Genomic DNA, 56,433 nt, shown 5'->3' with positions numbered 1-56,433 from the left:
GCCCGCGGGGTCGGCCGACGCCCGGTTGTAGAGCACCCGTCGGTTCAGCGGCCACGTCCAGCCCCACTCGTTTTCGTACGGGCACTGCTGGTCGTGTGGCGTGCGACGGGCCGCCTGGTTGACCTCGTCGGCGTACACGCCGCTGTAGATCCAGCAGCCGCAGGAGGTGCTGCCGTCGGCCTTCAACTCCGGGTAGCCGCTAACCGCCCGGCCAGTGGTCAGGTCGATGCCGTTGATGCGGCGCAACACGTCCTCGCCCGAGGGTTCGTCATCTTCCATGGCGTAGTCCCAGGCCAGTTCGAGCAGCGGCCGGTCACGCTCGTCGGTTGAGGCGCTCAGCTTTTCGCGCAGTATGCGGCCCAGGTGGTAGAAGAACCACAACTCCGAGCGGGCGTCGCCGGGTGGGTCGACGGCCTTCTCCCGCCACTGCAGCATCCGCTGGGTCTGGGTGAACGTGCCGGCCTTCTCGACGTGGGAGGCCGCCGGGAAGAAGAACACCTCGGTGCGGCAGGTCTGCGGCGAGATCTCCCCGGTCTCGACCTCCGGGCCGTCCTTCCAGAAGGTGGCGCTTTCGATCATGACCAGGTCGCGCACCACCAGCCAATCCAGGTTGGCCATGCCGAGGCGTTGCAGCCGCCCGTGCGCCGATCCAACGGCCGGGTTCTGGCCGAGCAGGAAGTAACCGAACACCGCGCCGTCGACCATGTCCATGACCGTGCGATAGGTGCTGTGGTCGCCGTTGATGCGCGGCAGGTAGTCGAAGCAGTAGTCGTTGTCGGCGGTGGCGTGCTCGCCCCAGTACTCCTTGAGCAGCGAGACCATGTAGGCATCGGCGTTGTGCCAGAAGCCCTTCTGGTTCTGGCTCATGATCCGGTCGAGGTAGTCGGCCAGGGTGTCCTGGCCGGCCTGCGGCATGGCTAGGTAACCGGGTAGCAGGTTGAACAGTGTCGGCACATCCGTGGAGCCCTGGATGCTGGCATGACCGCGCAGCGCGAAGATTCCGCCGCCGGGGCGGCCGATGTTACCCAGCAGCAGCTGGATGATCGAGCCGGCGCGAATGAACTGCGCACCCATCGAGTGCTGCGTCCAGCCGACGCTGTACACCAGCGCCGTGGTGCGCTCCCGGCCGGAATTCTCCGCCCACGCCCGCGCGACCTGTAGGAAGGTGTCGGCCGGCACGCCGCAGACCCGCTCCACCATCTCCGGGGTGTAGCGGGCGTAGTGCCGCTTGAGGATCTGGTAGACGCAGCGCGGATGCTGCAGCGTCGGGTCGGCCGGGATCGGACCCGCACCGCCCTCGACCGCTGGCCCGCCGGAACCGAGGTGATCCGGCGCCACCCGTTCGGCGGCCTGCGTTGCCTCGTAGTGCCAACTTGCCGGGTCATACGAGGCCGAGCCGGGGTCATAGCCGCTGAACAGACCGTCGAGATCCTCAGTGTCGCGGTAGTTTTCGTCGACCAGGAACGAGGCGTTGGTGTAGGCGGTGACGTACTCGCGAAAATCCAGGCCGTTGGAAAGAATGTAGTTGATCACCCCACCGAGAAATGCGATGTCACTGCCGGCGCGCAACGCCACATGGCGGTCGGCCAGGGCGCTGGTGCGGGTGAACCGCGGGTCGATGTGGACGACCCCGGTGCCGCGAGTCTTGGCCTCGATCACCCATTGGAACCCGACCGGATGGGCCTCGGCCATGTTCGAGCCCATGATGACGATGAAGTCGGAATTGACCAGATCCTGCTGATAGTCCGTCGCTCCGCCGCGACCGAAGGAGGCTCCCAGACCGGGAACCGTGGCGCTGTGTCAAATACGGGCCTGGTTCTCGATCTGCAGCGCCCCCAGGGCGGTGAACAGCTTCTTGATCAGATAGTTCTCTTCGTTGTCCAGAGTCGCTCCGCCGAGGCTGGCGATGCCCATGGTGCGACGCAAGGTGTTGCGGTCGGCGTCGAAGTCCTGCCAGCCCTTGCGTCGGGCGTCGAGCACCCGGTCGGCGACCATGTCCATCGCGGTGTCCAGGTCGAGTTCCTGCCAGTCGGTGGCGTACGGCGCGCGGTAGCGCACCGTGGTTTCCCGCTGCGGCCCGGTGACCAGTTGGGTGCTCGCAGATCCTTTGGGGCACAAGCGCCCCCGAGAAATAGGACTGTCCGGGTTGCCCTCGATCTGGATGACCTTCTCGTCCTTGACGTAGACCTTTTGCGCGCAGCCCACCGCGCAGAACGGGCAGACGGAGTGGGCTACGTGGTCAGCCGCGGCGGTGCGCGGTTGCAGCCCGGCCGAGCGAGCCGACTGTGCGGCCTTGCCGCGGCCCAGCGGGTCGGACCCGGTGAGCTGACGGTAGACCGGCCACGACTGGATCAGCTTCCCGAAATCCATGCGACATCCTCTCGTCAAGCGCGTCTCGACCTCCCGGCCCGTCTACAGATCAAACCACTGCAGGCCCCCCACCGCCGAATGCGATGTCGGCCTCCAGGACAGAACAGCGTCTGCGCGTCCCAGTCGTCGGCCTCAAAGCCCTGCCTCGCGGACCAACCGCTTTGGTCCCGCGCCCTACCCGGCGCGGCGCGCTCGTCAGCCACGCGCGGCGACAAACGTCCGGGTGCCGTCACCGGCGCGCCGTGTAATCCTTTGTGCATCAAGATGTTCCAGTAGCGGTACGGCGACCCGGCGGGTGGTGCCCAAAGCGCTTTTCGCTTGGCTTACCGTGAACGGCTGGGGCAGCGCCGCCAGGATCGCGGCCGCCCGGGCAAATGCGTCCGGACCAAGGACGACACCGTCGGCAACCCTGGTGAACCGGCCCGCGCGCACCGCTGCGGCGAGTTCCCTTGCACCCAAGCGCAACTCGGCCAATTCGTCGGCCTCTGGCGCCCGGAATGGCTCGGTGGTCAGCCACTCCTCCACCGTGCGCACCGCCTTGTCGACGCGCGGGGGCAGGCCCGCGCCGGGCGACCGGACCAGGCCGTCGGCCACTTCCAGGCCGGTGCCATCGAGCAGCTCGGACACCAGTTGGGCGGCCGGCAGCCCCACCCGCTGGCGCAGCGCTTCCAGCGGCATGCCCGCCGCGATGTCATGGTCACTCGCCCAGCGCCGCACCGTCGTGATCGCAAGCTCGCGCCGGCCGGCCCACCATTGCGCATCCACCACCCAATCGCCCACGCGGCAGCCGGTGGGTGGCAGCCCCATCGCGCGCAATTGCGCCGCGGGTGCGCAGTCAGGCGGACGCACCCGGCCGGTCGCCAGCTCCTCGCCCCGGGCTCGCGCCGCCCCGCGCCGGCGCAGCCCGGGCGGCCGCACATCGAGCACCTCGATCCCGGCCGCGATCCGGTGTTCCCCGGGGTCGCGCAGCAACCCCACATCGCCGACCCGCAACGGCAACTGCCCGGCCAGCCGCAACCGCGCCCCGGCCGTCCCGAGCGGGCGCACCTGTACCGGCACCGCCGCCGACCCGATGTGCAGCACCAGCTGGCGGTGCAGCGGGCCCGCCGACCGCAGGGCCACGTCGATCTCCGCGGTATCCAGCCAGGCCCCCGGCGTCCGAACGGTGTCGCCGCGGACCAGCTGCCGGCGGTCCACCCCCCGCAGGTTCAGCGCCACCCGCGCCACCGCGGCGACTTCGCCGACGTCGCGGCCCAGTGACTGGAGACCACGGACGGTGACGCGCCGTCCGGCGTGCTCGAGTTCGTCGCCCACCCGGATGGTGCCGGCACTCAGCGTCCCGGTGACGACGGTGCCCGCGCCGCGCATGGTGAAGCACCGGTCGACCCACAGCCGCACGTCGCCGTCGCGGTCCGGCGGCGGCAGCCGTTGCACCAGTGTCAGGAGTCCGCCGCGGACTTGATCCAGGTCGGTGCCGAGTACGACCGGCGCGCCGGCCAACCGCTGGCGCACCTGTGCGATGGCGGGAGCCGGGTCCGCCAGATCTGCCTTGCTGATGACGACGAGCATATGGCCAACCCGCAGCGCCTCCACCGCCGCCAGATGCTCGTCGGACTGCGGCATCCAACCCTCGGTGGCGGCCACCACGAACATCACGGCCGGAACCGGGCCGACGCCGGCCAGCATGGTGGGAACGAACCGTTCATGGCCGGGCACGTCGACGAACGCCAGCCGGTGTCCGTCGACCTCGGTCCAGGCGAAGCCGAGGTCGATGGTCAGGCCGCGGCGTTGCTCTTCGGCCAATCGGTCCGGCCACATCCCGGTGAGCCGATGGATCAGCGTCGACTTTCCGTGGTCGACGTGTCCCGCGGTGGCTATGACGAACATGCCAGCACCGCCGCCGCCAGCAGCTCGTCCTCCTCCGGTGCCACCGTGCGCAGATCCAAGAGGCATCGGCCGCGCTCCACCCGGCCGACCACCGGCGGGCTGCCGGTGCGCAGCTTTACGGAGTACGGCTCGGGCAGGCTCAGCCCCGCGCTGGGCAGTCGCACCTCCGGAGCGCCGCCCCCACCGACGGCCGCCACGCAATCCACCGCTTCGGCTCCGGGCAGCCGCGCGGCGAGGCGTTCCGCTCGCCCGCGCAACTGCGCCACGTCGGCGTCCAGCGCCTGCGCCACTGGGGGTGGCGGACCGGCCACGGTCGCTTCCAACGCGGCCAGGGTGAGCTTGTCCACCCGCAGGGCTCTGGCCGCCGGGTGCCGGCGTAGCCGCTCGATCAGCTCGGCATCGCCCAACAGCAGGCCGGCCTGCGGGCCGCCGAGCAGCTTGTCGCCACTGGCGGTGACCAGATTGGCGCCGTCGCGCAGGGTGGTCGTCGCATCCGGCTCGTTGGGCAGCACCGGATGCGGCGCCAGCAACCCGGAGCCGATGTCGACCACCAGCGGCGGGTCCAGCTGCGCCAGCTCCGCGACGCTGACCGCTGAGGTGAACCCGGTGACGCAGAAGTTGGACGGATGCACCTTGAGCACAAACCCGGTGTCCGGCCCGATCGCCTCGGCGTAGTCGCGCAGGCTGGTGCGGTTGGTGGTGCCGACCTCGCGCAGCCGCGCGCCGGTGGACGCCAGCAGCTCGGGAATGCGGAATCCGTCGCCGATTTCGATCAGCTCGCCGCGGCTGAGCACGATCTCCCTGCCTCCAGCCAGGGTGAGTGCCGTCAGCAGCAGCGCGGCGGCGTTGTTGTTGACCACATGCACCGCGCCGGCGGCCGGCACCGCCCGAGCCAGCGCGCCCAGCGCGCCCCGGCCGCGGCGCGCACGACGACCAGTTGCCAGGTCGAATTCGACGTCGGTGGTGCCGCTGGCGGTGACCATCGCATCCACCGCGGCTTGCGACAACGGTGCCCGGCCCAGGTTGGTGTGCACGACGACGCCGGTGGCGTTGATGACCGGTCGCAGGCTCGCCGCGGTCGCCGGAAGTGCGGCGACGGCTTGGTCGGCCACCTGTTCCGGTTCGACCTCGCCGGCTCGAGCCCGCTGCTGGACTTGCGCGACAACGGATTTCACCAGGGCGCGGCCCAGCAGGCGCTGCGCGTCGGCCAGCCGGGGATCGGCGAGCAGCGCGTCGGTGCGGGGGACACGTCGTCTCGGGTCGCTCATGTCTGGGCCCAGGGGAGGTGGCGGAGGCGGACGGGAATCGAACCCGCCAGCGGCAGCATCTGTCGCTCGACGGTTTTGAAGACCGCGCCGGTCACCAGACCGGAGACGCCTCCCTGGGCCATGGCGACATTGTGACAGCCGCCTGGCCGCGGCCGGCTATGCGTCACCGGCGTCTTGCGGCGGGCAGGCTTGGTCGCGCTCCCCGATCGCGATAGTAAGGGCAGCTCCATACCAATCCGGCGGCAGTCCCAGCAGGTCCACAACGGCCGCGTCGGCATAGCCGCCGACAACGCAGGAATGCAGCGACAACTCGCGCGCCTTTTCGCGCAGCATCTGGGCTAGCTCACCCGCTTCTATCGTTGCGAAGCGAAGGCCCCGGTGACCGTACTTATCAGTGACCCGCCGAAAATCGAGAACCAATACGGCAAGAGTTCCGCACGGCCATGCCCATTTCTCGATCAGCACATTCGTGACGGCTTCGGCGTCGACCACATCGATCAGCAACAACCGCAGCCGGTCGGTGTGGGCGTACCAGATCTCGGCCCGGCCACGGGCGGGGCGGATCAGATAGGTGTGCACCGGATACAACCCACCGGCCGATCCGTAACCCATTCCCGACGGTCCCCGGCTGATCGGGGTGGCCAGGGCAGCCAACCGCGTGTCGTCAAGTCCCAACGGGGCGAAGCTGCGTACGGATCCCAGGGCCGACGCGGTGCCCGGCGGGGGAATTGTCAGCCCGCGTCCGTCGCGGGGTTGATAGTCGAACCGGCTCGGGCCGAGTCCGACCGCGTAGCCACCGGCTCGGGCCGCCGAATCAATCGTCCAGTCGCCGAGCCGCCAGTCCCGGACATACTTGGCGGGTTCGATCGACACGTCGGCGCTGGCCGGTCAGCGAGCGGCCGAAGCGCAGCCGCCGCAGCCGCCGCAACCACCGCAGCCGCATCCGCCGCAACTGCCCGCGGCCAGCGCTGATGAAGCAGCCGGAAACTCCGGCGCACCGAGGTGATCTGCCCAGGTCGTGATACGAACCGTCGTGTAGTCGATCGAGGCGTACGGCGCCTCCGAGACTCGATCCACAGCCCAAAAACCTACTACAGCGGTACCGTCCGAGCCACCACGATGCCGGGTGCACCCGAGCGCGACGTCGGTGTTCACCGGGCAGCCCGGGGCGGTTGGGGCGCGGATTGCTCCTCCTCCGGATGCGCCAGCCGATGCACGGTGTAGATCCGCCGCCACAAGCGCGGGTACATGGTGTCTATCGACGGCAGCCCCGGGGACTCCAGCAGGCGAACGATGGAGAACACGAGCAGCGGGCGGTTGAACGGCGGGTCCTCCCTAGCGCGCTTGGAGGCGTCGACGAGCATCTGCAGCCAGGTCTTCCAGCGCTCGCGACGCTCCTCGATTGTCCAGAACACCTTGTCCAGCGCACCCCAGGTTGTCAGTTCGGTACGCCGGCACACCTCCAGGCAGATATCCGTCTCGTCGCCGACGACGACGAGATCTTGCCACTCGGACTTCTGAAAGCCCGCGGCCAAGCCGAGTTCCGCGAATTCCGTCAGAATCCCGCGGTACGACGGGTTTCCGGTGCAGTACCACAAGAGGAATTCATCGATCTTTACCTTGGCCCGAGAGTTCTCGTTGTCAAACTTCTTTTTCAACTTCCTGCGGGCTTTTTCGATTGACATGCTCAGATCTTTCAGATGATCGTCGAGCAGTTTCGAAGTTGACGCCAGGCGCTGAAGTTTTCGATGGACATCGTTGGGAATGCCTTCGCTGGCCTTGTAGAACCCGGCATGCGAGACGCGGCTCCAGGCTTCTTCCATCACGGTGTGGATCTGCAGTTCCAGCCTGAAATCCGCGACCGCGCACAGATGTTCGGCATCTGGCTCCGGTAATTCTCCGCAAAATCGCCGCACATCGTCATGGCCCAGCGGGATCGTGTAATAGATACCGGAATACCCCCGGCTACGCCCCGCGCCCGCATCGTGGTCGATGGCAAAGCGCTTTTGCCGCCGGAGCAAGCTGCCGAGCGCGGTGGTGACGGGGCGGATTTCCTCACTGTGTATGACCACTATCCGGCAGCCGATGAGATCCGGTAGGTCCTCAAGTCGCTTGTGGCGCTCCGCGATCCGCGCACGACATGAGTCCCACGACTTGACTCGGGAATATACGACGGGGAACCCCGGCTTGTAGTCGGCGTTGAATTGCGGCCTGGCGACCTGGCCGCTGCGGGCTTGGCGGAAATAATCTTCGATCGCGCTTTCCACTTTGTCTTGAATGACGTCTTGGGCGGCCAGCAGCGAAGGCCAGATGTCTTTGTACTTTGCCCCTTCGTTGAGCTCCGACTGCTGAAGTCGACCATCCTTCTCGGCCAAGGCTGCCTCCCCTGTTGGTGCATTACCGTTAGATCATCGGATGGGGTCTGAAAATCGCCTCACGAGCGTTCCCGAACATCGCGCTCTCGAGTTCGCTACTGACGTATCTGCCCCGTGTCGTCGAGTCTTCGACCCGCGCGAAGCAAAGGGGTCCAAGCTCCCCGGTCAGCCGCAGATCCGCGACGACACGGCAGTCGAAAACCTCCTGCGCGGTGGCCGGCGCGTTCCACGCGATGTGAGCCTTTAGACGCAGCTCCCGGTAGGTCGCAATGGCCGATCGACTTTCGATCCGCGACCAATAAACCGCCCGGTCCGCCACGGTGCGGATCTCCATGTCCTCCAGATGCGGCGGGTCGTCCTGGCTGCCGCCCGCCAAGTGGTGCCGCACCCAAGGCCGAGGCTGCAGGATCTCCAGAACACTCAATTCGCGGGCACGCTGCCACGGCACGTCGCTGCAATCACGGACGGTCATCGCCAGCTTCGGTGTCGCGTCAACTTGCAGCACGGCGCAGAAGATGTACTGCAGCGCGGGATCCATCCATGCCGTGACCTCCGCCGACCTCGGGGCGAACGGCAACCGCGCTTCCGGCAGCTTTGTGCCCATATCGCGGTCGTGGAACCGCCGGATGAACAGCAACGATCCGATCAATTCGCGGCGGGCATGCGTCAGGGCTTGGCCGGGCGTGCGATGCACCGCAGATCCCGTCGTCGTCTTGTAGGCCGCGGCCGGATCGTCGCGGTGGATCAGGCGTGCGGTGGCGCGCTCGACCCCCTCGCTGACCGCGCGATCCACCACCTGCTGATTGGTGGTGACGTCGCTGGCATACCCCAGGGCCGTCTCGCTTCGCCCGCGCTCATCGACCACCGAGCACCGCGCGATCGCGGTGTACCAGGCGCCGTCGGGCGGATCTGACGGCGCGAACCGAACGGATTCGACCTCGTAGGCAGCCCGCCTGACGCCGTCACTCACTTGTGACTCATATGTGCTCATGTGGGCCGGCGCCGCTTCTTTCGGCGGTCCCACCACCTGACGATCTGGTAGATGGCGTCGGGCACGATAACGCGACCTTTCCGCACGGCGTGGATGCGCTCCTGAAAGATCGCGAGGGATTCCGTCCAACTGTCGCTCGGGGGATTATCCGGAGGAAGGTATGCCTGGATCTCGCGGTTGATCTCGGTCCGTTCCCGGGCGTGGGTGAAAGAGCTGATGCTGACCCGGCCGATCTGTGTGACGACGGCGACTACCGCGACGGTACCGAGCGTGATGGTGCTGGAGCGGAAGACTTCGCCGCGTTCGACCGCCAGATAGCCGACGGCTACCGCAAGGCAGACCAGGCCAACGGAGCCCGCCCACAACAGCCGGGTAAGCCGCCCGAATTCCAGCGATTCCAGTTGCGCTGCCCGGATCTGATTCAATCTGTCATCCGGTGGTGCCTGGTTCTGAAAAAACCAGGTTCGGGTATCTTGCCTGCGATTGTCCGATCGCCCGCGCTGGCTTTCGATAAAGTCCTGCTGCCAGCGAGTCACGTCGTCATCATCGACGGAAGTCGGATACGGCTTATGTATGTCGTAAACGTAGTATTCGAATTCGTTGCGTAGCTTGCGGCCGCGTTCTCGCCATGCGGTGCGTTTGCGCAACAGTAGCCCGACGGCGACGACGAGGATGTACTGCAGTGCGGTTTTCAGCCAGGAGTCGGTGAAGACACCCTGGATGATCGGTGCGAGGATGGCCGCCAATACCGCGGCTATGTCCCAGTGCGAGCTGCGGCGGTCGCAGTACAGCGAAGCCTGAAGGAACTTTTGCGCATAGGGCTCGGTCTGGCGGTGTTGGACATGTTCGGCGCTGGTCACAGAGCCTCCTCCCCGGGCTCAGGCGATCAGGTGCGATGTTGATCTGGTTACCCAGTTTGCACGCGCGGGGCGTTGCTTAGTAAGTGCCGCCCCTGCGATGCCGGGCAGGGCGGCCAGGGGAGTGGCAGGTAGAGCACGATGGACACCATGTCCTACCGACTGACCCAGTACGCGCACGGCGGTGGCTGTGCGTGCAAGATACCGCCCGGCGAGCTGGAGGACGTGGTGGGCCGATTGGGGGCCGCCGCGCCGCAGGAGCCGGCCGGCGAGCTGCTGGTCGGGCTGGACAGCGGTGACGACGCGGCCGTCGTGCTGATCGAGGGCGGCGCGGCGCTGATCGCGACGACCGACTTTTTCACCCCGGTGGTCGACGACCCCTACGACTGGGGCCGAATCGCCGCCACCAACGCACTGTCCGACGTGTATGCGATGGGCGGGCGGCCGGTGGTCGCGGTCAATCTGTTGGGTTGGCCACGCGATGTGTTGCCCTTCGAGCTGGCCGCCGAGACGTTGCGCGGCGGGCTGGCCGCGTGCTCGCTGGCCGGCTGTCATCTGGCCGGTGGGCACAGCGTCGACGACCCCGAACCAAAATACGGGCTGGCGGTTACCGGCACCGCCGATCCAAATAGGTTGCTGCGCAACGATTCCGGCAAACCGGGCACCCCGCTGTCGCTGACCAAGCCGCTCGGGATCGGAGTGCTGAACAGCCGGCACAAGGCCACCGGCGAGCGGTTCGCGGAGGCTGTCGAGGTGATGACCACGCTCAACGCCGATGCGGCAGCAGCTGCGCTGGCAGCCGGCGTCGAATGCGCCACGGATATAACCGGTTTCGGGTTGCTAGGCCACCTGCACAAGTTGGCCAGGGCCAGCGGCGTCACTGCGGTGATCAACGCGTCGGCGGTGCCGTATCTGGACGGGGCACGGGAGGCGCTGGCCGCCGGCTACGTCAGCGGGGGGACCCGGCGCAACCTCGAGTGGGTGGCCCCGCACGCCGACCTGTCGGCGGTGAACGACCAGGAGGCGCTACTGCTGGCCGACGCGCAGACCTCCGGCGGACTGTTGATCGCCGGCCAGATCCCGGGCGCCCCAGTGATCGGCGAACTGGTGCCGCGCCAGGAGCACACGATCGTGGTGCGCTGAGCCGCTCGGCAGGGTTTGGGAACCTCGCCGGCACCCGGCTGCCCGAGGCCTTCGCGCCGGCGCCGGCTCGCACTCGCCACGACGTTATTTAACGTGATGTTACTTAATGTGGTCGAGAAGTAGTCCATGTGGACCAAAATAATCGTCTCGCCATTTTTCCAAGATCTCGCTGTGGTCGACATCGTCAGGGTGAAATCCAAGCTGGAAATAGGCGCGAACCTTTGGCATGATCCCCTTGAATACGGGAACTCGCGGCAGGAAAATTATGCTACGTACGGTGTTGATTGGGTGACGCCAGGCCCATGGGTCCGTCGCGATCGAGGCGAGCAGCAGCAAAAAAGGCAACCACAAGAAAGCCAGCATGCAAGCCATTGAAAGAATTCGCATTCGTTCCGTACCGCCGACGTATCGGTAAACGTCGAATGCAACGGCCTTATGTTCCATCTCTTCAATTGCATGCCAGTTCAGCATTGCCCGCACTTCAGGGTCGGTCAGCTGTTCTTGCAGCCAAGGAGTGGTCAACGCCTGCTCGCCCAGGACTGCAGTAAAATGCTCTACGGCCGCTGTATTTGCTAGCGCCAGCTTTGCAATCGTGTCCGGAATGCGGTACAGATTGTCCTTCATCCGCTTGACGAATCTGGCTCCTAGGGCATCGAGCAGCCTCGTCACCCAGTATCCCATCCGTACCAACTCAATGTTCAAATTACGATGCTGTATCCCGTGGGTCATTTCTTGCCCGATAAAGCCAGCAACTTGATTCTTCAACACCCGATCGGAGACTCGATCCGAGTAACGGCGCACCGCAAGAATAAAGGATGCCTCTCCCGATGGAAAGCCGCCAGACAGTAGCGCGACGAGGTGGCTCATCGCAATATCTCCAGCCACGAAATGCCGCTTGGACGGAGTTGAGTGATCAAAAGAAAATACAATGCGGCGAGTTGTCACCGCACGATTCACAGAGGATTCCGGCCGGCTGTAGACGTTCCTGGTCCCCACGTTTGTCAACCTGTCTTTCTGACGTGGCGAATCGTTGTCGCGTCTGCTCGATCAGGGGCCTCGATAGGGCGAGCGGTGGAGTGATATCGAGTGTCGGTGTCGGCCACTGGCTGACCTGGTGGCGCCTGAGCGGCTGCGGCGTTAACGTCCGCGCCGGGCAGCGGCTCGCCGTCGCGTACGTCCGTCGGCCAAGCTGCGGTGTTCCGGCCCCCTGTGCCCGGGCTGCCAGGTACGTTTCGCGCACCCCGGGGCAAGCAAGTCTTACCAAGCATGTGCTGGACGGCTTTTTCCCTCAGCACTGATTCGAAGACCCAAATGGCGGAAAGCGCCGGCTCCCGCGTGGTGGCACCGCAACTCCGTTTCCAAGCTCGCCGCCCGGCCTGAGCGGTTAAATCACTGCCGCCCAGGGAAATACGCAGGGCGGGCCACAAGAACCTTAAGAGATCATAATTGGACGAGCGCGGCGATCCCTATCCTCCAGCCGTGCGACAGCTTGTCCCCCAATCGAAGGACACCACCGCGCCGACCTACTACAGGCCCGCGCGCGGACCCGTACGAGCCGATGTGCTGCGCCGGCCCGTGATCCCGAGGTAGGCGGCAATGAGCAGTACCGCGATGACGATCCCGACCAGGAACGGGATGATCTCGAAGCCGCCGTTCTGGTTCGAGTATCCGAGCCGGTAGGCAATCCAGGTGCCCAGGAACGAGCCGACGGCTCCCAACACCACGGTCATGATGACACCGATGTTTTGCTTGCCTGGCATGACGAGCCGGGCGAGCGCGCCCACGATGAGGCCAACCACGATGGCCCCGATGATTGTTCCGATCATTATCCGCTCCTCTTGCGGTTGGGGCGGGCAGTTGCCGCCGCTGGGATGGGTCTACCCGTTCGTCGGCAGCGGTAAGCCGGCGCATGCGTAACGCCATGGCGAATCGGGGCGCGACTTGTCGCAGCGGCGTTACGCCGGCGCACAGCCGGGTACCCCGATTGGTATGGCGAATTTCGGCTATACGTTGATGACGGAACAAAGCGGACCGAAAGAGCTTGTACGGCACGCTCTTTCGGCCGAACAGCGGGGCTTCGACTTTCTAGTCTGCAGCGATCATTTCTCACCCTGGCTGACGTCGCAAGGACACGCGCCCAATGCCTGGGCGGTATTGGGCGCGGTGGCGCATGCCACCGAACGGGTCGACTTGTACTCCTACGTGACCTGTCCGACCATGCGGTATCACCCCGCGATCGTCGCGCAGCAGGCCGCCACCGTGCAGATCCTGTCCGATGGGCGGTTCACGCTCGGACTTGGCAGCGGCGAGAATCTCAACGAGCACGTCGTCGGCCGGGGCTGGCCGGCGGCCGAGCGTCGCCAGGACATGTTGCGTGAGGCAGTCAAGATCATCCGCGAACTGTTCGGCGGCCGGCTGGTCAACTGGCGTGGCGACTATTTCCAGGTCGATTCCGCGCGGCTGTGGGACCTGCCCGATATTCCGGTCGGTATCGGGGTGGCGGTCGGGGGACCGAAGGCCGTCGACAATTTCGCCAAGCTTGCCGACCACCTGATCGCGGTGGAGCCCGACGGCGACCTGGTCGACTCGTGGCACGCGGCACGTCAGGTTGCCAACGGCACCGGCCCCGGACGGGTGGTCGGGCAGATACCGGTGTGCTGGGATCCCAACCGCGATGCCGCCGTCGAACGCGCCCATGATCAGTTCCGCTGGTTCGGCGGTGGCTGGGCGGTCAACGCGGACCTGCCGACGCCGGCCGGCTTCGCCGCCGCCACCCAGTTCGTACGTCCCGACGACGTCGCCGAAAACATTGCCTGCGGCCCGGACCTGGATGCCATCGTCGAATCGGTGCGGCCGTATTGGGAAGCCGGCTTCACCGATATCGCCGTCGTGCAGATCGGCGGGCAGCACCAAGATGTCTTCCTCAAGGAGGCCGCCGAACCGCTGCTTCACAAGCTGCGGACGGCCGCCCCCTAGCAACACGTTTGGCCCATCGCCACCGGGGTATTCGCCGGCATCCACCCCGCCCCGAAATGCCCGGTCTGGCCCGGTCTGGCAAGGCAAGGAGTTTGACAATGAATGACGCTTCGGCGAGCGCAACGGCAACTTTGGCGCGCGGTCTTGCGGGAGCCAGCCTAGGTCTCGGACTCGCCGAAGTGCTGGCGCCTGGAAAAGTGGCGAAGCTTGCCGGTGTTGGCGACACCGACCGGTCGCGTTCGGTCATCCGCGCCATGGGTATTCGCGAATGCGGCCACGCGGCAGCGTTATTGCTCGGCTCACCGAAACTGGTGTGGACCAGGGTCGCCGGGGACGCGCTGGACATCGCGCTGCTCGGGGCGGGTGTTCTCGGCCGTGGCCGGGAGGGACGGGCGCGCGGCGCCGTAGCCGCCGTCGCGCTGACCGGAATCGCCGGGGCCGACCTGTACGCCGCGGTGCGCGCCGCCCGCGACGGAGGTCACCGGCATGGCAACGGCAGCAAGCATCGGTCGCTGAGAGCCGCGGTGACGGTGCGCCGTTCGCCGGAGGACGTGTATCGGTTCTGGCGTGACCTGGAGAACCTGCCCAGCTTCATGCACCACCTACGATCGGTCACCGCGGGCGGCGACGGGCGGTCGCGTTGGGCCGCAAACGCACCGGTAGGCCAGCCCGTGCAGTGGGATGCACAGCTTGTCGAAGACGTGCCCAACAAACGGATCGCCTGGCAATCCGTGCGCGATTCCGGGGTCAGCCACGGGGGCAGCGTCGAATTCAACCCGACCGCCACCGGCGACGGTACCGAGGTCCGGGTGACGATCGGGTACCACATACCGGGCGGTGTGCTCGGGAAATCGGTTGCGACGCTGTTGGGCGAGTCGCCGGAACAGCAGGTCAACGACGACCTGCGCCGATTCAAGCAGATCCTGGAAACGGGGCAGATCCTGTATTCCGATGGGTCACCGGAAGGAACTTCGGCATTTCGCCAGATGCATCAGCAGAGCGCGCAGCCGGTGGGCAAAGGAGCGGACCGATGAAGGCTACCGTCTGGGCTGGACGCAATAGCGTTGAGGTGCAATCTGTTCCAGATCCTGCGATCCGCAACGACCGCGACGCCATTGTGCGGGTCACCGCCACCGCGATCTGCGGTTCGGACCTGCACATCTATGACGGCTACATCCCCACCGTCAAGCATGGTGACGTGCTTGGGCACGAATTCATGGGTGAGGTGGTTGAAGTCGGAAAAGCCGTGTCCAACTTGGCGGTTGGCGATCGCGTGGTGGTTCCGTTCCCGATCGCGTGCGGGGCGTGCGCTGCGTGCGAGCGCGATCTCTACTCCCTGTGTGAGAACTCCAACCCCAACGCCGGTATGGCAGAGAAGCTGCTAGGGCATTCACCCGCAGGGCTTTTCGGATATTCACACATGCTGGGCGGGTTTGCCGGCGGTCAGGCCGAATACGCCCGGGTGCCATTCGCCGACGTGGGACCGCTGAAAGTCGAAGACGATCTGACCGACGACCAGGTGTTGTTCTTGTCGGACATCCTTCCCACCGGCTACATGGGTGCCGAGATGTGCGGCATCGTCCCCGGCGACATTGTCGCGGTGTGGGGTGCCGGTCCGGTGGGCCTGTTCGCGGTGGCCAGCGCCTACCTGTTCGGTGCATCCAAAGTAATTGCCATTGACCGGATTCCGCATCGGTTGGAGCTGGCGGGCCGGCTTGGTGCGACACCGCTCAACTTCGCCGAGACTTCGGTGCTGGAGGAGCTGCGGGACATCACCGCCGGACGTGGACCCGACCACTGCATCGACGCGGCCGGTATGGAAGCTCGCAACGGTTCTAAAGTGGTGGACGCCTACGACCGCGTTAAGCAGGCTGCACGGTTGGAAACCGAACGGCCGCATGCACTTCGGGAAGCGGTGCTCAGTTGCCGCAACGGCGGCACCGTCTCGGTCATCGGGGTGTACGGCGGCGTCATGGACAAGTTCCCCATCGGCGCGGTTATGAACCGTTCGCTGACCATCAAGACCGGCCAGTGTCACGTGCAACGCTACATGCGGCCGCTTTTGGATCGCATCCGCGGCGGGGAGATCGATCCGACGGTGATCATCAGCCACCATCTGAAGCTCGATCAGGCGCCGCACGGCTACGAGATCTTCAAGCACAAGCAAGACGGCTGCACCAAAGTCGTCTTGAACCCATAAGGAGCACGCCGATGTCGAACGAGTTGCAAGGCAAGAGGATTGCCATCTTGGCTGCCGACGGTGTGGAAAAGGCCGAACTGGAGCAGCCGCGCGCCGCACTCCTACAAGCCGGGGCTCAGGTGGAGGTGGTGTCGCTTCGAAGCGGCGAAATCCAGGCGCGCGAACACGATCTCGATCCGGCCGGCAGGTTCGCGGTGGACCGCGCGGTCGCGGATGCGTCGGTAGGTGAGTTCGACGGCTTGGTGTTGCCCGGTGGCACGGTGAACCCCGACAAGCTACGTTCCGACAGCGCTGCGGTGTCTTTCGTCCGTGACTTCGTGGAGTCCGGAAAACCGGTTGCGGCAATCTGTCATGGACCATGGACCCTGGTCGAGGCAGGTGTGGTGAAAGGCCGAACGCTCACCTCCTATCGCAGCATTCGCACCGACTTGCGTAATGCGGGCGCCAACGTCGTGGACGAAGAGGTGGTTGTGGACGGCAATTTGATCACCAGTCGCTCACCGTCGGACCTTCCGACATTCTGCTCGACGATCGTCAACCAATTCGCGCAGGCCGCGGGATAGCAAATTGCGCCGATGGTACCGAGGTGGTTTCAAACAGCGCTGTGCGGGCATTAGTACTATCACGCCGTGATCGCCACGGCGGTGCCTCGAAAGGCCTACCTTGACGACCACCTTCCCTGCCCCGGATGGCGCACTGGTCGCCGACATGGTGTACCAGCCCCAATTCGATTCCCGCTTGCTCGTGGACACCATGGCGCGGACCGGTGTGATACCGCAACGCAGGGTGCTCGACTTGTGTACCGGCAGCGGCTTCGTCGCGATCGCCGCCGCTGAGCTGGGCTGTGCTAGCGTCACGGCCTTCGATATCTGTCCGAATGCGGTGCGCTGTTCCCGCGACAACGTTGCTGACGCCGGAGTGGACGTCGACGTTCGGCAGGGGTCGTGGACCCGCGCCTTCACCTGCGCGCCGTTCGAGGTGATCGTGTCCAATCCGCCGTATGTCCCCGCACCCCCCGTTGACGACTCCGACGCGATTTCGCCTGCGGCCGGTCCGTCGTGGGCCTGGAACGCCGGTCCCGATGGGCGTCTGGTGCTCGATCCGTTGTGCGGGTCAGCGGCAAAGCTGTTGTGCGACGGGGGATCCCTGTTGCTGGTGCAGTCAGCCCTGGCGGGTGTTCAGCGGTCCCTGGACGGTCTGCGTTCTACCGGCTTGGACGCGGAAGTCATTGCCTCGCAATGGATTCCATTCGGACCGGTATTGTCGGCGCGGGCGGCGTGGCTGGAGGAGACCGGCCGGGTGCGCCGCGGCTGTCGGGATGAGGAACTTGTGGTGATCCGGGCGGACAAGTCATGACGACCACCCGGGTTCAGGTCGTGCCCAACGGGCCGGTACTGGTGTCGGGTCCAGTGCGCATCGAGACACCCGGGGGCGGCGTCGTGGAATCGGACCGCTTCATGGTGGCCATCTGCACCTGCCGCCGCAGCAAGGAATACCCCCTGTGCGACACCAGCCATCGCAGATGCCGGCCCCCGCGGGCGCAGCGGTCTCAGGGGCAGGCTCGACGGGGTCAATCTGCGTCGGCAGGCGCCGGTTCTTCAGGTGGTGGGGGGACTTAACGCCCGCCGTTTTCCCAGCGTCCCCAGCCTTACGCGGTTGGCCCGCGCGAGCGGAATCTGCAGCTGCGGTAGCGATCCGGTGGTCCGCGACGTTGTGCCTTTGCTTGAGGAGGACCGTGGGCCTGACGAGGACTGAGCTTGGCGCAAACGTCGCGAGCAACCCGGTTACACCACTACACGGGTTTGGGGTGAGACTCGATTCAGACCCAGGAAGCATGTTGGACCGGCATTGACCTCATCGACACTGCGGCGAAGAGCGCATCTCCTGTAGCCACAGGCAACAACCCTATGCCCGGCGCCGTCGCCACGGGGGCCCCACACCACCACCGAACCACTGCCCCGACAAACCGCCATGATGCCCAAACGACGCCGCACCCGCACCCAAGACAAGGCGTACCGGATAGCCGTCGAACGCCACAAAACCACCAGGCGCGCACCGCGCGACCCCCGACCGCACCACCCAAGCCGGTCCCGCCCCACCCGACGACGACCCCCCCTTTTTTTAAGCGGGGAGAATCTAGACCTCGTCCAAGGGCCGGCGCAGCGATGTCTCGCCCGCCTGCCATGACCGCATCAGGCAGTCGGCCAGCCGGGTTTCGAGGAACTCGAACGCTCGCATCCCGAAGACGATGTCCTGGTCGAGGTGCGGTTCGCGGGCGACGAGGTCGCACACCACGTCGATGCGCACGACCTGTTCGTGTACCGCGTCCGCCTCCACGTGTTCGCGGTAGAAGGCGGCACATGCCTCGGGGGCGTCCATCCGTCGCAGCGCCTCGACCATCCGCCGGGAACCCGGTGGCGAGGTGATCTCCGTGGCCGCGAAGTGCCCGATCGCGGCGCCGCGTAACCGCCGGTGCAACCCGAACAACGACATGATGTTGACCACTGCCAGTGATTCCGCGGGAACCACGCCGAGGTAGCCCAAGTAGGACGAATCCAGCTGGGCCGCCTCCAGCAGGTCGGCGAACAGTTGCTGGTGTACCCGCGGGCCATTGCCGGCGCCGTATTCGTCGAACTCGACGGCGACGAATGCCGCCTTGGCCTGACCGGTCAGACGCGGAATTGCCCACGCATGAGGATCACCTTCTTTGAGGTGATATAGCGACCGGTGCGCAAAGTATTCACGCATCTGCTGCCACGTGCCGGTGTCTCGCAGGTAATACGACGGCCCGGTGCCGTCGACGGGTTCAATCGAGAGCTTGTCCATTTCGCCCACCGCCGTGTCGTGCGGCTCAATGGCGCCCACATCACGGTGCACACCCGTCAGAAATGCCCGCTCGAGTTCGGCACGTAGATGCAGCAGGGCGGGATTCCACTCCCACGTCGGGTCCACTCCGAAAAAGCCGCGGTAATGCAGCTCATAGCACGTATACAAGGCCAGCTGCAGATCCAGGCCGTAGGGATCGACATCTCCCACCGACGCGCCGATACGGGTGAACGGGTCGCGGGGCGCCGGTCCGGTCAGCGCGCGGCGTACGGCGATCGACAGTGGCCCGTGCCCGGCCGGCAAAGACGGCTCGGCGGCATGCTCGACGGGCTGCAAGGCTGTGCGGGTCACGCCCTTGAATACCCCGGATCCGGCAACTCAACCTGTCGGCACCGGGTCCCGACCCAATGGCGCGGCGTTGTCAACCGAGCTGATTACCGTCCAGGGACAGGCGGAAGTAATGACGGTAGTCGAGTCGGTGCAGGTCATCCCCGTGGCTTCGCTGTGGCACGGCGACCCCGGCGCTGCGCTGTTCCAGCGCGAAGCGGTCGCCCCAGGCCCTGTACAGTCAGCCGGTTTCGGCACCGCAGAGGTGCCGCCGCCTTGACAGGCGACGTCGCCGTTGCCGTCAGCATCGACGCTCATGATGTGAGAAGGCGTTCCCAGAGGTGACCGGAACCGGTAACCGGGGCCGGCATCAGCGGGCGCCGCCGAGACGATCGTCGCTGCGGCCGCCGCCGCGGCGGCCGCGCTCTGCATGCGATATCTGATCTTCACCTCGGGCACTGTCTGGTCGCTAGCTCGCCCGAATTTTGACGGCCCGGACAGATTAGCCGGGATGCCGCCAGATGAATTGTGTTCTGGCAGACCGTGATCTCACCGAGATCACCGTAGAAATGTTTTTGTTCATGCCCACGTCTTCTATTGCCGATGCGCAAGGACTAAACTCCTTGCATGCGCTGCGGGGGCGGCGCCTATCGGGATCAAAAAGAAGCCTCAGTTTCGAGTTCATTCCAGACACCGAGCGTGTCGGGGGGTTGGTCATGCCTGTGAGGGCCAATGTTATTGAATTACAAAGGAATCGGGACCGTCTGGCGGCGCGGCAAAAGGCTGGCCGACAAACGGCCGGGCGGCCCACCTCGGCGCCGCCCACTTCCAGGATCACCGACCGGCAGGTCGCCGCGGTCGTCCGAGACCTCGATCGCCACCGCGCCCTCGTAGCCGGGGCACCGCCGCAAGCCCGGCCACCGGCCAACGAGCTTGCCGAACGCGTCAGCGCCGTTGCCCGATTCCTGCGTAAACGGCTGACCGGGGACTACCCGGTCGACGAGTTCGGCTTCGACCCCCACTTCACCGACGCCCTGGTACGGCCGTTGCTGCGGTTTTTCTCGCGGTCGTGGTTTCGGGTCGAGGTCAGCGGGATCGAGAATCTGCCCGACGAGGGCGCCGCACTGGTGGTGTCCAACCACGGCGGAGTGTTGCCCGTCGACGCGCTGATGATCTCGGCAGCGGTGCACGAGCACCATCCCGCGCACCGAAACCTGCGAGCGCTGGCCGCTGACTTGTGCTTCGACCTGCCGGTCATCGGGGAGGTTGCCCGCAAGGCCGGCCACACGCTGGCCTGCCCGACCGACGCCCATCGTTTGCTGGCGGCCGGCGAGATTGCCGCGGTGTTCCCCGAGGGCTACAAGGGCTTGGGCAAGTGCTTCCGGGATCGCTACAAGCTGCGGCGGTTCGGTCGCGGAGGCTTTGTGTCGGCCGCGGTGCACGCCAAAGCCCCGATCATCCCGTGCGCGGTGGTGGGCTCGGAGGAGATCTATCCGATGCTGGGTGATGTCAAGCCGCTGGCCAGGCTGCTGGGCCTGCCGTACTTCCCGATCACCCCGTTGTTCCCGTGGGCCGGCCCGGCCGGCCTGATACCGCTGCCGTCGAAGTGGCACATCGCTTTCGGCCGGCCGATCGGCACCGCCGACTACGATCGCGCCGACGCCGACGACCCCAACGTCACATTCGAATTGACCGACCACGTACGGGAGACGATCCAGCAGATGTTGTACGGCCTATTGATCCGCCGCCGCAACATCTTCTTCGGCTGAGGCCTCGGCCGTCTTAAATTCGGGCTAACCAGACAGCCGAAACGTCACCTCGATCGCGGTTCCGCCCGGGCTGTTGTCGATTTCCACCGCGTCGCCGATGGCGTTGATCAGCATCAGGCCCCGGCCGCCGTTGCTCGGCTCGGGCGCCGGTGTCTTCCACGATCCGGAGTCGACGACGCGCGCATGGACCGCTCCGTCGACGGCTCTCACGTCGACCAGCATGGTCCCGACGCGGTGCCCACGGTATGCGTGCTCGATGCAGTTGGTGCATGCCTCACTGATCACCAGCACGATGTCGCCGGCCCGTTCGGCGGGGACATCGGCGGCTCGCAGCCACCAGGCCAGCTGGCGCCGGATGCCGGCCAATTGCTCTGGGGTGGCTCTGGTCTCGATGCGAAGCGGCCCATGTGGATGCCGGTATGCCACCATCGCGACGTCGTCGTCGTATCCGGCCGCTGGCGCCAGCCGGCCCAGTACGGCATCGGCGACGGCGTCGATGGGCAACGTCATCGACTGGGACAGCACGTCGGCAACGCGTCCCAGGCCTTCGTCGATCGATTCGTGTTTGCGCTCGACCAAACCGTCGGTGAACAGCATCAGCGTCGAGCCGGGCAGCAATTCCTGAGACGCCTCCGGGCGGGGCTGGGTGCGGCGGACCGCCAGCGGCACCGACCGGGCATCGGTGAGCAAGGTGGTCCCGCGGCCGGGCTCGGCAAGCACCGCAGGCATATGCCCGGCGTTGCTGTAGTCCAGGATTCCGGACTTGGTGTCCAGGATGGCCAGAAAGACCGTGGTGCAGTAGGCGTCCGGAATGAGCGAGGCGGCCGCGTCGAGTTGTTCGAGCAACAACGCGGGTTGCGCGCCGGTGAGTAACAGCGCGCGCGCCGAGCTGCGCAGCTGACCCATGATCGCCGCGGCCGGCAAGCCGCGCCCTACGCAGTCGCCGACGACAATGCCGATGCGGTGGTCGCCGAGGGCCAGCACGTCGTACCAGTCGCCACCGATCTCCAAGGGCGGCACCGCGGGTTCGTAGCGGACGGCGAAACCCGGCGGCGGCTTCACCGGCGGCAGCATGGCCCGCTGCAGGGTCAGCGACGTCTCACGCGCGCTCTCGAACTGCCGGACATGCTGAATGGCCAGGCTCAAGTGACCGATGAGTACCGTGACCAGCAGCCGGTCCTCGGCGGTCACCCAGCGCGGCACCCGCAGCTCCAGCCACAACGCGACGTCGGCGGCACCCGACAGCACCGCGACCAGCCCCCGGGCCTTGCCCGCAGAATCCGGCCACTCGATCGTTCGCGCCGTCAGCGGCAGTTGCTGGCGTGCCTCCGACAACGTCTGGCGCAGCAGCGGATCCATCCTCCGCCACGACGTCTCGGACGGCTCCCCGGCAACCTGGACGGTCGGTTCGCCGTCGCCGGGCGGCCACATGACCGCAACCACGCGTTGCACGTCGACGGCTGTCCGGCATTCGTCGAGGGTGATCGACAGCACCTCGGCCATGCTCTTGGCCACGCTGACCGACGTGGCCAGCCGCAGCACCGCGCTTTCCCGGGCGGCAAAAGCTCGCTCGGCGGTGATGTCGCGAACCGTGCCCACGTACACGTCGCGATCCGCGACGGCGCCCCGAACCGCGTTGATACTCACCGTGACCCAGACCAGATGGCCGTCGCGGTGCCGGATCGGTGTCTCGTACTCGGCAAAGCCGTCCCGGCGAACCCGCTGCTGTTGCTGGGCGGCACTCTTCTTGTCGAGCAGCCACGGATGCGGCCAGCGGTACGGCAAGCCCTCCGGGGGATAACCGATGATCTCGGCGAACGCGCTGTTCATCTCGATCACCGCGCCGTCGTGGTCGGCGACGAAGAAGCCTTCCTGCAACGAGTTCACCAGGGCGTTGCGGAAGGTGTCGCGGTGGGCCAGATCCTCGGCCCGGGCCCGCTCCTGTTCGTAACGCCTGGTGCCGTCGAGGAATCCGCGGGTGGCCACGTCGAGGGCGGCCAGGGTCTGCAGCAGGAACTCCAGGGCGATCGGCCGCCCCGGCGCAGCGTCCTCCGAGAGCTCCTCGAGCAGCCGGAAATGGTTCTCGATGATGTCGAGCATGCTGATGCGTTCCGCCAAGGCCCGGCGTCCCAGCTCGTGGCCGAAGGCCAGGCTGTCCTCGTCACGCTTGTCCAGGTAGGTACGCAACGCGACGAAATAGCGGGCATGGAAATCGTCGGTGTAGGTCATGTCGAGATGCCCCGGTGACGCGCGGCCAGCACCATCGCGTCGTCAGTGTCCTTGGCGTGCTTGACCAGTATCTGCTCGGCGATGGCAGTGGCGGAAGCGGCGAAGTCGATGTGGTCCAGGTGATCGTCGGTGATGCCGTCGGTGGCGATGACCAGAAGGTCGCCGGCACGGATCGGCACCACTTTGGCCGGGGTGACCTCCGGTATCCGGTAGCCGACGATGCCGGCGGTCAGCCGCACGCTGGAACTGATCCGGACCCCGCTGATCGCCTTGGCAGCCAGGTTGGCGGCGACGTTTCCCACTCCCGTCCAGCACAGCCCCCCGGCGGAGAAGTCGATTCTGGCCAGCGTCATCGCCACCCCCCGGGTGCCGGAAAGCATGCGGTGGCAGAGCTGGACCAGCACCTCGAGGCGTTCGTCGCATGCATCCTTGAGCACGTCGACCGCGATATGCGCCGCACGGGCTGCCTCCGGGCCGTGCCCTAGCCCATCCAGGACACCGAACAGCGCGGCGTCGTGGTCGATCTGGATCGCGATCGGCAGGTCACCGCAGCTGTGCTCGCCCGGCCGTGGGCGGCCCGCGACCGCCCACTCGATCGGCCCGAACCGGCCGTTATCGCGCACGGGGCGGAACCCATTTCCACATCTCGACGGTAGTTCCGCGGCCAACTGCCGACTCCACGATCAGCCGGTCCATCAGCCGGCGCGCGCCCGGCAAGCCCATCCCCAGCCCGCGGCCGGTGGAGTAGCCGTCCTCCATCGCTCGATCGACATCCGCGATCCCGGGGCCCTCGTCTTCGGCACGCACCACCAGGGCCTTGCGGCCCTCGCGGTCGGCCACCGCGACCCGGACTTCGCCCCGGCCGGCGTAGCTGGTGATGTTGCGGGCGATTTCGGAGATCGCGGTGGCGATCATGGTGACGTCGGTCAGCGAGAACCCCAGCTCGCTGGCGAGCTGATGCCCGGCGTGGCGAGCGGCGACGATGTCGTCGGGGTGGTCGACCTCGACGACGATGTCATCCGTCACTGTCGGGCCCGATCATCGGCATTTCCAGGCCCAGCTTGCGGTTCAGCAGCGCCAGGCCCTCTTCCAGGTCCAGCGCGGTGTGCATATCGTCGAAGGCCAGCCCCAGCTGGACCATCGCGAAGGCCACCTCCGGGCGCAGGCCCACGATCACCGTCTCCGCGCCGCGCAGCCGAATCATCCGGGCGATCGTCTGCAGGGACCGCGCAGCGAACGAATCCAGCACCTCGACGGCGGTGACGTCGACAATGATGCCCTGGGAGCGGAATTCGGTGACGCGGTCCATCAGCCGTTGGCGGAAGAGTTCGGTTTCGGAGTCGGTGAGCGCGGAGCGGACCGTCGCAATGAGAATCGGTCCAAGTTTGAGAATCGGTACGGGCACGGGCTGCCTTTTGATGAGTGTCTACCCGGTCTAGTCGCCGGTGCGGGTGACTTCGTAGCCCAGCAACCGCTCGGCTTCCTCGATGCCGCCCTGCAGATCGCCGACGGCGTTCATCTTCGATAGGTCCAGCCCGATAGTGACCAGCGTCAAAGCGATTTCGGAGGACAGGCCGGTGATGATCACACTCGCGCCCATCAAACCGGAGGCGTCCACCGTTTGCACCAGGTGGTTGGCCACCGTCGAGTCGATGGTGGGCACCCCAGTGATGTCGATGACCACGACCTTGGCCCGGTTAGCCCGGATGGCTCGCAGCAGCTGCTCGGTGACCTGGCGGGCACGCTGGCTGTCCAGCACACCGATGATCGGCAGAATGAGCAGCTGCTCGCGCACCTGCAGAACCGGCGTCGACAGCTCGCGGATGGCTTCCTGCTGCTGGCGAATGATGCGCTCGCGTTCCTGCACGAAGCTGACCGCCACGGTGTTGGCGATCCGGTTGGCCGCCGGTTCGTAGGCGTCGAGCACTTGGTTGAGCATCTCGAAGTCGGTTTGATACTTCTCGAACAGCGACCGGGCGAGCACGTCGCGCAGCAACAGCACGATCCCGACGACCTCGTCGGTCTCCACGCCCCGGGGAATGATGCGCTCCGACAGGTCGCGCGCGTAGTCCTGCAGCGCCTCGACGCTGCCCGTCTCGAGCACCTCGACGTAGTTGTCGTAGACGGCGGTTGCCTCGGAGAAGATCTCCTCCGGTGTCATCGCGGTGAGCAGCTCTGCCTCGGTGATCCTCCGCGCCCACTCCTCCCGCAACCCGGTCCGGTTCTGCCGCAGATGCTGGACCAGCTGTGGCAGCAGAGCGTCGCTGGAGAGGCTGACGGTCTGCGAGACGGCGTTGGTGAGCTCCACCGGCAAGTCTGACATCTGGCCTCCCCAAGTGCCGTGTCGCGCCCCGAGGGGCGCTGCTCATATGGCGAGACTAGCCTGGGACGCACCCGTCTGACGCGTCAAGGTCTTCTTCTTCTCGCAGTTCGGGCTGCGCGTTAGGCTTGCAGTACCCCCAAGGCTTTGGACAAAGGACCGCCATTGTCAACTCCTGATTCGATCACCGCCGAGGTCACCGACCACGACGGGGTCGCCGTGCTCAGTATCGGTGGCGAAATCGACCTGGTCACCGCTCCAGCACTCGAAGAGGCCATCGGTGGCGTGGTCGCGGACAATCCCTCGGCGCTGATCATCGATCTGTCCGGGGTCGAGTTCCTCGGCTCGGTGGGACTCAAGATCCTCGCGTCGACCTACGAAAAACTCGGGAGCGCGGCCCAGTTCGGGGTGGTCGCACGCGGCCCGGCGACCCGACGGCCGATTCACCTGACCGGTCTGGACAAAACCTTCGCGCTCTACCCGACGCTGGACGAGGCATTGACCGGTGTGCGGGACGGCAAACTGAACCGCTGACACATCACGTTTTCGTCACGATCGAGATAACGATCGCCTAAGAACTCGCCTTCCCTTCTGAGAATTTGGCCGTTCCTTAACACAACGGGTCACACCAGTGCGCTGCTGTCACGGCTGTGACGGTTGCCGCCGCCGTTGCGTGTTCGTCCTGAGCGAACGCCGCCCGGCAGCCGCTTTCGCTTCCGCTACTTTGGCTTTCGGGGATTCGGGAACCTCCATGATCAGTTTGCTCATGCGAAGGAACACGTCATGAAATTCAGCAGTATCGTCGCGCGTCGGCGCGTTGCCGGCCTGAGCGCCGGCTGCCTGCTCGGGGGGCTGGCCATCGGAATCGCCGGTGCGCCGGCGGCTGCGGCCGCACCCGATTGCAGTCCGGAAGGCGTTCACGCCACCGTTTCGTCGGTAACCGGTTCGGCGCAGCAGTACCTCGCCACGCATCCGGGTGCCAACCAGGTGGTCATGGCCGCCTACGGGCAGCCGCGTGGGGACGCGGCCGCCGACATTCGCAACTATTTCACCGCGCATCCCAACGAGTACTACGAGCTGCGCGGGATCCTGGCGCCCATCGGCGACACCGAGCGCCAGTGCAATGTGACGGCCCTGCCGCCACATCTGGAATCGGCCTACCAGGAGTTCATGGCGGGCTGACCGGACCCGCAGCCGGAACACCCCGTGCAGGCCGGCGGAAAATCCCCGCCGGATCTCGCCGAATGCGATGATCACCGGCATGGATGTCGATCATCCGGAACGCGACCAGCAATGGGATCACCGCAACCGCGGGGAGACCGAACTCCAACGGCTCGACCGTAATTGGAACAGCCTGCTGCAAGAGCTGCGGGTGGTCCAGACCGGGGTTCAGCTGCTCACCGGGTTCTTGCTGACGCTGCCGTTTCAGCAGCGCTTCGGCGCCCTGGGACTGCACGGGGTGTTTCTGGCGACGGTGGGGTGTTCGGTGGGCGCCACGGTGCTGCTGATCGCCCCGGTAGGGATGCACCGGCTGTTGTTCCGCCGGCACCGCCTGGAGGTGCTGGTGTCGGCGGCACACCGGTGCGCCTACGCCGGTTTGGTCCTGCTCGGGCTGGCCCTGACCGGCGTGACGGTCATCATTTTCGACGCGGTTTCGGGGGCGACCGCCGGCTTGATCGCCGGGGCGTGCGCGCTGGCGCTGTTCGCGGTTTTCTGGGTGCTGGTTCCGCTGCTGCTGCGCACCCGCGACGTGCATCTGCCGGACTACTGACCGGCCCCGGTGTGAGCCGTTGTCCGGGCGGGTAATTCCTCCAAGGATGGACTCCAGGAATGGGCTCCGGGGATCGAGAGGAGCGCCGAATGCGGCTGCGACGCAGCGATGTGGGAAAGCCCGGTATCGCGCGGAAACGGCGCGGCAAGGGCTTCGCCTACTACGGGCCGGACGGCCAATTGCGAAGCGACGGCGAAACCCTGCAGCGGATCAAGGATCTGGTGATCCCGCCGGCGTGGCGAAAGGTGTGGATCTCGCCGCATCCCAACGGACACATTCAGGCGGTCGGCACCGACGCGGCGGGACGCCGCCAATACCTCTATCACCAGGCCTGGCAGCAGGAGCGTGCCGAGGAGAAGTTCGACCGGGTGCTGGAGTTGTCCAAAGAACTGCCGGCGCTGCGGCGCCGGATCGCCAAGGACCTCCACGGCCGGGGTCTGAGCCGGGATCGGGTGCTGGCGTTGGCGCTGCATCTGCTTGATCTGGGCTACTTCCGGGCCGGCGGTGAACAGTACGCGGACGAAAATGACTCCTACGGCATCGCCACCCTGCGCTGCGAGCACGTGACGGTGCGCCGCGACGCGGTCGCCTTCGACTATCCCGCTAAGAGCGGAGTGCGGCGCACCCTGATGCTCGACGACTCCGAAGTGGCCCGCGCGGTGCGCTCTTTGACCCGCCGAAGCCCGCGTTCGGATCGACTTCTGTTGTGCCGTAACGGGTCCGGATGGGCCGATATACGTGCCGATGACCTCAACGCGCGCTTCAAAGAGTTGGTCGGCAACGACTACAGCGTCAAGGACCTACGGACCTGGCATGGCACCGTGCTGGCTGCCGCGGCGTTCGCCGACGCGGACCCAGCCGTGTCGCAGCGCGTCACCCAGCGGGTCGTGGCCGCGGTGATGCGCGAAGTCGCCGAGGAGCTCGGCAACACGCCGGCGGTGGCGCGCGGCTCTTACGTGGATCCCCGGGTGGTCACCGGGTATGAGCAGGGCGCGACCATCGCCGCGGCGGTCGGCCGGGCGCGCCGGGCTCGGCGGCCGGACGCCGCACAGCAGATCCTGGAAAAGGCCACCCGAACGCTGGTGCAACGAATTGCCAAGGGGCAGAGTACATCTGGCTCTCGGCCGTTGGCCAGAACTGGATGACCCGCTAGCCGCCGCCGGTACGCTTGAGCGCGGTGTGCGGACTTTCGCCGTAGGTCTGGCGATAGAGCACGGCGAACCGTCCGGTGTGCGCGAAGCCCCAGCGCTGCGCGATCTCGCTGACCGTGGTCGACGATCGGTCGCCGGAAATCAGGTCCTGATGGGCTCGATGCAGCCAGACCCGGCGCAGGTATTCGGTCGGAGTGGTGTCGAGCTGCTGTCGGAACAGGTATTGCACTGCCCGCGGCGTCAGATGTACCACGGCCGCGACGTCCTTGACCCCGATGTTCATGCCCGCGTGGCGGTGAATGAACGACATGGCGGTTTGCAGGGCTCGGGGTACCGAGGGGTCACCGGGCGACGATTCACCGGTGGTGATGTTGGACGGGAAGCATTCGAGCAGCGCGGCAGCCAACAGCCGGACCGCCGCGGCGACCAGCAGCGGGTGCCGGGCGGTTTCGGCGGCGGCGAAGCTGCCGGCGACGTAGTCGAACGCATCGCGCCAGATTCGCGCGGCCCCGGGCGTGCGCGGTCGGGAACTGAGGAATTCGACCTGCGGCGGCATCGGCGTCTGCCGCCCCGCGGCCACCTGCTGGAGCAGGCCGGCGTCGACACTGGCAACGCTGAACCGGACGTTGCTCAGCCGCAGCAACCGCGGGAATCCGCCGACGGTCAGCAGGGGCTTGTCCGTGTTCGGAACCCCGTCGCCAACCGCGAGCAACGAGCCCGAGCGCGGTTGGATCACGACAAAGCCACGGGCCGTGCGGATTTCGCAGTCGGCGCGACCCTGAATCGCAATGTCGTCGACGGTGATGAGCTCGGCGGCGCACCGACGGTGGGTGACGGTCGATCCCTTGGTGAACTCGGTGATTCGCCAGCCCGGGTGATAGGCATTGCCGAAGAATTTCTGGGCGGCTACCGGATCGGCGGTGTGGAAGTGTGCGTGGCGCACCGCGGCCGGACCGTCCTGTTGCTCCGGGCGATCCTTGCCGTCAATGTGGATCGCGTCGCGCAGTTGCGGACGGGCACGGCACCGTGTGTCCTCGGTAACACTTGTCATAGTTGACAATGATGGTAGTTCATGCTCGCCGTTATGTGGCGCTCGCCACAGGATCGCGGCGGTCGACCGGGCTCACCTGACAGTAGATGTTCAGCGCGTCCAGGGCGATGCGGTCCCAGCTGAACCGCGACTCCGCGTGCAACCGCCCCGCCGCTCCCATGCCCGCGCACTGAAAGCTGTGTCCTTGAAGCGTTTTCAATGCCAACGCCAATTCCCGGGGATTGTCGGGTGGCACCAGGAAGCCGGTGACCGAGTGCACCACCGTGTCGGCCAGCGCCCCGGTGGACACCGCCACCACGGCGACGCCGCTGGCCATGGCTTGCAGCGCGGCGTTGGCCCGCGGCGCCTGTCGTGGCGTGCACGCGACCACGTCGGCCGAGCGCAGCAGCGCCGGCAGTTCGCCGGCCGTGACCCGCCCGGCCAGCCGCACCCTGTCGCTCACCCGCAGCTGCGCGGCAAGGTTTTCCAGTGCGCGCCGAGCTTCGCGGTGCCCGGAGCCGGGTGCGGCGGTTTCGGCGATGACGAGTTCGGCCGCGGGAATCTTGGGGAGTACGCGGACCATCTCGTCGAAGCCGCTGTCCGGGAAGGGATCCGGTGCCACACAGACAATGCGATGCTGCTCGGTGCGGGCGAGTTCGGGACCCACGGGGGTGTAGCGCCGGACGTTGACGCCGGCGGCCAACAGCGACAGTCGGGCGCGGGTGCGCCGCAGCCGGGCCAGTGCGCTCACCTCGGTACTGCTGCCGCCGGTGACCCAGGCCGCGTTGCGTGCCAGCAGCGGTTCGAGCCGGGCGCGTTCGGAGCCGCCGGGACTGCCAACGGCCGTGTCGGGCCGCATCAGCGGGGCCAGCCCGTGGAAGCTCTGGACGGTTGGTAGCTGTAGCCGCTTCGCGGCCAACTGGGCGGCCAGGCCCCCCAGCCATCCGAGGGCATGAACGACGTCGGGAGGATCCGACGACCACAGCCGGGCCAGCTCGGCGGCCCAGTCGCCCACATAAGGCAGCACCTGTTCAGAGGGGACCGCCGCGACCGGACCGGCGCTCACCGCGACCGTACGATAGCCGTCGGTTGCGGCGTCTCCGAAGGTGGACCGGCGGCGAAAGAAAGCCGTCACATCGTGCCCATGGTTGGCCAATGCCGCGCACAGCTGCCCGTAGTCATCGGTGTCTATGGCACCGATGGCGTGGTCATCGCTGACGATCGCGATCTTCATCCACCCTCCTTCGAACCCCGCGACTCCCTTCCCGCGTTTCTTGGGGCGCTCCGCGACGGGCGGAGACTACCCCCTACGCCAGGGTTGAAACCGTCGGAGAGGATGGCTTCGCATTCCGGACCGTCGCCCGGCGCCAACGGCTGACCGACCGCGCCGCGCCGCGTGCGCTTCGTTTTTCGGCTGACTGCCCGGCGGCGGTCAGCCCACCACCTCCATCAGCAGCAGCGCCCCGCCGACAACGTCACCGGCCGAGCGGAACGGTGTGCAGGTCACTCGTACCTGGGCCGGGCGGCCGCGCCGGTTGACCGCATCCAGCAGGGTTTCACCGAAGCTGTCGGGGTCCACGAAGGCGCTGCCGATCAACGGCCGCAGGCTTTCCATGGGCAGCCCGATATCCAGCGAGGTCAACGGTGCTCCTGCCGCCTCGTCGGCGCGCAACCCCCACAGGTCTTCGCTGCCGCGGTTCCACACCACCACCCGCATCTCCCGATCCACCACCACCATGCCCGGGCGGACCGAGTTGATCAGCGAGTCCAGCAGATTCTTCACGTCGTCCAACTCGAGAGTGCGTTCGCGCAGGGTGTCGTTGATGGTGTGCAGCTCGTCGTTGGTGGACTGCAGCTCCTCGTTCATCGTTTCGAGTTCTTCGTTGGTGGACTGCAGTTCCTCGTTGGTGGTCTCGAGCTCTTCCACCGTCGACTGCAGTTCCTCGTTGGTGGTCTCCAACTCCTCGTTGGTGGACTGCAGTTCCTCGTAGGCCGTCTCCAGCTGCCGGTTGGTCTGGACCACCTTGTCGAGCAGGGCGCGCGTCGCACTGACGTCGAAGAACACGATGGAGACTCCGAGCAGGCCGTTCTGGGTATCCAGGAGCGGGTTGACGTGGATCTCGAACCACACCGGGTCGGCCCCCGGCCGCTGCCACTTGACGTCTTGAATCCGCGCCGAACGCCGCTCCACCTTGGCCTGCTCCAGATAGGTGCGCAGCTCGACGGGCCGATAGGACACTTCCAGGTCGCGCAACAGTCGTCCGATGTCGCGGGCCGAGAGGCCGAAAATCGTCTCGGCCTGCTGGTTGATCATCGCCACGGTGTCCTCGCCGGTGACCACGATCTGGGCCACCGGTCCGGCGCGAAAGGCTAAGTCGCGCAATGTGGTTGGACCCGAGGAATTGTCCTGCCGGTCGTAGGGCCCGGCTGCCGGGTCGTAGCGGTTGATACTGTCGTGCGACCCAAGAGTCTTGCGGAAGATCCGGTTCTTGAGGTTCAGCGGGGTGAACCGGTCGCCGTGGCTCAACAGCATCTCGGCGTGCCCGAGGAACATGGTGCCCTGCGGCGCCAGCGCGAAATGCAAGCGGCTCAGTACATTTCGTTGCGTTTCGGCGTTGAGGTACATCAGCGTGTTGCGACACACCAGCAGGTCGACGCGGGAGATCGGCGCGTCCTTGACCAGGTCGTTGCGGCCGAAGATGACGGCGCGGCGCAGATCCTTGCGAAATACGTAGCGGCCGTTGACCTGGTCGAAGTAGCGAGACAACAGCTCGGGCGGCACCGGTTCGACAGCCTTGGCGTCGTAGGCGGCCATGCGTCCCTCGGCGAGTGCGTCTTCGTCGACGTCGGTGGCGTAGATCTTGACCCGCTGCCGGAATGCGTCGGCACCCAGCGCCTCGGCCAGCAGCATGGCCAGGGTGTAGGCCTCCGGCCCCGACGCACATCCGGCGCTCCACACCCGGACCGGGTCGTCGGGACCACGCTCGGCCAGCATCCGCGGAATGACGTCGGTGTTGACGAAATCCCAGGACTCCTGGTCGCGGAAGAACGCGGTCACATTGATCAGGATCGTGTTGAACAGGGCGGCGAATTCGTCGGAGCTGGCCTGCAGGACGTCGAGATAGTCGTCGAAGCCCGCGTAGCCGGCTTGATCCATCCGGTGCCGGACCCGGCGCATCAGTGATGTGCGTTTGTAGCCGGTGAAGTCGAAACCGCGGGAATCCCGCATGTAGCGCAACAAGGCCTCGAAGGACTCGTCGGTTGTGGGGTTCATGGCTGTGACGTTCGCATTCGCTGAGGGGGACCGACGGACTGGAACACTACTCGCGGCGTCACAGCTCGTTTTCGGGGCCGACCAGCGCCCACACCGTCTTGCCGGACGAGGTCGGGGTGCTGCCCCAGGCCCGGCACAGCGCCGCAACGATGGACAGGCCGGACAACGTTTCGGCGCCCCGCCCGGCGACTTCGTGCCGCGCCGCTGGTTGCCGGCTGTTGTCTTCGACCGCCACGGTGACGGTGTCCCGGTAGTTTTCCACCACCAGTACCGGCGCGCTGTCGGTATGCGCCAGCACGTTTTCCACCAGCACCGTCGCCACGGTCGCGGCGACCGCGACCAGATCATCTCTGGCCCACGCGGCCAGCCACGCCTGGATCAGCGAGCGAGCCACCCGGACGCTGACCGCGGTCGGCGGCAGCTGTGCCCGGGTGCGCCGCCGGCCGTGCAGCGACAGCTCCGCCATCGCGCCGAGTGCCGCCTCGCGGGTGGGATGCACCGGCACATATCGCGCCACCCCGGCGCCGGTGATCGCCCGCCGAGTCTGGGCGTCCCGGCTGATCAGCAGGACGGCGACGTCCGGCCAGGTGCTGACGTGCCAGCGCGCGCTGGTGAACACCGACCAGGCGGAGGCCGTCGGCACCGACAGCTGATTCACGTCCACGATCACCGCGCGCGGTTCTTCCAGGGCCGCCTTGATGACGGCGTCGCGCAGCTCCCGGTATGTCAGGCTGTCGAGCATCCCCTTGACCGTCAGGACCGTCGCGTCGTCGTGGCGCTCGATGTCGACCACCATGTGTGCGTCGTAGTCAGTCATCGTCATCACCGGCGTCACCGCGGCGGGGAACACTGGTCGATAGCCGCTGGCTGAGCACGGCCAGTGCCCGCTCGGTCTCCTCCGCCTGGGCGCTGTAGCGCTGGTAGAGCGGACCGCGGCCGGCCTTGCCGGCCAGATGCCGCGCCAGCCTGGCCTTCTCCTGCAGGCTGCGCAACGCCACCCACAGCGCGCCCTCGATCTCGTCGTCGCGGGCGGCCAGCAGCGCGTCGGCCGTCCAGGCGTGACCGACACGGCAGCGGTAGTGGCCCTCGCCGAGGGACACCAGCGAGCCGTGGCAGTCCGGGCAGGTGTAGCCCGATGCCGTTCCCATCTCCTGGGTGTCGAAGTCGGTCGAGAACGGAGACGCCATGGCGATCCGGTTTTCCAGTTCCAGCGCGCGGTCGGGTTCCATGGCGAGCTCCTTGATCTTGCGGTGCGACAGCTCCTTGAGCACGGCGCCGACCTGCGCCGCGGCCACCTCCCGGTCCAGCACCCCGGCGTTTCGGGCGTTGGTGGGCATCGACGGGAACAGCGCATCCTCGGGTCTTTGGCCGATGGTGGTGCCGCCGCGCGAGCGGATCGCCGCCAGCCCCAGCACGCCGTCGTCGAGCACACCGGACAACAGCACCCCGATGGCGCGCGGCCCGAACGCCAGTGCTGCCGAACGGAATAACGCGTTGATCGCCGGGCGATGCCCGTTTTCGGTCGGCCCCTGCGACAGCATCGCGTGCTGCCCGCCGACCAGGAGATGACGATCCGGCCGGGCCACGTAGATCTGGCCCGCCCGAAGCGGCGCGCCGTGCTCGGCGGCCACGGCCGGCAGTGGGCCGCTCCGGTCGATGATCCGAGCCAGGACGCTGGGCGCGCCCGGCGGCAGGTGCAGGGCCACCAGGAAGGCATAGGGCAGATCTGCGGACAGGCCGGCGGCCAAGCTTTGCAGCGCCTCGACACCGCCCGCCGAGGCCCCGATCACCACCACGCCGCGCGGGTTGCTGTGTTCGCGGAATTCCTGCATAACCCATCCCGTATACCCAGTTCAAGGGTAGGTAACCGGCGAACCGGCGGATAGGCCCGGCGCGGTCTGGAGTCGGCAAATCGCCGGCGAAAAAGCCGTTTAACGAATCACCTCAAGGGTATCTGGCTCGCCATGTCCGAGCGTGAAGCCAAGACGGTGCTGGTGTGGCACGTGCACGGGTCCTGGACGCAGGCGTTCGTGGCGGGCCGCCACCGCTACCTGATCCCGCTGGCCGCCGAAGGCGGTGCGCAAGGCCGGGGCCTGGCGGGCCGGTCATGGCCCCACGCGCGCGAGGTCGCGTTGGAGGAACTGGGTCGCCACGACATCGATGTGGTGGTGTTGCAGAACCCGCATGAGGCCGCCCTGTATGCCCGGTGGACGGGGCGTCGCGCCGGCGTCGACGTTCCCGCGGTGTACGTCGAGCACAACGCCCCGCGGCCGCATGCCGAACGCAGCCGCCATCCGGTTGCCGATCGCGGCGATATCCCGCTGGTGCACGTCACCGATTTCAACCGGCTGATGTGGGACAGCGGGTCGGCGCCGACCCGGGTGATCGAACACGGCATGGCCGATCCCGGCCCGCAATACACCGGCGAGGTCCTGCGCGCGGCCACCATGATCAATGAGCCGTTGCGCCGGTGGCGCACGGTCGGAGCTGACCTGTTGGAACCGTTGTCGGCATACGCCGCCATCGACGTATGGGGCATCGGCAGCCAGGCGCTCGACATCAATCGCGGTGCGGTCGCCGGCCGCGGCGACGTCGCGGCTCCGCAGTTGTGGGAGCGGGTCGCCCGCCGGCGGGCGTATCTGCATACTGCGCGCTGGACCTCGCTGGGTCTGTCGCTGGTCGAGGCGATGTTCCTGGGAATGCCGGTGGTGGCGGCCGCGACGACGATGGCCCCGCTGCTGGTGCCCGCCGAGGCCGGCGTCGTCAGCGCCGACGTGGCCGTGCTGGGGCGGGGCCTGCGCGAGTTCATGAACGACCACGCAAGCGCTGTCGCCGCCGGCAAGGCGGCGCGGGAATTCGCCACCAGCCGCTTCTCGCTGGAGCGCTTCCTCGCCGAATGGGACCAACTCATCGAGGAGCAGTGCAGTTGATCCGAAAGGAGCCGGCATGAGGATCGCGATGATCTCCGAACACGCCAGCCCGCTGGCGCATTTGGGCGGCGTGGACGCGGGTGGTCAGAACGTGCACGTCGCCGAGCTGTCGGCCGCGCTGGCCCGGCGTGGCCACGAAGTGGCGGTCTACACCCGCCGCGACGACCCGGATCTGCCCGATAGCGTGGCCACCAAATGCGGCTACACCGTCGTGCACCTGCCCGCCGGCCCCGCCCGCCCGCTACCCAAAGACGAACTGCTGCAATACATGTACGCATTCGCGCAGTACCTCGACGCGAACTGGCTGACGGCACCGCCGGATGTGGCGCATGCCCACTTCTGGATGTCGGGTCTGGCCACTCAGCGCGCTGCCCGGGCGCACCGCATCCCGACCGTGCAGACCTTCCACGCGTTGGGCGCGGTCAAACGACTGCACCAGGGTGCTGACGACACCAGCCCGGGGTGCCGCATCGGGGTGGAGGCCGTCGTCGCTCGCGATGCCGACTGGGTGGCGGCCACCAGCACCGACGAGGTCTTCGAGCTGGTTCGGATGGGCCGTGCCCGGTCGCGGACGTCGGTGGTGCCGTGCGGTGTCGACGTCGACGCCTTCACCCCGGTCGGACCCGCAGTCGACCGCGGCGATCGGCCGCGCATCGTGTCGGTGGGAAGATTGGTGCCGCGCAAGGGGTTCGAGACCCTGATCCGCGCACTGGCCCGGATCTCCGATGCCGAACTGGTGATCGTCGGTGGCCCGGACCGCAGCGCACTGGCCGACGAGCCGGAGGCATGCCGGTTGCTGGAGCTGGCCGCGTGGCTGGGGGTATCCGATCGCGTGCAGTTGGCCGGGGCGATCACCCGTGACGAGATGCCGGCCATGCTCCGGTCGGCGGACGTAGTGGCCTGCACCCCCTGGTACGAACCGTTCGGGATCGTGCCGCTGGAGGCCATGGCCTGCGCGGTGCCCGTGGTCGCCACGGCCGTGGGTGGGATGCGCGACACCGTTGTCGACGGCGTGACGGGCCGCCTGGTTCCGCCGCGGGACCCCGCCGCGCTGGCCCAGGCGCTCTCGTCATTGCTTCGGGACCGCGGCTGGCGTAGCGCCTTGGGCAAGTCCGGCCGGGAGCGGGTACGAACCCGCTATACGTGGGACCGGATCGCGGCCGATACCGAACGCAGCTACGAAAAGGTGGTTCCGGCCCGGCGGGTGGTCGCCGGCACCAGATCGGGGTAGTTCGTGGATCACAATGCCGCGCAACGACTTTCGACAAGGCGAACGGATCGCTCGACCGGCTCCGGCAGCCGGCGACGTTCGCGAAGCGCTTTCGGCAGCGCACTGATCGCCTCGAATAGCGCTGCGGCGTGGGCGGTGTCGTGTGTGGCCGCCCAGGCCAGCTCGGCCGAGGCGCGGATGCACCGGTCAACCGGGCGGCGCAGGCATGCGGTAAGCACTTCGTTGCGCAGTACGCGGGCGTGCTGGACCCGGTTGGGTTTTCGTGCCGCAGACGGCTGATGGTATGCCACCAGCGCACGGCAGAAGCACAGATCCCAGCCCTGCGCGGCCAGATCCCAGGCCAGTAACGCCTCTTCGCCCCGGAAGTGCAGGATGGAGCTGAATCCACCGGCAGCCTGGAATGCCGCCTTGCGAACCAGCGCCGAACAGGCCTGGAACTCGAGAATGGACGGCCCGGGCAAGGCGGCGTGGCGACCCAGCGGGCTGTTGGCCAGTTCGTCGACCAGCGGGTCGTCACGGTGTTGCGGCCACACGACGGTACGGCCGGCCAACAGGGCCACGGTGGGATACGCGTCGAACAGCACCTCGGCGAACTCGACGGCCTCGGGTGCCCACCAGGAATCGTCGTCGCAGAACGCGACAAACGGTGTGCCGCATACTGCCACACCGATGTTGCGGGCCACCGCGCCCTCGTTGCGGGTCAACGGTATGACGGTCAGCCGGCTGCCGGAGCGCGACGCCAGCCGGCCGGCGGCTGTTACCGAGTTATCGCGGGATGCATTGTCCACCACCACTATCGGGCAGCGTGTGGTGTCAAGGAGCCGGCCCAGGACGCCGCACAGCTCGTCGGCACGATCGCGCGTGGCGATGACGAACGAAGTTCGGGGCCGGCTAGCAGAGGGGACCGCCATATCCGAGTCCACTACCCGGCAATGGCGCTGGCAAAACACGTTTCAACATCCAATTCCCGGGTACCAGACGCGAGTGTTTGGTATGTCGCGCGTATTGGTCACCGGTGGAGCCGGCTTCCTCGGTGCCCACCTGTGTAAACAGCTGCTGGGCGCCGGGGTCGAGGTGGTCAGCCTGGACGACTTGTCCACCAGCTCGCCAGCCGCGGCGGCCCGGCTGCGGGGGCGCCCGGGTTATCGCTTTGTGCACGGCGATGTCTGCGATCCCGGAGTCATCGGCAAAGTCGGCGTCGCCTTTGACACCGTCTTCCACTTGGCGTCACCGGCTTCCCCGCTGGACTACCAGCGGCTGCCGATCGCGACGCTGCGGGCCGGAGCCGAGGGCACAGCCACGGCTCTGGAGATCGCCCAGCGTGGTGGCGGGCGGCTGGTGCTGGCGTCCACCAGCGAGGTCTACGGCGACGCCCAGCAGCATCCGCAACGCGAAAGCTATTGGGGCAACGTTAATCCCATCGGGCCGCGCAGCGTCTACGACGAAGCCAAACGCTATGCGGAGGCGCTGGTGTTCGCTCATCACCGAAAACACGGGACCAATGTCGGGGTGGTCCGCATCTTCAACACCTACGGGCCGGGCATGCGTGCGGACGACGGCCGGATGGTTCCGACGTTCTGCCGTCAGGCGCTGCGTGGCGAACCGCTGACGGTATCGGGTGCCGGCACCCAGACCAGGTCGCTGTGCTACGTCGACGACACGGTGGCCGGCCTGATCGCGTTGGCCCGCAGCGATTTCAGCGGTCCGGTCAACATTGGCAATCCCACCGAACTGACCGTGCTCGAGGCCGCCGAGTTGATTCGTGCGCTGGCCGATAGCGATTCGACGATCGAATTCAGCGCGCCGGCCGTCGACGACCCGCAGCGCCGCTGCCCCGACATCACGCTGGCGCGCCAGCGGTTGGGCTGGCAGCCGCGGGTCGACTACCGAACCGGGTTGAACAAGACGCTGCAGTGGTTTCAGATGACGCTCGACCACTCGCAGCGCGCCCCGGTCCGCGAACCGCTGCCGACGTAGGAGGCTCGGTGCGAATCCTGGGTGTCAACGCGGTATTTCACGATTCGGCTGCGGCTCTCGTGGTCGACGGGCACGTGGTGGCGGCCGCCGAGGAGGAGCGGTTTTCGCGGCGCAAGCACGGCAAGCCGGCGGTGCCCTTCTCGACGTGGGAACTTCCGGTCGCGGCCATCCGGTGGTGTCTGGACCACGCCGGTATCCGCGCGGCGCAGATCGACGCGATCGGCTATTCCTATGACCCGGCATTGATGTACGAAGAGCCGCTCGACCCGGCCGGGCTGGACCGGGACTGGGAGCACCTGCGCACGCTGTACGCCCAGCGGGCGCCGCGCTTTCTGGCGACCGCTGTTCCCGGGATCAAACCCGAAGTGGTACAACATATTCGTCATCACGTCGCGCATGCGGCATCGACAGCTCTGGCCTCGCCGCACCCGGACACCGCGGTGCTGGTGATCGACGGCCGCGGCGAGCGGACCTCGATGCTGGCCGGCGTATATCGCGACCACAAACTCGACGTGCTGGCATCGCAGCGGCTGCCGGACTCGTTGGGGCTGCTCTACGAAAGCCTCACCGAGCACCTGGGTTTCGCGCGCTCTAGCGACGAGTACAAGGTGATGGCGATGGCCTCCTACGGCCGCCCCACATTCCTCGAAGCGCTACGCGACCGGGTGTACGCGTGCGCCGACGGTGGGTTTAGGACCAAACCCATCGAGTGGGAGGACATGGCGCCGCGCCGTGCCCCGCACGCCGAGGGTCTGGACCCGGTACACGCCGACCTGGCCTGCAGCGTGCAACGCGTCGTCGAAGAGGTATTGCTCGACCTGGCCGGCTGGCTGCGCGACCGCACCGACAGCGACGCACTCTGCCTGGCCGGCGGCGTGGCGCTCAATTGCGTTGCCAACACCCGCATCTACGCAGAGTCCGGCTTCGACCGGGTGTGGGTGCAGCCCGCCGCCGGCGACTCCGGCACCGCGCTGGGGGCCGCGCTGTCGCTCGCCGCGGCCTACGGCGAGCCGATCGTCCCGATGCCGACGGCGCAACTGGGCCGCGCCTGGTCCGACGCGCAGATCCGGGCCACCCTCGACAGCGCTGCCGTCACGTATGAAGAGCCACCGGATATTTCGGCCGCCGTCGGCGACACGCTGGCCGCGAACCAGCTGGTCGGCTGGTTCCAGGGCCGCGCCGAATTCGGCCCGCGCGCACTGGGCGGCCGCTCACTGCTGGCCGACCCGCGCGACCCCGCCAACCTGGAACGGCTCAACTCGGTCAAGGGACGCGAACAGTTCCGTCCGGTAGCGCCGATGGTGCTCGCCGAGCGCGCCGCCGAGATCTTTTCCCGCGGTCCGCTGCCCAGCCCCTACATGCTGTTCGTGCACGATGTTGCCGAGGCGTGGCGCGACCGGATTCCCGCGGTCACCCACGTCGACGGCACCGCACGCATCCAGACCGTGGACCACGACGCCGACCCGCGGCTGCACGCGACCATCAGCAGGTTCGCACAGCACAGCGGGGTGCCGGTGGTGATCAACACCAGTTTCAACACCGCGGGGCGGCCGATGGTGGACAGCCCGCGGGATGCGCTGGAGGTGTTCGGCAGTTCCCCCATCGACGTGCTGGCCATTGGCCGCTACCTGGTCAGGCGGGGCCGATGACGTCCGGCTACGCGATCGTGGTGCCCACCGTAGGACGAGAGTCACTGCAGCGCTTAGGAATTGCGCTGTCCCAACGAGACGGGCCAGCGCCCGCGGAGGTGGTGGTGGTGGACGACCGGCCGCACCCGTGCGCCGCCCTGGAAGTGGGCGGCGGCCTTGCGGTGCGGGTGCTGGCCAGCGGTGGGCGCGGCCCGGCAGCCGCGCGCAACGTCGGATGGCGCGCCACCGCCGCCCGGTGGGTGTGCTTCCTGGATGACGACGTCGTGCCCGGTCCGCGGTGGCGCTCGGAGCTGGCCGCCGACCTGGCGGTCGCCGACGCGGCGGGCGCGGTGGGCTCCCAGGCGGTGATCGAGGTGCCGGCAGCCCGGCCGGGCCGGCCGACCGACGACGATCGCCGCACCCTGCGGCTGGCATCGGCACGCTGGATCACCGCCGACATGGCCTATCGCCGCGACGTGCTGGTCGGCGTCGGCGGCTTCGACGAGCGGTTTCCCCGCGCCTATCGCGAGGACTCCGACCTGGCGGCCCGCATCGTCGCCGCCGGCGGTGCTATCGCGCGCGGTAGCCGTCGCAGCCTGCACCCCGTCGCCCCGGCCAGCTGGGGGTCCAGCGTGCGCGCTCAGGCCGGAAACCGCGACAACGCACTGCTGCGCCGCAAATACGGCCGATCCTGGCGAACCACGGTCGGGGAAGGGCCGGGCCGGCTGCCGGCGCACCTGGCCACCACCGCGGCCGGCGGCGTCGCGGTGCTCGCCGCACTACTGCGCCGCGATTCGGCGCGCCGCCTCGCGGCCATGCTGTGGCTGCTGCTGACGGCGGAGTTCAGCGCCCGGCGCTGGCGGGCAGGCCCGCGGTCTGTGGTTGAGGCCCTTCGGATTTCGGTGACCAGCGCGCTGATTCCGCCGGTCGCCGTGGCGCACCGGCTGACCGGCGAGTGGGTGTTTCGCCGGGCTCGGCGGGACCCGCCGCTGGCGGTGCTGCTGGACCGCGACGACACGCTGATCGTCGACCAGCCCTACCTCAACGATCCCGACGGCGTTCAGCCCACTCCCGATGCCATGCGCGCGCTGCGGCGGCTGCGTGAACACGGGCTGCTGCTCGCCGTCGTCACCAACCAGTCCGGGGTGGCCCGCGGGCTGATCAGCACCGACCAGCTGACCGCCGTCAACGCCCGGGTCGACGCGCTGCTCGGCCCGTTCGACTCCTGGCAGGTGTGCACGCACGGCGAGACGGACGGCTGCGGTTGCCGCAAACCGCGACCAGGAATGGTGCTGGCCGCCGCCGATGCGCTGGCGGTACCGCCGAGCCGCTGCGTGATGATCGGCGACACCGGCGGCGATGTCGAGGCGGCGCTGGCTGCCGGCGCCGAGGCGGTACTGGTGCCCACCGCGCGCACCCTGCCGGGGGAGATCACCCGGGCGCAGGCCCGGGCACGGGTCGCCGCGACGCTGGACGAGGCCGCTTCGCTGGTGCTGCGGGAGTGCCGATGAGTACCCGCGCGAATACGGCCATCGTGGCCCGGCTCGACAGCGCCGGCGACGTGCTGATCACCGGTCCCGCGGTGCGGGCCGTCGCCGCCTACCACGACCGGGTCGTCATGCTCGTCGGCCCCCGCGGCCACACCGCCGCCGAACTGCTCGCCGGCGTCGACGAGATCGTGGAATGGCAGGCCCCGTGGGTGGATTTCGACTCGCCGGAGCTGACCGCCGCCCACGCCGAGGCGCTGGTCAAGCAGCTGCGTGACATCGCGCCCCGCCGCATGTACATCTTCACGTCCTTTCACCAGTCACCGCTGCCGCTGGCGCTGCTGGCCAAGATGGCCTCGGTGCCGTGGGTGGGCGCGATCAGCACCGACTACCCGGGTGCGCTGCTGGATCTGCGACACCAGGCGCCCAGCGGAGTCCCGGAGCCGCAGCGGGCGCTGTCGCTGACCGATGCGGCCGGATGCCCGCTGCCCGCCGGTGACGACGGCGCGCTGCGGGTGCGTGCGGTCGATCCGTTGCCCAGCCGGCTGGCCACCCGGATCGGCCCGGGCCCGTTCGTGGTGTTCCACCCCGGCGCGGCGGTGCCGGCGCGACAACCGACCCAGGCTCGCAGTGCGTCCATGGTGGCGGCGCTGGCTGCTGCCGGGTACCGCGTCGTCGTCACCGGTGGTCCCGACGAGGTCCGGCTCACCGCCGCGGTGGCCGGCGACGTGGCCGTCGACCTGGGCGGTGCGACCAGCCTCGCGGAGCTGGCCGCGGTGTTCGCGGCGGCGCGCGCCGTCGTGGCGCCCAACACCGGCCCGGCGCACCTGGCCGCCGCGGTCGGAACCCCGGTGGTGTCGTTGTTCGCGCCCGTCGTTCCGGCGGCGCAATGGCGGCCCTACGGCCGGCGGGTCAGCGTGCTCGGTGACCAGGCCGCGCCGTGTCGGGCCAGCCGCGCCCGGGTCTGCCCGGTGCCCGGCCACCCCTGCCTGGACGGAATCAAAGACGCCGAGCTCCTTGCCGCGGTGCGGTGGAGAGGAGGACCGCCATGATCGAAGGGCACTTCGACGCATTGCGTGACGCGGTGGGCCGGACCAGTGCCGAGGCAGCGCGACTGCGCCGGTGGGGGCGGCAGCTGGCGGCGGTGCTGAGCGGCGGCGGCCGGCTGCTGGCGTGTGGCAACGGCGGCAGCGCCGCCGAGGCCCAGCACCTGACGGCCGAACTCGTCGGGCGCTTCCGTGACGAGCGTATTCCGTTGTCGGCCATTGCCTTACATGCCGATACCGCGGCGCTAACGGCCATCGCCAACGACTACGGCGAAGAGGAGATGTTCGCTCGGGGAGTGCGCGCCCACGGCCGGCGCGGCGACGTGCTGGTAGCGCTGTCGACCAGTGGCAGCAGCCAGAATGTGCTGGCAGCGGTCAAGGCTGCCCACGGCCTCGACATGCTCACCTGGGGCCTGACCGGGCCGGCGCCCAACGTGCTGGCCGCCATGTGTCATGAGGCGATCAGCGTGGATGCCCCGACCACGGCGACCGTTCAGGAGATCCACCTGATGCTGGTCCATGGACTGTGCATGGCGGTCGACGATGTGCTGCTGAGTTCGGAGCGCGTATGAAACCGCTTGTGATCGTAGGCGATTCGATGCTCGACATCGATATCGAAGGGACGGCGACCAGGCTGAGCCCGGAGGCTCCCGTGCCGGTGGTCGACACCCAGCGGCTGATGCAGCGGCCGGGCGGGGCGGGGCTGGCCGCGCTGCTGGCCGCGCGCACCGAAACCCGGGTCGTATTGGTCACCGGAATCGCCGACGACGACGCCGGCCGCCAGTTGCATGGCCTGCTGGCCGCCGCCGGGGTGCGGGTGCTGGGGTTGCCGATGCGCGGAACCACGGTGATCAAGACCAGGATTCGGGCGCGGGGACAGTCGCTGCTGCGACTCGACGGCGGCGACGGCTCGCCGGTAAGCCGGCCACTGTCCGACGACGTGACGACGGTGCTGGCCGGCGCGCGAGCGATCTGTGTAGCCGACTACGGCGGCGGTGTGACCGCGCTGCCGGAGATACGGGGTGTGCTGAGCCAGCTGGCGCCCCGGATCCCGATTGTCTGGGACCCGCATCCCCGCGGTTCGGTGCCGGTGCCGGGCTGTTCCTTGGTGACACCCAATCAGCAAGAGGCGCAGCACTTCTGTGGTGACAGCAGGGACGGCGAGCTGCTGCGCAAGAGATGGTGCGCACAGCTGGTCTGCATCACCCGCGGCGAGCACGGCGCGTGGGTCTACGGGCCCCACGGTGCGGCCGAACATGTCGGGGTCCCGCAACCGGCGGGGGCCTCCGGCGACGTCTGCGGAGCGGGCGACCGCTTCGCCGTCGCCGCGGCCACTGCCCTGGGAGCCGGGGCGGGGCCGGTAGCCGCGGTGGTCGCCGCGGTTGCCGACGCCGCCCGCTTCGTGGCCACCGGCGGCGCGGCCGCCGTCTCGGCCCCCGTCCTGCGCGCCGTGCTGCCCACGGGCACCCGGATCGAAGACCCGGCCGGGGTGGACGCGGTCGCGCTTGCAGAGCGGTTGCGCCGCGACGGTCACACCGTGGTGGCCACCGGCGGCTGCTTCGACCTGCTGCACACCGGGCACATCAGGTTGCTGCGCCAGGCTCGCGAACTCGGCGACGCCCTGATCGTGCTGGTCAACTCCGACAAGTCGGTACGCGCACTAAAAGGCGACGGACGCCCGGTGATGCGCGACGCCGACCGGGCCCGGGTGCTGGCCGCGCTGGCCTGCGTCGACGCGGTGGCGATCTTCGACGAACCCACTCCGCAGCGCCTGCTGGAACAACTGCGGCCCGACATCTGGGTCAAGGGCGGCGACTACGCGGCGGCCGACCTCCCCGAAGCCGAGGTGGTGCGCCGCCACGACGGTGAGGTCGTCATCCTGCCCACGGTCGCGGGCTACTCGTCGTCCCGATTGATTGCCGCGGCGACTTCTGCCCGCACCCGCACCGAAAGGTCTTGACATGTCTGACTCTACGAACCACCTTGGGGCCGTGCTGATTTCGGGTGGCTCCTCCGGGCTGGGCGCGGCCACTGTCGCGGCGGTGGCCCGCCGTGGCGGCACGCCGCTGGTCCTCGACAGGAAGCCCCCGGCAGCCGACGTGCCGTATGCGGCCGCCGACCTGGCCGACACCGCTGCGGTCGAGGCCGCCGTCGAGTCGCTGGCCGGCCGGGTGGACGGCCGGATCGCGGGGGTGTTCACCGCGGCCGGCATCGACTCCTGCGGCACCCTCGACCACGTCCCGGCCAAGGAATGGGAGCAGGTGATCGCCGTCAACCTGGTAGGCACTGCGGCCGTCGTGCGCGTCGCCCTGCCTTACCTGAAGGCCAGCCACGGGCGCGTCGTCACCTGCGCCTCGACCCTGGGCATCAAAGCGGTCAGCGACGCCACGGCCTACTGCGCCTCGAAATTCGGCATCGTCGGCTTCACCCGGGCCTTGGCGGCCGAACTGGCCGGGCAGGTCGGGGTGACGCTGCTGATCCCCGGCGGCATGCACACCCCGTTCTTCGACGGCCGCACCGAACAGTACCGGCCACCGGCCGACGCCAAGCTCAACAAACCCGAACATGTCGCCGAGACAGTGGTTTTCGCGCTGTCCCAGCCTCTCGGCTGCGAAGTCCGCGAGCTCGTGGTCTGCTCGTCCACGGAGTCATCGTGGCCGTAGGGTTGCCGGGCGAGGCCATCGTGGTGCTGCGCGCGTTGGGGCTGGGCGACCTGCTGACGGCGGTGCCCGCGCTGCGAGGGCTGCGCCGGCACTATCCCGGTGCCCGCATCACCCTCGCGGCTCCCGAACGCTTTCGCGAGCTGGCGCTGCTCACCGGCGCCGTCGACGACGTGCTGCCCACCGCCGGCCTGGGTGACGTGCGACCGCTACCGCAACCGCCCGCCCTGGCGGTCAACCTGCACGGGTGCGGCCCGCAAAGTATCGAACACCTGCTTCAGTGGCAGCCCAAATCGGTGATCACGCACCGGCACCCTCGTCATCCCGAGCTGGCGGGGCCGACCTGGCGGCACGGCGTGCACGAGGTGGACCGCTGGTGCGCGCTGCTGGAGTGGGCCGGCATCCCTTGTGACCCAAGCGATGGCACGGTCCAACGGCCGCCGGTCCGGCTTGGCCCGACCGGCGCGGTGGTGATTCACCCCGGGGCCTCGGCGGCGGCGCGACGGTGGCCCGCGGACCGCTTCGCCGCGGTGGCCGCGGCGTTGGCCGCTGACGGTCACCACATCGTGATCACCGGATCGCCCGCCGAATCCGACCTCGCGCACGACGTCGCCCGCGGCGCGGGCCTGCCGCCGAGCGTGGTCCTGGCCGGAGCGCTGGACCTTTCGGGACTGACCGGACTGGTTGGCGGCAGCCGGCTGGTGATCTGCGGCGACACCGGTGTCGGGCACCTGGCTGCCGCCACCGGTGCCGCGTCCGTGGTGCTTTTCGGGCCTACCGCCCCGGCCCGCTGGGGTCCCCGCGGCCCGGGGCCACATCTCGCACTGTGGGCCGGCGGGCACGGCGATCCGCATGCCGACGTGCCCGATCCAGGCTTGTTGCGCATCGACGTGGAGACGGTACTCGAAGCCGGCCGGCGACTGTTGAGGGAGGCCGCATGAGCACCCCACCGCGGGTCGGTGTCGTCGGCGTCGGATACGTCGGTCTGACCACCGCCGTCTGCATGGCCGGCCGTGGACTGCACACGATCGCGGTCGACATCGATACCGACAAGGTGCGCAAACTTTCCGCGGGAATACCGGTGATCGACGAACCAGAATTGCCGGAATTGTTGCGGGCCAGCCTTTCTCGCCGCCTGCTGAGCTTCAGCGCGGACTTCGCCGCCCTGGCAGATCGCGACGTCGTGTTCGTCTGCGCCCCCTCGCCCAGTGCCGGCGACGGCCGGGCGGATCTGACCGCGGTGCACTCGGTGGTCGACCGACTCGGCGCTACCCTGCGGCGCGGTGCCATTGTGGCGCTCAAGTCGACGGTGCCGGTCGGTACCACCTCGACCGTGGATAACCGGTTGCGCAGCAACGGCATTCGTGTTGTCTCGACACCGGAATTTCTGCGCGAGGGGCATGCCGTGCACGATTTCCGGCATCCGGACCGGCTGGTCATCGGCAGCCTCGACGACGTTGCCGCCCAACGGATCCGCGAGACATACGGCCCGGAGGCCGAGCCGGTATTGCGGATGACGCCGGAGAGCGCCGAGCTGGCTAAGTACGCCAGCAACGCCTTTCTGGCAGTGAAGCTTTCCTATACTAACTCGCTGGCGGCGCTGGGCTATGACCCGCAACTGGCCAACATCGACCCGCTCGTCGTGCAGCGGGCACAGGCACCCACGCCAGGTTGCGGGCGGCGCTCGAATACCTCGACAAGCTTGCCGGCGCCGCGCGGCACCCGCGTGCCCTTGCCGAACTGGCGCAGCGGTTGATCCCGGGACGATCTGAAATGTTATGTGCACCAGATCATTTCGCGATCCGGTCAGGCGGTGTGACGGGCGGGTGCGCAGGGGTGCCCGCCCGTCACCCGGTCGGTTTCCTCAGTTTCCGAAGCCGCCGCCCGGAGACGCGACGGTCATCGGCCCGCCAGGACCTGCGCCCAGGCGGCTGGCGGCGAAGTCGGCACCCTTGCTGATCATGCTGCCGTCGTCGGCGTAGGTGTCGTGCGCGGCGAAGTTCATGCCGTCGGAGCACACCGGGTCTTCGGGCGCGCACACCTTGATGGTCTTGCCCTGGTATGCCGGGCCGATGCTGATGGGCGGCTCGCCGAGGAAGTTCATGGCCCGCACGTTGGGTGTTCCGAAGAGCACCACCGCGGCGACGTGGTTGGCCACTTGGGGTGCCAGCGGTTTGGGTACGGTCGCCGGGTCGATCCCGTCGGGCACCGCCGGGGAGGTGACAAAACCCATCACGGCCGCGCCCTGAGAGTAGCCGCTGAGCACCATGTGGGTGTTGGGGCAGCTGTTGGCGGTGGAGACGACGTGCGCGCCGGCGTCGCGGATGCCGTCGACGCCGGTATCCCACTGGTCGCTGGCGGGGTAGTTGACCGCATAGACGCCCATTGAGCGTGGGCCGATGCGCGAGCGCAGGGCGTCGACGAAGGCCTGTCCGGTGGGGCCGACGCCGGGAGGTTCGCCGGTGCCGCGGGCGAATATCACCTCGACGTCGGGGCATGGCTGAGCGGATGCGGAGGGGATGGCGGTGGCCGGTAGGACGGAGGCGCTGAGTGCCCACGCAACGGCTGCGGTGGGACCCATGAGACGAGCAATGGCAGAGGCATTCATGCCGCAGGAGGTGCCCGTCCGCGCACGCGTCCAAACCATGAATTTTTCGGCGCCACGCGGCGGCCTGATCGTGGTGGTATCCGCCGGTCATTCCGGTGGTGGAACCGATGGGTTGAACCGGCGCAGCGCGGGGTACCCGCAATCCGACTTGGTCGGTAGGGCGCCCAGCTTGACCCGGCACCTGAGCGAGCGAAAACCAATCCCGCCTATACAGGCCGACGAAAGGAGCCGGGGATGGGCACCACGAACAATCGGGGCAACCGCTGGAAGCGCCGACTAGCGGTCGCGGGGGTCGCCGCCGCCGCGCTGCCGTGGCTGGTGGGTGTAATCGGCGGGGAACCGCCGGCGCGGGCAGCTGCTCCCGAATTTTTGCAGGTGCCCTCGGCGGGGATGGGCCACAACATCACCGTGGAGTTCCAGCAAGGCGGCGCTCCGGCGGTGTATCTGCTCGACGGGCTGCGCGCCCGCGACGACCGCAGCGGCTGGGACATCGAGACCAACGCGTTCGACGAATACGCCGGCTCCGGCATCTCGGTGGTGGCGCCGGTGGGCGGGCGGTCCAGCTTCTACTCCGACTGGTACGGCTCAGCCAACGGCCAGACCTACAAGTGGGAAACCTTCCTGACCAGCGAACTGCCCGGTTACCTGGCGAGCAGGGGCGTGCGCTCCACCCGCAATGCGGTGGTCGGCGTCTCCATGTCCGGATCGTCGGCCATGATCTTGGCGGCCTACCACCCGCAGCAGTTCGCCTACGCCGCCTCGTTGTCGGCCTACATGACGCCTTCCAGCGGCAACGGCCCGACGCTGATCGGCCTGGCGATGAACAACGAAGGCGGGTTCAACCCCCAGGACATGTGGGGGCCGACGGGCGGACCCGGTTGGCAGCGCAACGATCCCACGGTGCAAGCCGGGCGACTTGCCGGCAACAACACCCGGCTGTGGGTTTACAGCGGTAACGGCACGCCCTCGGAAATTGGCCAGGGCAGCCTCCCGGGACAGGTCATCGAACAGGTCGTCCTGCAGAGCAACGTCGCCTTCAAAGACGCCTACACCGCCGCCGGCGGCCACAACGCCGTGTTCAACCTCGACAACAACGGTGTGCACAGCTGGGGCTACTGGGGAGCCCAGCTGGCCGCGATGAAGCCGGACATGCAACGGACGCTGGGCGCCAGTGGCGGTGGCCAGACCTGAGGCCGTCAGCCACCCGCGCAGTGTGGACAGCCGTCGGGGCCGCGTAACCCGAGCCGGCCGGCCAGCATCAGGAACGCGGCCGCGAATTCGTTGTCGCCGGTGGCCTTTTCGATGCGGCACCAGTCGAGCTGTTCGCGAACCGCGCGTGCGCCCGGCAGCAGGTCGGCGAAGTTGCAGTGATGCTCGGTCAAGGCGCGCAGCTTCTGGATGAACACCGTCGTCGGCGGCAACACCGGCATCGGAATGGCCAGCACCACACGCTCTTCCGCTCCGTCAAGGACCGCCGAGTCCACCGGCTCACCGTTGACCCGGTGCAGCACGTCGACTACCCACTTCCCGCTGCGGGCCTTGAGCAGCCAGTCTTCGGGTGGGCGTTGCATGCAGAACCCGGCGTCGGCCAGGGTGGTGGCCGCGGCCGCCACGTCGGTCTCGGCGACCACAATGTCGACGTCGTGGCTGGGTTCGGGTGCGCCATACGCCCATAAGGCGTAGCTGCCGGCCAACGCGAAGCGCGGCCCGTGCTTCTTGAGGGCTGACGCGGCATTGCGCAGGGCCTCTCGCAGCCCCGCGTACTCGGCGCCGCCGGTGCGGCTGTTGGTGTCGGGGGCCTCCGGGATAGTCATCGTGGCTAAGGCATACCCGGCCGATGTCGTCGGCAACCCGGCCCTCGCGGGTTCGGCCACTATCGGGCAACCGTTTAATCGCCCGCCGATATCGGGTATCAGCAACGTATGTCAGCCACAGCGCCGAGTTGTTATGCGTGGGCCGCGGTGGTGACTTTTCCTGGTAGCGGACCGTGTGACGGCCGGGTAAGCGCATGAGTGCCGGACTTGTCGAGCATTGGCTGGAGTCGGGGCGGCTGGAGTTGCCGTTGCCGGCTTCCGGGCGCACCGCCGAACGCTGGCAGCGCCTGGCCCAGCTGGCCGAGGAGGACATTGCGGCGGCCCGCATCGCCGAAGCCCACGTTGACGCCGCCGCCATCATCAACGAGTTGGGCGGCAAGCCGCCGCAACCCAATCAGCTGTGGGGTGTGTGGGTGGCCGAGTCCGCCGACGCCGTGCTGCGCGCCGGCCGCATCGCCGGCGACGAGTACGTTCTCAACGGCATCAAGGTGTGGTGCCCGGGAGCCGGCTTTTGCACCCATGCGCTGGTTACCGCCGTCCTCGACGACGGCAAACGGGGCCTGTTCGCGGTGACGGTGACCGATCCCGTCGTCAAACCTCTGCCGAGTACCTGGTGGAACCCCGGAATGGCCGGCAGCGACACGCGATCGGTGCAGTTCAGCGATGTCCACGCGATGGCGGTCGGCGAGCCCGATGCCTACTCGAACCGCCCCGGCTTCTGGCACGCCGCGGTCGGGGTGGCGGCATGCTGGCTGGGCGGCGCCCGCCGGGTAGCCGACCCCCTGTACCGCTGCGCCGACAGCCAGTCGGCCGACGCCTATTCGCTGGCGCACCTGGGCGCCGTGGACGCCGCGCTCGCCGCCGGAGAAGCGATGCTGGCCGGTGTCGCAGAGCAGATCGACGCCGATCCGTTCGATCGGGCCGGCACCGCTCAACTGCTGGCGCGTCGCGCCCGCGCCATCGTCGAACACGCCGTCGACGAGGCCATCACCCGGACCGGACGGGCGCTGGGCCCGGGACCGCTGTGTCAGGACGGCCGCCACGCTCAGCGGGTCGCCGACCTGACCATCTATATCCGGCAAAGCCACGCCGAGCGGGACCTAGCCGAACTCGGCCGTTTGGCCGGACAGCATCGTTGCGGGCCGCGGCGCCGGGCGAAGGCGCCCGATCCGCGGCCGTGCCGATAGTCGACACGTAACCATGCGGGTGGCGACGTTCAACATCCTGCACGGCCGCACGGTGGGCGACGGGGTGAACGTGCAGCGGCTGTGTGACTGCGTGCGCCAACTTGACCCGGACGTGCTGGCGCTACAGGAAGTGGACTGTGACCAGCCGCGATCGGGCCGGGCCGATCTCACCGCGGCGGCCGCCGAAGCCATGGGCGCGGTGGCGCACCGGTTCGTGGCCGCGATCTCGGGTACACCCGGCGCGACGTGGATGGCCGCCACCGGCGATGAACAACCCGGGACCGCGGCCTACGGCATCGCGCTGTTGTCACGCTTCCCGGCGGCCAGCTGGCAGGTGGTGCGGCTGCCCCGCATTCCGGCGCGATTCCCGATGTATCTGCCGGGGCCGAACAAGGTGATGATCGTCGACGAGGAGCCGCGGGCGGCCGTCATCGCACGCCTACGCACTCCGCTGGGTCCGCTCACGGTGGCCAACACGCATTTGTCCTTCGTGCCCGGCTGGAACCGATGGCAGCTGCGCCGCCTGGTTCACGACGTTCGCGGCTTTCCCGGGCCGCGGCTGCTCACCGGGGACCTCAACCTGACGCCGGCCGCGGCACACCGGTGGTCACGGATGCGGCCGTTGGCAACGGCGGCGACGTTTCCGGCGCCTGACCCCGACCGGCAACTCGACCACATCCTCACCGACGATCCCGGTTTGCGTGCCCGCGCGCCGGCCGCCGAGCTAATGCCGATCTCGGATCATCGGGCGTTGCTGGTGGAGCTGGACCGGGGATAGACCGGTCCGGTCGTCAGCCGTCCTGGCTGCGCGCCTCAGCACCGGTTTCTCCGCTGCCGAAGTCGTCATCGGCGGCGGTGCGGCCAACGTAACTGCCTTCGTCATCGCGGCCGGCTCGTGACTTGGTGACATGGGGGTCGGATTCCACGTCAGACTCGGCCTTGGTGGAGTGACGTCGGGTCATCTGGTTACCTCTCGTAGACATGCCAATGGGCCGACATTCCCCGGATGGGCGAAGCGCAAACGGTTCACCGCAGACAGCGCTGCGCGGGTAGCAAGGTGGCGCTCATGTTGCGCTCCATCATCTTCAGCGCGGCGGCTCCGAGTTCCTCGTCGATGTGGGCGACCGCATCGGGTGGGACCACGACCTCGTAGTGCCGCAGGTAGCCGTCAAGCGCGCTGTAGAGGATGCACTGCTCGGTCACCTGACCCGTGAGCACGATGCGCCGCGTCTTCAGCCGATCCAGCAGGTACTCCAGGGCGGTGGCATAGAACACGCTGTGGCGCACCTTGGTGATGATCCGGCAACCGGCCTTCGGTACCAGCGGTTTGACCAGGTCAGGGCGCTGCCCGTCCAGTGCGGCCGAAATGATGGCACGATGGTCGGCGGTGAAATCGCCGTGGTTGTCGTTGACATAGATGAGATCGGCCCCGCCGTCCCGCTCGGTGGTCCCGATCAGCTCGACCAACGGATCGACGATGGCCGCGACGTTGGCGGCCAGCTGTTCGGCGTCGGGATGGCGGTAGTCGTTGAACATGTCGATGACCAGCAGGGCGGTATCACTCACCGACCAGTGATACCCCGATAAGAGGCCGCCCACCCGGTTTGCGGGCACCCGGCCGCGGGGTAACCATTGGCAGTGACCTCACAGCTATCCGGTAGAACGGTTACAGATTAAACGACCTGGCAATAGTTTCCATAGGATATGATGGCCAACATGCTTAACACCGGAAGTACCGCCGTTCGTTCTGGCTACCCCGCGCGGGCAGAGGTCGGCGAGCAGGGTGTGAACGTCCCCGGTTTGGTGGCGGCGGTCGTCTGGGCGACCGGCCTGCTCCTCGGCTTGGTGTTGCTGACCACCGGGCATTCGGTCGTGGCCGCGGCGATCCTGGTGGTGGCCGTCATGGCGCCCTGGATCGGGCTGGCGGTCTCACGCAGCCGGATTCCGGTTTCCGGTTCCGAAATCTCGACCCGCTGAATCGGACTTCCTCGAGGTTTGACCGCCCGATCGGCGGCCTCACTGGTGTTGGTGGTGTTGCCGATTTCTTTCTGTTGACAGGTGTGACCGGTATCCGAAAAGGGTATTGACTCTGCCACGGGTGACCACAAGCAGGTGTGTAACCCGGTCACTCAGCAGGAAGGGACGCACCATGCCGACCGCTAGCGATTACGATGCACGCCGCGTGTCTGACACCGACACCGTGGACGAGTCGGTGCTGAATGAACTGACGCCCGCCTTGCCGAAACTGTCCACCGCCGTCGTCGACGACGACCCGAACGAGGCGTCTTTGTTCGAACTGCCGGGTGCAGATCTATCCGGTGAAGAGTTGTCGGTGACGGTGATTCCCCAGCGCGCCGATGAATTCACTTGTTCGCGTTGCTTCCTGGTGCAGCACCGCAGCCGGTTGCGCAGTTCGAATGGCGAGCTTCCCGTGTGCGCCGACTGCGTGTGATCGGGGTGGCCGTCCGGCCTTGACCTAGCCGACGGCGCCGTGTTGTGTCGTGGACGTGGCTGATTCGCCAAGTTTTCAGCGGCGGCCGCCCGGCCTACCGGCCCCACGCCGGTTTCGTACCGCTTTCGCGACGGTGTACGCGGTGGCCTACCTGGTGGGCGGGGAGCGCCGGATGCTGCGGCTGATCCGACGCTACGGACCGATCATGACGATGCCGATCCTGTCCCTGGGCGACGTAGCGATCGTTTCGGATCCGACCCTGGTGAGGGAGGTATTCACTGCTCCCGCCGACGTCCTGCTCGGCGGCGAGGGCGTGGGACCGGCGGCGGCGATCTACGGGTCCGGGTCGATGTTCGTGCAGGAAGAGCCCGAGCACCTGCGGCGCCGCAAGCTCCTGACTCCTCCGCTACACGGGGCCGCGCTCAACGGTTACGTGCCGATCATCGAAGACTCCACTCGCGCAGCGATGCGCGGTTGGCCCGTCGACCGGCCGTTCGCGCTACTGCCCGCCGCCCGCGCGCTGATGCTGGACGTGATCGTCAAGGTCGTGTTCGGCGTCGAGGATCCCGACGAGGTGCGGCGGCTCGGCCGGCCCTTCGAACGTCTGCTGAACCTGGGTGTCTCAGAGCAATTGACGATGCGGTATGCGCTTCGTCGCTTCGGCACGTTACGCGTGTGGCCGTCACGGGCACGGGCCTACCGGGAGATCGACGACGCCGTCCTGCCGCTGATCGCCCGCCGTCGCGCCGACCCGGACCTGAACGAGCAACACGACATCCTGGCGCTGCTGCTGCGTGCGCGCGGCGACGACGGTGAACGACTGTCCGACAACGAGATTCGCGACGATCTGATCACCTTGATGCTGGCCGGCCACGAAACCACCGCGACCACGCTGGCATGGGTCTTCGACCTCCTGCTGCACCATCCCGATGCGCTGCGGCGAGTGTGCGCCGAAGCCGTCAGCGGCGTGGCGGATTTCACCACCGCGGTGATCAACGAGACGCTGCGGGTGCGGCCGCCCGCACCCCTTACGGCACGCGTGGCCGCGCAACCGTTTCGCATCGGCGACTATATGGTGGATGCCGGAACGCGCATCGTCGTCCACATCATCGCCGTCAACCGCAATCCCGGCGTCTATGACCATCCCAACGAGTTCCGGCCCGAGCGATTCCTCGGGGTGCGCCCGCAAACCTACGCCTGGGTGCCCTTCGGTGGCGGCGTGAAACGTTGTCTGGGCGCGGCCTTTTCGATGCGGGAGCTGGTCACCGTGTTGCACGTGCTGTTGCGCGAAGGGGAGTTCAGCGCCGTCGACGACAGGCCCGAGCGCATCGTGCGGCGCTCCATCATGCTGGTACCCCGCCACGGCACCAGAGTGCGGTTGCGGCCTCGGCTCCAAGAATCCTTTGAGAATCTTCCAAGCGCCGGCTCGGATGCTCATCGCTGATCTGACGGTCCAACGCGAAGGGGATAGCTGATATGACCACCTGCCAGCCGGTGCCGGAGCGCACGACCAACATGTACGCTCCAGCGGCCTTCGCGTTCGCCGTGGGCGGCGCGGTGGTATTGAGCGTCATCTGCGCTATCGCGGCGCTCGCCCAGGTCAGGGCAACCGGCGAAGGCCGCGGCGAAGCGATCGCAGGCCTGGTGATTTCGGCCGGCTGGATCGCCTTGTTTGCGGCGTTGACCCATTGGCATGTCATTTAGCCCGCGCGCATCTTGCGGCAATCCCCAGGGGGCGGCGTTAGCTTGGTTCTACGCGAATCGCCACGCGGCACGGGCCGGTTACCCGGTCCCGTGACTTTTGGAAAAGGGGAACCATGCGGGTCGTCGTGATCGGTGGCACGGGTGTGCTGGGATCGAAAGTGGTCGAGAAGCTGCGCCAGCACCACCACGACGCGGTTGCGGCGTCGCCCCGCACCGGCGTCAACACCCTGACCGGGGCAGGCCTCGCCGACGCGCTGCGGGGGGCCGACGTCGTTGTCGACGTAACGAACTCACCGTCCTTCGACGACGATCCGGTGATGGAGTTCTTCACCACGTCGACCACCAACCTGGTAGCCGCCGCTCGTGCCGGCGCCGTCGGGCACTACGTAGCCGTGTCGATTGTCGGGTCCGATCAGCTGCCCGAAAGCGGGTACCTGCGCGCGAAGGTCGCTCAGGAGAAGCTCATCGAAGAATCGGAGCTGCCCTACTCGATCGTGCGTGCCACCCAGTTCGCGGAGTTCACCGACGCCATCACGGCGTCGATGACCGTCGGCGGCGAAGTTCGCGTCCCGGACGCACTGATCCAGCCCATCGCCGCCGCCGACCTCGCCGCCGAGGTGGCCCGGGTGGCCGAAGGTAAACCGTTGGGCGGCATCGCGAATGTCGGCGGGCCGGACAAGATCTCGTTCGAGCAGATGGCCCGCGACGTGCTGGCGCGACAAGGCCAGACCAAGACCGTCGTCGTCGATCCCGAAGTCGGGTACTTCGGAACGCCGCTGGCCAGGAACAGCCTGGTTACCGCATAAGCGTCGCGATGGGTCGGGGTGGCGGTGTGGTGCGTCAGGACATACGAATGGGGTGTGTCAAGACATCGGAATAGCTTGACGGCAGCGACGTTCAGTGGATGTCGAAGGCTCGCCTGGTCATCACCGCTGTCGTCGTCGA

At 67.7% G+C, this 56,433-nt stretch carries 56 protein-coding genes and 1 tRNA gene (1 of these 57 only partly in view); 31 read left to right on the top strand and 26 right to left on the bottom strand.

The window, feature by feature from the left end; all coding sequences use genetic code 11:
* From fdh to EET13_RS26950, 8 genes are all read right to left on the bottom strand, one after another.
* Window positions 1-2,370, bottom strand: partial view of a formate dehydrogenase gene (fdh, locus tag EET13_RS26990; RefSeq protein WP_244604134.1) — the 5' portion only. The gene continues 858 nt to the left of window position 1, outside the view; the window shows 2,370 of its 3,228 coding nt (coding positions 1-2,370); it begins with the start codon at window positions 2,368-2,370; its stop codon lies beyond the left edge, outside the window.
* A 195-nt stretch (window positions 2,371-2,565) separates the two neighbouring features.
* Entirely contained in the window at window positions 2,566-4,257 is a 1,692-nt protein-coding gene (locus tag EET13_RS26980; RefSeq protein WP_122445113.1) for a selenocysteine-specific translation elongation factor, read from the bottom strand.
* Window positions 4,245-5,525, bottom strand: coding sequence for an L-seryl-tRNA(Sec) selenium transferase (gene selA / locus EET13_RS26975; protein WP_122445112.1), 1,281 nt, complete (start codon window positions 5,523-5,525; stop codon window positions 4,245-4,247). Before selA ends, EET13_RS26980 begins: the two co-directional genes overlap by 13 nt.
* 18 nt (window positions 5,526-5,543) lie before the next feature.
* A tRNA-Sec gene (locus EET13_RS26970) sits at window positions 5,544-5,638 on the bottom strand.
* A gap of 43 nt (window positions 5,639-5,681) precedes the next feature.
* Window positions 5,682-6,398 carry a nitroreductase family protein gene (locus EET13_RS26965; RefSeq protein WP_122445111.1) on the bottom strand — a complete coding sequence of 239 codons (717 nt, stop codon included), beginning with the start codon at window positions 6,396-6,398 and terminating at the stop codon, window positions 5,682-5,684.
* A 278-nt stretch (window positions 6,399-6,676) separates the two neighbouring features.
* Complete coding sequence (locus EET13_RS26960) at window positions 6,677-7,900, bottom strand: RelA/SpoT domain-containing protein (protein ID WP_122445110.1); 1,224 nt, start codon at window positions 7,898-7,900, stop codon at window positions 6,677-6,679.
* A gap of 28 nt (window positions 7,901-7,928) precedes the next feature.
* Window positions 7,929-8,870, bottom strand: coding sequence for a hypothetical protein (locus EET13_RS26955; protein WP_136623266.1), 942 nt, complete (start codon window positions 8,868-8,870; stop codon window positions 7,929-7,931).
* A 17-nt stretch (window positions 8,871-8,887) separates the two neighbouring features.
* A complete protein-coding gene (locus EET13_RS26950) occupies window positions 8,888-9,751 on the bottom strand; it encodes an S-4TM family putative pore-forming effector (protein WP_122445108.1) in 864 nt (287 codons plus the stop codon).
* 147 nt (window positions 9,752-9,898) lie between these two features.
* Here EET13_RS26950 and selD point away from each other — a divergent pair, with 147 nt between their 5' ends.
* Entirely contained in the window at window positions 9,899-10,891 is a 993-nt protein-coding gene (gene selD, locus EET13_RS26945; RefSeq protein WP_122445134.1) for a selenide, water dikinase SelD, read from the top strand.
* 99 nt (window positions 10,892-10,990) lie between these two features.
* On the opposite strand, the gene EET13_RS26940 is transcribed toward selD, so the two are convergent.
* Together EET13_RS26940 and EET13_RS26935 are read right to left on the bottom strand one after the other, a co-directional pair.
* Complete coding sequence (locus EET13_RS26940; protein ID WP_122445107.1) at window positions 10,991-11,887, bottom strand: metal-dependent hydrolase; 897 nt, start codon at window positions 11,885-11,887, stop codon at window positions 10,991-10,993.
* Window positions 11,888-12,417: 530 nt separating this feature from the next.
* A complete protein-coding gene (locus tag EET13_RS26935) occupies window positions 12,418-12,717 on the bottom strand; it encodes a GlsB/YeaQ/YmgE family stress response membrane protein (RefSeq protein WP_122445106.1) in 300 nt (99 codons plus the stop codon).
* A gap of 163 nt (window positions 12,718-12,880) precedes the next feature.
* On the opposite strand from EET13_RS26935, the gene EET13_RS26930 reads away from it, so the two are divergent.
* The 6 genes from EET13_RS26930 (at window position 12,881) to EET13_RS26905 (ending at window position 17,686) form a co-directional block, all read left to right on the top strand.
* Window positions 12,881-13,867, top strand: a complete 987-nt coding sequence (locus EET13_RS26930; RefSeq protein ID WP_122445105.1) for an LLM class F420-dependent oxidoreductase — start codon at window positions 12,881-12,883, stop codon at window positions 13,865-13,867.
* Window positions 13,868-13,965: 98 nt separating this feature from the next.
* Entirely contained in the window at window positions 13,966-14,901 is a 936-nt protein-coding gene (locus tag EET13_RS26925) for an SRPBCC family protein (protein WP_122445104.1), read from the top strand.
* On the top strand, window positions 14,898-16,067 hold the full coding sequence (locus EET13_RS26920) for a zinc-dependent alcohol dehydrogenase (protein ID WP_122445103.1): 1,170 nt from the start codon (window positions 14,898-14,900) through the stop codon (window positions 16,065-16,067). Before EET13_RS26925 ends, EET13_RS26920 begins: the two co-directional genes overlap by 4 nt.
* 11 nt (window positions 16,068-16,078) lie before the next feature.
* Window positions 16,079-16,630, top strand: a complete 552-nt coding sequence (locus tag EET13_RS26915) for a type 1 glutamine amidotransferase domain-containing protein (RefSeq protein WP_122445102.1) — start codon at window positions 16,079-16,081, stop codon at window positions 16,628-16,630.
* A gap of 100 nt (window positions 16,631-16,730) precedes the next feature.
* Window positions 16,731-17,423, top strand: a complete 693-nt coding sequence (locus EET13_RS26910) for a HemK2/MTQ2 family protein methyltransferase (RefSeq protein WP_122445101.1) — start codon at window positions 16,731-16,733, stop codon at window positions 17,421-17,423.
* A complete protein-coding gene (locus EET13_RS26905) occupies window positions 17,420-17,686 on the top strand; it encodes a CDGSH iron-sulfur domain-containing protein (protein ID WP_122445100.1) in 267 nt (88 codons plus the stop codon). The genes EET13_RS26910 and EET13_RS26905 overlap by 4 nt, the downstream gene beginning before the upstream one ends.
* 517 nt (window positions 17,687-18,203) lie before the next feature.
* Here EET13_RS26905 and EET13_RS26895 read toward each other — a convergent pair.
* A complete protein-coding gene (locus EET13_RS26895) occupies window positions 18,204-19,244 on the bottom strand; it encodes an iron-containing redox enzyme family protein (RefSeq protein WP_244604133.1) in 1,041 nt (346 codons plus the stop codon).
* Window positions 19,245-19,942: 698 nt separating this feature from the next.
* On the opposite strand from EET13_RS26895, the gene EET13_RS26890 reads away from it, so the two are divergent.
* Window positions 19,943-20,989, top strand: coding sequence for a lysophospholipid acyltransferase family protein (locus EET13_RS26890; protein WP_425294053.1), 1,047 nt, complete (start codon window positions 19,943-19,945; stop codon window positions 20,987-20,989).
* 24 nt (window positions 20,990-21,013) lie between these two features.
* Here EET13_RS26890 and EET13_RS26885 read toward each other — a convergent pair whose 3' ends face one another.
* Genes EET13_RS26885 through EET13_RS26865 form a run of 5 tightly spaced genes read right to left on the bottom strand, consistent with a single transcriptional unit; the run spans window position 21,014 to window position 25,541 of the window.
* Window positions 21,014-23,218, bottom strand: a complete 2,205-nt coding sequence (locus EET13_RS26885; RefSeq protein WP_122445098.1) for a SpoIIE family protein phosphatase — start codon at window positions 23,216-23,218, stop codon at window positions 21,014-21,016.
* On the bottom strand, window positions 23,215-23,841 hold the full coding sequence (locus tag EET13_RS26880) for a SpoIIE family protein phosphatase (RefSeq protein WP_122445097.1): 627 nt from the start codon (window positions 23,839-23,841) through the stop codon (window positions 23,215-23,217). Before EET13_RS26880 ends, EET13_RS26885 begins: the two co-directional genes overlap by 4 nt.
* Window positions 23,831-24,244 (bottom strand): anti-sigma regulatory factor, encoded by a 414-nt coding sequence (locus EET13_RS26875; RefSeq protein WP_122445096.1) that lies wholly within the window; start codon window positions 24,242-24,244, stop codon window positions 23,831-23,833. The genes EET13_RS26880 and EET13_RS26875 overlap by 11 nt, the downstream gene beginning before the upstream one ends.
* Entirely contained in the window at window positions 24,234-24,623 is a 390-nt protein-coding gene (locus EET13_RS26870; protein WP_122445095.1) for an STAS domain-containing protein, read from the bottom strand. Before EET13_RS26870 ends, EET13_RS26875 begins: the two co-directional genes overlap by 11 nt.
* A gap of 30 nt (window positions 24,624-24,653) precedes the next feature.
* Window positions 24,654-25,541, bottom strand: a complete 888-nt coding sequence (locus EET13_RS26865; RefSeq protein ID WP_122445094.1) for an STAS domain-containing protein — start codon at window positions 25,539-25,541, stop codon at window positions 24,654-24,656.
* A gap of 162 nt (window positions 25,542-25,703) precedes the next feature.
* Here EET13_RS26865 and EET13_RS26860 point away from each other — a divergent pair, with 162 nt between their 5' ends.
* The 4 genes from EET13_RS26860 (at window position 25,704) to EET13_RS26845 (ending at window position 28,454) form a co-directional block, all read left to right on the top strand.
* Window positions 25,704-26,072 carry an STAS domain-containing protein gene (locus tag EET13_RS26860; protein WP_122445093.1) on the top strand — a complete coding sequence of 123 codons (369 nt, stop codon included), beginning with the start codon at window positions 25,704-25,706 and terminating at the stop codon, window positions 26,070-26,072.
* Window positions 26,073-26,321: 249 nt separating this feature from the next.
* Entirely contained in the window at window positions 26,322-26,720 is a 399-nt protein-coding gene (locus tag EET13_RS26855) for a heme-binding protein (protein ID WP_122445092.1), read from the top strand.
* A gap of 79 nt (window positions 26,721-26,799) precedes the next feature.
* Window positions 26,800-27,309, top strand: a complete 510-nt coding sequence (locus EET13_RS26850; protein WP_122445131.1) for a DUF6328 family protein — start codon at window positions 26,800-26,802, stop codon at window positions 27,307-27,309.
* Window positions 27,310-27,398: 89 nt separating this feature from the next.
* Window positions 27,399-28,454: a DNA topoisomerase IB gene (locus EET13_RS26845; protein ID WP_122445091.1), complete on the top strand. Its 1,056-nt coding sequence runs from the start codon at window positions 27,399-27,401 to the stop codon at window positions 28,452-28,454.
* A 4-nt stretch (window positions 28,455-28,458) separates the two neighbouring features.
* On the opposite strand, the gene EET13_RS26840 is transcribed toward EET13_RS26845, so the two are convergent.
* The 5 genes from EET13_RS26840 to EET13_RS26820 all read right to left on the bottom strand — a co-directional run bounded on the left by EET13_RS26840 (window position 28,459) and on the right by EET13_RS26820 (window position 34,596).
* The gene (locus EET13_RS26840) at window positions 28,459-29,511 is read right to left on the bottom strand and encodes a helix-turn-helix transcriptional regulator (protein WP_122445090.1); all 1,053 of its coding nucleotides are present in this window, start codon (window positions 29,509-29,511) and stop codon (window positions 28,459-28,461) included.
* 31 nt (window positions 29,512-29,542) lie between these two features.
* Window positions 29,543-30,724, bottom strand: a complete 1,182-nt coding sequence (locus EET13_RS26835) for a glycosyltransferase (protein WP_122445089.1) — start codon at window positions 30,722-30,724, stop codon at window positions 29,543-29,545.
* Between the two features lie 198 nt (window positions 30,725-30,922).
* Window positions 30,923-32,764 carry a CheR family methyltransferase gene (locus tag EET13_RS26830; protein WP_122445088.1) on the bottom strand — a complete coding sequence of 614 codons (1,842 nt, stop codon included), beginning with the start codon at window positions 32,762-32,764 and terminating at the stop codon, window positions 30,923-30,925.
* 58 nt (window positions 32,765-32,822) lie between these two features.
* Window positions 32,823-33,581, bottom strand: coding sequence for an STAS domain-containing protein (locus EET13_RS26825; RefSeq protein ID WP_211189145.1), 759 nt, complete (start codon window positions 33,579-33,581; stop codon window positions 32,823-32,825).
* The gene (locus tag EET13_RS26820; RefSeq protein ID WP_122445087.1) at window positions 33,574-34,596 is read right to left on the bottom strand and encodes a chemotaxis protein CheB; all 1,023 of its coding nucleotides are present in this window, start codon (window positions 34,594-34,596) and stop codon (window positions 33,574-33,576) included. The genes EET13_RS26825 and EET13_RS26820 overlap by 8 nt, the downstream gene beginning before the upstream one ends.
* A 132-nt stretch (window positions 34,597-34,728) precedes the next feature.
* Here EET13_RS26820 and EET13_RS26815 point away from each other — a divergent pair, with 132 nt between their 5' ends.
* Window positions 34,729-35,694, top strand: a complete 966-nt coding sequence (locus EET13_RS26815; protein ID WP_211186543.1) for a glycosyltransferase — start codon at window positions 34,729-34,731, stop codon at window positions 35,692-35,694.
* A gap of 16 nt (window positions 35,695-35,710) precedes the next feature.
* The gene (locus EET13_RS26810) at window positions 35,711-36,925 is read left to right on the top strand and encodes a glycosyltransferase (RefSeq protein ID WP_122445086.1); all 1,215 of its coding nucleotides are present in this window, start codon (window positions 35,711-35,713) and stop codon (window positions 36,923-36,925) included.
* 8 nt (window positions 36,926-36,933) lie between these two features.
* Here the strand turns inward: EET13_RS26810 and EET13_RS31025 are convergent, their stop codons facing one another.
* Window positions 36,934-37,836: a glycosyltransferase family 2 protein gene (locus tag EET13_RS31025; protein WP_211186542.1), complete on the bottom strand. Its 903-nt coding sequence runs from the start codon at window positions 37,834-37,836 to the stop codon at window positions 36,934-36,936.
* An 82-nt stretch (window positions 37,837-37,918) separates the two neighbouring features.
* Between EET13_RS31025 and EET13_RS26800 the strand changes: the two genes are divergently transcribed.
* From EET13_RS26800 to EET13_RS26770, 9 genes are read left to right on the top strand one after another with little or no spacing between them, the layout of a single operon-like run.
* Window positions 37,919-38,902, top strand: a complete 984-nt coding sequence (locus EET13_RS26800; protein WP_425293735.1) for an NAD-dependent epimerase/dehydratase family protein — start codon at window positions 37,919-37,921, stop codon at window positions 38,900-38,902.
* Between the two features lie 8 nt (window positions 38,903-38,910).
* Entirely contained in the window at window positions 38,911-40,551 is a 1,641-nt protein-coding gene (locus tag EET13_RS26795) for a carbamoyltransferase family protein (RefSeq protein ID WP_122445083.1), read from the top strand.
* Window positions 40,548-42,041, top strand: a complete 1,494-nt coding sequence (locus EET13_RS26790) for an HAD-IIIA family hydrolase (protein ID WP_122445082.1) — start codon at window positions 40,548-40,550, stop codon at window positions 42,039-42,041. The genes EET13_RS26795 and EET13_RS26790 overlap by 4 nt, the downstream gene beginning before the upstream one ends.
* Window positions 42,038-43,069 carry a glycosyltransferase family 9 protein gene (locus EET13_RS30670; RefSeq protein ID WP_168991170.1) on the top strand — a complete coding sequence of 344 codons (1,032 nt, stop codon included), beginning with the start codon at window positions 42,038-42,040 and terminating at the stop codon, window positions 43,067-43,069. The genes EET13_RS26790 and EET13_RS30670 overlap by 4 nt, the downstream gene beginning before the upstream one ends.
* Window positions 43,066-43,635: a D-sedoheptulose-7-phosphate isomerase gene (locus EET13_RS30665; RefSeq protein ID WP_168991169.1), complete on the top strand. Its 570-nt coding sequence runs from the start codon at window positions 43,066-43,068 to the stop codon at window positions 43,633-43,635. Before EET13_RS30670 ends, EET13_RS30665 begins: the two co-directional genes overlap by 4 nt.
* The gene (gene rfaE2 / locus EET13_RS30660) at window positions 43,632-45,023 is read left to right on the top strand and encodes a D-glycero-beta-D-manno-heptose 1-phosphate adenylyltransferase (RefSeq protein ID WP_168991341.1); all 1,392 of its coding nucleotides are present in this window, start codon (window positions 43,632-43,634) and stop codon (window positions 45,021-45,023) included. The genes EET13_RS30665 and rfaE2 overlap by 4 nt, the downstream gene beginning before the upstream one ends.
* A gap of 1 nt (window position 45,024) precedes the next feature.
* Window positions 45,025-45,726, top strand: a complete 702-nt coding sequence (locus tag EET13_RS26780; protein WP_122445081.1) for an SDR family oxidoreductase — start codon at window positions 45,025-45,027, stop codon at window positions 45,724-45,726.
* Window positions 45,717-46,664, top strand: coding sequence for a glycosyltransferase family 9 protein (locus EET13_RS26775; protein ID WP_244604131.1), 948 nt, complete (start codon window positions 45,717-45,719; stop codon window positions 46,662-46,664). Before EET13_RS26780 ends, EET13_RS26775 begins: the two co-directional genes overlap by 10 nt.
* A complete protein-coding gene (locus tag EET13_RS26770; protein ID WP_122445080.1) occupies window positions 46,661-47,479 on the top strand; it encodes a nucleotide sugar dehydrogenase in 819 nt (272 codons plus the stop codon). The genes EET13_RS26775 and EET13_RS26770 overlap by 4 nt, the downstream gene beginning before the upstream one ends.
* Window positions 47,480-47,587: 108 nt before the next feature.
* Here the strand turns inward: EET13_RS26770 and EET13_RS26765 are convergent, their stop codons facing one another.
* On the bottom strand, window positions 47,588-48,304 hold the full coding sequence (locus EET13_RS26765) for a cutinase family protein (RefSeq protein ID WP_280177753.1): 717 nt from the start codon (window positions 48,302-48,304) through the stop codon (window positions 47,588-47,590).
* Window positions 48,305-48,565: 261 nt separating this feature from the next.
* Between EET13_RS26765 and EET13_RS26760 the strand changes: the two genes are divergently transcribed.
* Complete coding sequence (locus EET13_RS26760; RefSeq protein WP_122445078.1) at window positions 48,566-49,522, top strand: esterase family protein; 957 nt, start codon at window positions 48,566-48,568, stop codon at window positions 49,520-49,522.
* Between the two features lie 5 nt (window positions 49,523-49,527).
* Here the strand turns inward: EET13_RS26760 and EET13_RS26755 are convergent, their stop codons facing one another.
* Window positions 49,528-50,145, bottom strand: a complete 618-nt coding sequence (locus EET13_RS26755; RefSeq protein WP_122445077.1) for a hypothetical protein — start codon at window positions 50,143-50,145, stop codon at window positions 49,528-49,530.
* 194 nt (window positions 50,146-50,339) lie between these two features.
* Between EET13_RS26755 and EET13_RS26750 the strand changes: the two genes are divergently transcribed.
* Both EET13_RS26750 and EET13_RS26745 read left to right on the top strand, forming a co-directional pair.
* The gene (locus EET13_RS26750; protein WP_122445076.1) at window positions 50,340-51,332 is read left to right on the top strand and encodes an acyl-CoA dehydrogenase family protein; all 993 of its coding nucleotides are present in this window, start codon (window positions 50,340-50,342) and stop codon (window positions 51,330-51,332) included.
* 13 nt (window positions 51,333-51,345) lie between these two features.
* Window positions 51,346-52,110: an endonuclease/exonuclease/phosphatase family protein gene (locus EET13_RS26745; RefSeq protein ID WP_122445075.1), complete on the top strand. Its 765-nt coding sequence runs from the start codon at window positions 51,346-51,348 to the stop codon at window positions 52,108-52,110.
* A 13-nt stretch (window positions 52,111-52,123) separates the two neighbouring features.
* Here EET13_RS26745 and EET13_RS30655 read toward each other — a convergent pair whose 3' ends face one another.
* Both EET13_RS30655 and EET13_RS26740 read right to left on the bottom strand, forming a co-directional pair.
* Window positions 52,124-52,294 carry a hypothetical protein gene (locus EET13_RS30655; RefSeq protein ID WP_168990900.1) on the bottom strand — a complete coding sequence of 57 codons (171 nt, stop codon included), beginning with the start codon at window positions 52,292-52,294 and terminating at the stop codon, window positions 52,124-52,126.
* Between the two features lie 64 nt (window positions 52,295-52,358).
* Window positions 52,359-52,898: a cysteine hydrolase family protein gene (locus EET13_RS26740; protein ID WP_122445074.1), complete on the bottom strand. Its 540-nt coding sequence runs from the start codon at window positions 52,896-52,898 to the stop codon at window positions 52,359-52,361.
* 150 nt (window positions 52,899-53,048) lie between these two features.
* Here EET13_RS26740 and EET13_RS33010 point away from each other — a divergent pair, with 150 nt between their 5' ends.
* From EET13_RS33010 to EET13_RS26715, 5 genes are all read left to right on the top strand, one after another.
* Window positions 53,049-53,309 (top strand): hypothetical protein, encoded by a 261-nt coding sequence (locus EET13_RS33010; protein ID WP_136623265.1) that lies wholly within the window; start codon window positions 53,049-53,051, stop codon window positions 53,307-53,309.
* Between the two features lie 172 nt (window positions 53,310-53,481).
* Window positions 53,482-53,784, top strand: a complete 303-nt coding sequence (locus tag EET13_RS26730; RefSeq protein ID WP_122445072.1) for a DUF4193 domain-containing protein — start codon at window positions 53,482-53,484, stop codon at window positions 53,782-53,784.
* 55 nt (window positions 53,785-53,839) lie between these two features.
* Window positions 53,840-55,228 carry a cytochrome P450 gene (locus EET13_RS26725; protein WP_244604130.1) on the top strand — a complete coding sequence of 463 codons (1,389 nt, stop codon included), beginning with the start codon at window positions 53,840-53,842 and terminating at the stop codon, window positions 55,226-55,228.
* 32 nt (window positions 55,229-55,260) lie between these two features.
* On the top strand, window positions 55,261-55,488 hold the full coding sequence (locus tag EET13_RS26720; protein ID WP_122445070.1) for a DUF4190 domain-containing protein: 228 nt from the start codon (window positions 55,261-55,263) through the stop codon (window positions 55,486-55,488).
* A 113-nt stretch (window positions 55,489-55,601) separates the two neighbouring features.
* Window positions 55,602-56,294, top strand: a complete 693-nt coding sequence (locus tag EET13_RS26715; RefSeq protein ID WP_122445069.1) for an SDR family oxidoreductase — start codon at window positions 55,602-55,604, stop codon at window positions 56,292-56,294.
* Window positions 56,295-56,433: the final 139 nt, after the last annotated feature.

The organism is Mycobacterium attenuatum (assembly GCF_900566085.1).
Lineage (GTDB): Bacteria > Actinomycetota > Actinomycetes > Mycobacteriales > Mycobacteriaceae > Mycobacterium > Mycobacterium attenuatum.
Note: the sequence above shows the minus strand (reverse complement) of the source record. Positions and strands in the feature narration are given on the sequence as shown.

Excerpts from the sequence above, each read along its gene's own strand:
- EET13_RS26980 (WP_122445113.1), bottom strand. The coding sequence starts at position 4,257 with ATGTTCGTCATAGCCACCGCGGGACACGTCGACCACGGAAAGTCGACG.
- selA (WP_122445112.1), bottom strand. The coding sequence starts at position 5,525 with ATGAGCGACCCGAGACGACGTGTCCCCCGCACCGACGCGCTGCTCGCC.
- selD (WP_122445134.1), top strand. The coding sequence starts at position 9,899 with ATGTCCTACCGACTGACCCAGTACGCGCACGGCGGTGGCTGTGCGTGC.
- EET13_RS26935 (WP_122445106.1), bottom strand. The coding sequence starts at position 12,717 with ATGATCGGAACAATCATCGGGGCCATCGTGGTTGGCCTCATCGTGGGC.
- EET13_RS26930 (WP_122445105.1), top strand. The coding sequence starts at position 12,881 with ATGGCGAATTTCGGCTATACGTTGATGACGGAACAAAGCGGACCGAAA.
- EET13_RS26925 (WP_122445104.1), top strand. The coding sequence starts at position 13,966 with ATGAATGACGCTTCGGCGAGCGCAACGGCAACTTTGGCGCGCGGTCTT.
- EET13_RS26920 (WP_122445103.1), top strand. The coding sequence starts at position 14,898 with ATGAAGGCTACCGTCTGGGCTGGACGCAATAGCGTTGAGGTGCAATCT.
- EET13_RS26915 (WP_122445102.1), top strand. The coding sequence starts at position 16,079 with ATGTCGAACGAGTTGCAAGGCAAGAGGATTGCCATCTTGGCTGCCGAC.
- EET13_RS26905 (WP_122445100.1), top strand. The coding sequence starts at position 17,420 with ATGACGACCACCCGGGTTCAGGTCGTGCCCAACGGGCCGGTACTGGTG.
- EET13_RS26885 (WP_122445098.1), bottom strand. The coding sequence starts at position 23,218 with ATGACCTACACCGACGATTTCCATGCCCGCTATTTCGTCGCGTTGCGT.
- EET13_RS26865 (WP_122445094.1), bottom strand. The coding sequence starts at position 25,541 with ATGTCAGACTTGCCGGTGGAGCTCACCAACGCCGTCTCGCAGACCGTC.
- EET13_RS26855 (WP_122445092.1), top strand. The coding sequence starts at position 26,322 with ATGAAATTCAGCAGTATCGTCGCGCGTCGGCGCGTTGCCGGCCTGAGC.
- EET13_RS26850 (WP_122445131.1), top strand. The coding sequence starts at position 26,800 with ATGGATGTCGATCATCCGGAACGCGACCAGCAATGGGATCACCGCAAC.
- EET13_RS26845 (WP_122445091.1), top strand. The coding sequence starts at position 27,399 with ATGCGGCTGCGACGCAGCGATGTGGGAAAGCCCGGTATCGCGCGGAAA.
- EET13_RS26840 (WP_122445090.1), bottom strand. The coding sequence starts at position 29,511 with ATGACAAGTGTTACCGAGGACACACGGTGCCGTGCCCGTCCGCAACTG.
- EET13_RS26835 (WP_122445089.1), bottom strand. The coding sequence starts at position 30,724 with ATGAAGATCGCGATCGTCAGCGATGACCACGCCATCGGTGCCATAGAC.
- EET13_RS26830 (WP_122445088.1), bottom strand. The coding sequence starts at position 32,764 with ATGAACCCCACAACCGACGAGTCCTTCGAGGCCTTGTTGCGCTACATG.
- EET13_RS26825 (WP_211189145.1), bottom strand. The coding sequence starts at position 33,581 with ATGACTGACTACGACGCACACATGGTGGTCGACATCGAGCGCCACGAC.
- EET13_RS26820 (WP_122445087.1), bottom strand. The coding sequence starts at position 34,596 with ATGCAGGAATTCCGCGAACACAGCAACCCGCGCGGCGTGGTGGTGATC.
- EET13_RS26815 (WP_211186543.1), top strand. The coding sequence starts at position 34,729 with ATGTCCGAGCGTGAAGCCAAGACGGTGCTGGTGTGGCACGTGCACGGG.
- EET13_RS26810 (WP_122445086.1), top strand. The coding sequence starts at position 35,711 with ATGAGGATCGCGATGATCTCCGAACACGCCAGCCCGCTGGCGCATTTG.
- EET13_RS31025 (WP_211186542.1), bottom strand. The coding sequence starts at position 37,836 with ATGGCGGTCCCCTCTGCTAGCCGGCCCCGAACTTCGTTCGTCATCGCC.
- EET13_RS26800 (WP_425293735.1), top strand. The coding sequence starts at position 37,919 with ATGTCGCGCGTATTGGTCACCGGTGGAGCCGGCTTCCTCGGTGCCCAC.
- EET13_RS26790 (WP_122445082.1), top strand. The coding sequence starts at position 40,548 with ATGACGTCCGGCTACGCGATCGTGGTGCCCACCGTAGGACGAGAGTCA.
- EET13_RS30670 (WP_168991170.1), top strand. The coding sequence starts at position 42,038 with ATGAGTACCCGCGCGAATACGGCCATCGTGGCCCGGCTCGACAGCGCC.
- EET13_RS30665 (WP_168991169.1), top strand. The coding sequence starts at position 43,066 with ATGATCGAAGGGCACTTCGACGCATTGCGTGACGCGGTGGGCCGGACC.
- rfaE2 (WP_168991341.1), top strand. The coding sequence starts at position 43,632 with ATGAAACCGCTTGTGATCGTAGGCGATTCGATGCTCGACATCGATATC.
- EET13_RS26780 (WP_122445081.1), top strand. The coding sequence starts at position 45,025 with ATGTCTGACTCTACGAACCACCTTGGGGCCGTGCTGATTTCGGGTGGC.
- EET13_RS26770 (WP_122445080.1), top strand. The coding sequence starts at position 46,661 with ATGAGCACCCCACCGCGGGTCGGTGTCGTCGGCGTCGGATACGTCGGT.
- EET13_RS26765 (WP_280177753.1), bottom strand. The coding sequence starts at position 48,304 with ATGGGTCCCACCGCAGCCGTTGCGTGGGCACTCAGCGCCTCCGTCCTA.
- EET13_RS26760 (WP_122445078.1), top strand. The coding sequence starts at position 48,566 with ATGGGCACCACGAACAATCGGGGCAACCGCTGGAAGCGCCGACTAGCG.
- EET13_RS26755 (WP_122445077.1), bottom strand. The coding sequence starts at position 50,145 with ATGACTATCCCGGAGGCCCCCGACACCAACAGCCGCACCGGCGGCGCC.
- EET13_RS26750 (WP_122445076.1), top strand. The coding sequence starts at position 50,340 with ATGAGTGCCGGACTTGTCGAGCATTGGCTGGAGTCGGGGCGGCTGGAG.
- EET13_RS26745 (WP_122445075.1), top strand. The coding sequence starts at position 51,346 with ATGCGGGTGGCGACGTTCAACATCCTGCACGGCCGCACGGTGGGCGAC.
- EET13_RS30655 (WP_168990900.1), bottom strand. The coding sequence starts at position 52,294 with ATGACCCGACGTCACTCCACCAAGGCCGAGTCTGACGTGGAATCCGAC.
- EET13_RS33010 (WP_136623265.1), top strand. The coding sequence starts at position 53,049 with ATGCTTAACACCGGAAGTACCGCCGTTCGTTCTGGCTACCCCGCGCGG.
- EET13_RS26730 (WP_122445072.1), top strand. The coding sequence starts at position 53,482 with ATGCCGACCGCTAGCGATTACGATGCACGCCGCGTGTCTGACACCGAC.
- EET13_RS26720 (WP_122445070.1), top strand. The coding sequence starts at position 55,261 with ATGACCACCTGCCAGCCGGTGCCGGAGCGCACGACCAACATGTACGCT.
- EET13_RS26715 (WP_122445069.1), top strand. The coding sequence starts at position 55,602 with ATGCGGGTCGTCGTGATCGGTGGCACGGGTGTGCTGGGATCGAAAGTG.